The sequence below is a fragment of the Chryseobacterium sp. Leaf201 genome (assembly GCF_001421435.1).
Classification (GTDB): Bacteria; Bacteroidota; Bacteroidia; order Flavobacteriales; family Weeksellaceae; genus Chryseobacterium.
In genome coordinates this window covers 57,672-107,444 of the sequence record NZ_LMKA01000112.1, presented here as the reverse complement: position 1 = coordinate 107,444, position 49,773 = coordinate 57,672, and the positions used below count along the sequence as shown (strand labels likewise).

The window sequence follows — 49,773 nt, the reverse complement described above, 5'->3', positions numbered from 1 at the left end:
TTTGTATTTTCGTATTTTTTTACAAGTAATTATATCTTATGTGATGATTTTCAGTATTTTGTGGTACCATTTTTTACAATGATGGTGTTTCAGAATATTATAAAGACAACGTATTTAAGTATGCTACATTCAGCTTGCCGGTGCGATAATTTGTATTCTGCAAAAACAGATGCAGAAATTCAGATGCTTTATACATTTTAAACTTTCAGGATACTCCAATATTGTCATTCCTGTCTGGATTTTGAAAATCTCATCATATGTCCCGGTTCTGCATTCAGTGCATACGATTTTATGGGTGAAAAACTCATTCAGAAACTTCTTTAAAATTCAAATCCTGAACTTTTCCTGATTATCAAAATGGTAGTTTTAAGATGTTCTTTGATAGGTAAATTCCTGAGGGACTGCATTAATTTTACATAATAAAATAAAATTATGAGCAAAAAAGCATTAATCATTGTTGATATCCAAAATGAATATTTTGAAAACGGAGGCCTGGAATTGGTTAATCCGGTAGAGGCAAGCCTGAATGCCGGTAAAATACTTGAACATTTCAGGACCCGTCACTTACCGGTAATTCACGTTCAGCATCTGGCAGCAGAAAAAGACAGTCCGGTTTTTGCGGAAGGATCGTTCGGTGTTCAGATCCATGAAAATGTACAGCCTCTTGACGGTGAGAAAGTTATTCAGAAATACTATCCCAACAGTTTTCGGGAAACGGATCTTTCAGAGCATCTTAAGACCCATGAAATTACTGAACTGGTGATAGTCGGGATGATGACACATATGTGCATTGACGCTACCACCAGAGCCGCCTTCGATTTCGGATATTCCTGTACTGTGGTATCAGATGCCTGCGCAACCCGCGACCTGGAAATTAACGGCAAAACGGTGGCTGCCGATGATGTCCATCACGCCTTCCTGGCTGCTTTGGCTTTCGCTTACGGAAACATTACAAGCACATAGGAACTGTTAAAAACGGATAACGTGTAAGGACAAATTTTTGATAACTAATTACCCTTAACAGATTGTTGTTAAGGGTGTTTTTTGTTGAGGCTTAAAGTTAATTTGTGGGTTATTCTATTATAGATTCAATTAGGATTCTTTTTCCTGCTGTAGAAAAACTTCTTTCTTATATATGGCTGTTTGCTTTATCCGGAACCTACTGTAATCATTACCTAATTTTCCGAATTTAGTGAATTAAGTAGTTATTTACAGAGAATTAAATAAATTTAAAATATTTACCTGACAGTAGATGATTATAAAAATATAAAACAAAATATATTTAAACACCCCATCATTTATTCCACATTCATTGGCAGTGTAAACACAAATTCAGAACCCTTGCCGATTTCACTGGTTACCGAAATGGTACCCTTATGGTGGCTGATGATTTCCGAACAGAGATACAGGCCTATCCCGAAACCGGAAATCGAATGCATATCGTCGCTTTCCACCCGGTAATAGCGGTCGAAAATATGGGCGGCATCTTCCGGTCTGATTCCGTTGCCCTGGTCTTTAACGCTGACATAGGCAAACTCATGATCGAAAGTGCAGGCTACGTGGATCGTGCTGCCGGCAGGAGAGTATTTAACTGCATTGCTGATCAGATTATGGATGACCTGTCCGATTTTATCCCGGTCTGCACTGATCTTTACGGACTCTACCGAAGCGAAAATGAGCGTGTGGCTGTTGATCGTAGTCGTAGATTCTTCCTCAGCTTCCTTTACTAAAAGGGCCAGGTCAAAAAGCTGCCTGTTGATATGGATCTTCCCGGATTCCAGCCTCGAGATATTAAGGAAGCCGTTGATCATGGAAGTCATCTTATTGATCTGCAGGTCTGCTCTTTCCAATATTTTCGAAAAAGATTCATCCTGGGTTTTTGCAAATTTAAGCTGCATGAGCTGGATATACCCTTTTATTGAGGTGAGCGGGGTCTTCAGTTCATGGCTTACCATCCCGATAAAGTCATTCTTGCGGATCTCGTCCAGCTTTTTCTCGGTAATCTCGTGGATAACGCCGGTAAAATATTTTTTCCCGTTTTTTTGCTGTACTTCACCTATTGCACGTATCCAGCGGAGCTTATCATCATGGTAGCCGATGATCTGGTATTCCATGTCAAAACGCACGCCCTCCGAAAATGCCCGTTCAACATTCGTGATTACTGATTTACGGAAATCCGGATGGATCTGCCTGATACCCGCCTCATAAGACATCACCTCGTCCGGGTAAAAACCGAAGAACTCTTTAAGTTTTGCGGAAGCCGTAAAAATCCGTTCACCCGCACTGATCTGGAAGGTACCTAAACCAGCTGCATCCACTGCCATCCTTAGGTTTTCCTCTGCACGCCTGATCTCTTCGCTGGCCAGATACTGATCGGTAATATCCATTACTACGCCGGTAAAAGCTGAAAAAGTACCTGAAGAATCTGCCTTAAGATTGCCAATCGCACGCAGCCAGCGGAGACGCTTATCATGGAATCCGATAACCGGATACGTTACATCATAATCGCCGTTGTTGTAAATGGCATTTTCAAGTTTTGCTGTAACGGCCGGCCGGTATTCTTCTGTAATCTGTGCCAGTGCCTGTTCAATCGAAAGCGGATCATCTTCATAGAAGCCGAAAAGTTCTTTTGAACGGGCATCAGTAATAAATTCCCGGGTAATGGAATGCATAAACCATGTACCGAAATTCGCTGCGTTAACCGCCAGGCGGAAAGCAATCTGGCCTTCCTCTATTTTCTCATGGGCCCTGATTAATTCATCATTCACTTTAGCCACTTCTTCAAGGGTGGCCGCAAGCTCCCGGTTGGTATTTGCCAGTTCTTCATTCAGGGTCTGAAGGGTTTTAGAGCTGCTTTCCAGGCTTTCTTCCCATTTCTTGCGTTCCGTTACATCACGCGTGGCACCGGCTATGGCCTCAACCTCACCGTGCTCATTGAAAACCGGAGTGAAAATATAATCGTAAACCCGGCTGCCCAGGGTTGCATGGGGAAATGACACTTCTCCGCGTATAGGAAGTTTGGTCTCTATAATCCGGTCGATTTCCCTCTCGTGCATTTCTGCATGCCAGGGTTCGTAGCCTATTTCAAGCAGGCCTTTTCCGATGGAATCTTCCCATGTTCTGCCCCACATGTTCAGGAGTGCCCGGTTAGCGTAGGTAAAGCGGTAGTCGAGGTCAAATACATACAGTAAATCCGGTGTTGATGATGTAATGGTCTCATACAGCCTCCGTTGCTGTTCAGATTGTGCTTCGGCTTTCATTAAAGCTTCTTCGGCTTCCTTACGCTGGGTAATATCCTGTGCACTCCCAAACCATTCAATAATATCGCCCTTTTCATCCAGGATAGGGATGGCTTTGGAAGAGGTCCAGCCCGGTGTACCGTCAGCCTGCAGGACCCGGTGCTCCAGATGGAAGATTTTCTTCTCACGGATGCATTCTTCTATCCGGTCATTTACCAGATCCAGGTCATCGGGATGTATATTATCAGACTTCCAGTTTGTAGTGGGCGCGTCAGCATCTTTCAGAAAACCCCGGCCGTCAAGCTCATGCATCTCCTTCCAGTCAGGACTTAATGAGTATACTACTTCGGACGTAGCTTCAATCAAGGCTTTCAGACGGGCTTCGGTTTCCGCCGTTTTTTGCTTTTCAGACGTATGTTGTTGGGAGAAATCGGTCATATACGGGGCTGCTGGTATTTATAATTAGCAAAAAATAAAGTCTGAGGTTCCTGTAGTTTTACAGATGATTTCCGGAAAGGGCACAGGATTCAATGCCTTAGATTTATGACTGAAAAGTTACGATAAAGTAAATAATCCCAAAAAAAATCCAGCCACTTTTTTAGTTTCAATCCGTTTAAATACACATAAAATCTGCATGGCTGCCATGATCGGAGTGGAAATTCTTTATGGAATAAATCTGAACAGATCTAAAGCAAAAGAATGGTTCCGGCTGAATAACCAATCAGGCTACGATATTTACCATTTTGGATACACCGTCAGGAAAAGAATCAGCGAATTTTGTGTTCAAAATAATACAGTAAATAAATGAATACCATCAAAGGAAAAACAGTAGTTATCACAGGGGCAGGCAGCGGAATTGGGGAAGCTGTAGCCGTAAGGCTCGCGGAGTGCGGAGCAAAGGTTGTATTGGGCGCACGCAGGATTGAGAAACTGAAAGAAGTAGCAGACCGTATAAAAAAGTCGGGTGGGGATGCGGAATATTGTATAACGGATGTCAGGAATAAAAAGGACCTGCATACCTTGGTTCAGAAAGCAGTTGATACGTTCGGCAGGGTAGATGCCATTGTAAACAATGCCGGGGTCAGCCAGCTCAGCCGGATTGATTCACTGGATGTTGAAGGATGGGATGAAATGATCGATGTAAACCTCAAAGGGACACTGTATGGCATGGCCGCTGTACTTCCTTTCTTTAAAGAGCAGAAGTCAGGGCACATCATCAATATTATTTCCACTTCCGGACTGAAAATCGTGCCCATGCAGGGCGTATATGCGGGGACGAAAAATGCTGTACGGACGATCGCAGAAGCATTCCGGCAGGAGTCGGACGGGCAGATCCGCATTACCGGAATCTCACCAGGCGTTGTAAAAACCCAATTGGCCGGCAGCATTAAAAATGAACAGATGAAACAGGCAATAGAAGAAAATATGGAAATGTTCGGGATAAGCCCGGCAGCCGTTGCCAACGCGGTACTGTATGCAATGGAACAGCCTGCCGATGTTGAAATCGGTGATATTGTCATACGCCCTTCCGTACAGAATTAAATGTTGAGCAGGGTTACCGAACCATCTAAACCCGTACCTTTACAACACGAATGAAAAACGATAACTTACCAGTCCGTACTTTTAAAACCATATCACAGTTGATGCACCATCTTCATCAGCCGGCACCGGTGCACCCGCTGATTGCTTTGTTCACTTATGATGACATGGCATTAATTCCGTTTGAAGAAGAGCAGAAAATTGCGGTCGATTTTTATAAGATTTCTTTTAAGACCCGTTTCAACGGACAGGTAAAGTACGGGCAGGGGCATTATGATTTTGAAGAGGGAGGCCTGGCTTTCTTAAGGCCGAAACAGATGGTGACCACTTCCGGGGACGAGCGCAGCTATGAAGGGTTTTCCCTCTTTTTTCATGTTGATTTCATCAGAAATTACCCTTTGCAGCAGACCATCAGCCAATACGGATTTTTTTCATACTCCGTTTCGGAAGCCCTTTTTCTTTCAGCACGGGAAAAACAGATAATCAGTGATTTATTCAGGTCCATTGAAGCGGAACTTAATAATTCTGCGGATCCTTACAGCCAGGATGTTCTGGTCAGCCAGATTGCATTGCTGCTCAGTTACAGCAACCGTTTTTATAACCGGCAGTTTATCACCCGTAAAGTAATCAGTAATGAGATCCTTACCCGTCTGGATGATATTCTGGAAAATTATTTTAATGATGGAACTCCCTTGAAGAAAGGGCTGCCGGGTGTACAGCATATTTCGGCACAGCTGAATGTTTCACAGCGGTATCTGAGTGATATGCTGCAGTCTTTAACCGGCTGTAACACGCAGCAGTATATTCATGAAAAATTAATTGACAAAGCCAAGGAAAAATTATCAGGTACCTTGCTCAGTATAAGCGAGATTGCCTATGAACTGGGTTTTGAACATCCGCAGTCCTTCAACAAGCTGTTTAAATTAAAGGTTAAGCTTTCGCCTTCAGAATACAGGGCGTCATTTATTTATAAGGCACCGTTTCCTGCAAATGGGCACGGAACGTAAAACACGTCTGCTGTTCATTTGATGTCACCGTTAATGTACCGTTGTGGGCCTTGGCTATTTCAGAGGCGATATACAATCCCAGGCCCAATCCGTTCTGGCTTTTCTGTTTGCCTTCCCTGCGGAAAGGATGGAAGAGATGCGGCAATGCTTCCCTCGGAACCGGTTTTCCCTGATTGGTTACAGAAATTTCCCAGGTATCTTCTGTTACAGTGGCCTGAACAAGTATTGAGGTAGTAGGCGACCCATGAATAATGGCATTTGCCAGCAGGTTGGAAACCATTTGAGACAAACGTCCGGGATCACAGGTTACAGGCCCGTTGATATTAAAATGAGATTCGATAATTTTTTCCGGCCATACTACTTTTAATTCATCACTTACCTGGTTAAGCAGCTGCTCAAGATCTGTTTCAACCGGACTTACAGGAAATCCACCGCCCAGGCGGCCGCGTGCCAGATCCATGATGTCGTTAATCATATCATGCATTCTTTTTGATCCTGTCTGGATTAATTTCACGAGTTTTTCTTCACGCGCTCCCAGATTGGATCTCGCCACCAATTGTGCCGCGCTCATAACTCCGCCGAGCGGGTTCCGGAGATCATGCCCCAGAACGGCAATAAACTGTTCACGGATCAGGGCATTCTGCTGTTCCATTTCCAGATTGGCTTCCGCAAGCTGTTTGGCGGTCTGAAGATTTTCTTCATACAGGCGTCGGTCTGATGCACGGAAAACCGTAAACCTTATGAAAAGCGGCTGGTCATTCTCGTCTTTCCGCTCATAGCCATTTATATAAACAGGCATCTTCCCATTTCCGGAATCTGACAGTTCAAGAGCAACCTCATCAAAATATCCCTGCATCCGCAGCAAAGGCCAGAGATGGGTTTCAAAATAAATTTTCCCGCCCACGGCAAGGATATCAGAAAACCGCCGGCCCAATAATTCTTCAGGTACCGTATTGAGCCATCCGGCTGTACGCCTGTTAATCTTCGCAATTCTCCCTTCTCTGTCGGTAATTACAAAGCCACACAGTGAAGATTCAAAAAAATCTTCAAAATCTTCGGCAGAAGGGGGAAGAGGAAGTTTATTGTTCATGTAAATAACTTTTTATTGCTGAAACGGTTTCTTCCGGAGCGCTGAGGTTCGGGCAGTGTCCGGTCGCATCCATGATAACCAGTGTGCTGTCCGGGATATGCTGGTGCATATAACGGCCTACCTCTTCCGGTGCAATCACATCATGGCTGCATTGTAGGATTAAAACAGGAATATCAGTCTGCGACAGGATATCGCGCTTGTCTGTAAGAAAAGTAGTGCGGGCAAACTGCCTGGCAATTTCAGGATCGGTTTTACAGAAGCTGTTGGCGAGTTCTTCCCCGAGTTCTTTCCGGTCCGGGTTTCCCATAACAACCGGTGCCATTGCCATGGACCAGCCCAGGTGGTTATTGTCCATAGATTCCAGCAATTCATTGATTTCTGATCTGCTGAAGCCGCCGGTATAGCCGTCCTGATTGATGTAGGAAGGCGAAGGGCTTACCAGGATCAGTGTTTTAAAAATCCCCGGAGCCATCGCCGCTGCCATAAGGCCCATAACAGCACTTACGGAATGTCCTACGAAAATACCGTTTGTGATGTTCAGTTCCCGGGCAATTTCCACAATATCTTCGGCATAGCCTTCAAGGGAACTGTATTTTTTAAAAGAATAGGCTGAAATATCTGAATTCCCGGCCCCTACATGATCAAAAAGAACAGTTCTGTAATCGTCCTGAAAAGCAGGGTAAACATACCGCCACATATTCTGATCGCAGCCGAAACCATGGGCAAACATCATCACAGTGTCGCCGGTTCCGCTTACAATGACATTGTTTCTCTTAAGTATACTCATAGAAGGCCGCTTTTTACAAATATAGCTTATTATTTCTGATGAACGTACGCTGTCATAATAAATTCATATACAGCACTCAGCCTAAGATATGAGTGTGGATGATCAATAGCCTGGATTTATCCGTACATATTCATCTTTACAGTACAGGAAATACAACTGATATCCTGTATGGGAAGCAGTGTGGAATAAACGGAGAATCAGTTTAAATTATTAAATGAAATTTAATCCTTTGCTTGCTGTCAGAATTAAAATTGTCCGCTGGGCTTTTTACCAAATGGTAAATCATTCCATATCCGTAAGCCCCATCTTTGTTTCAGGAATTTAAAATCAAAAAATGAAATCAGTATTAATTACAGGAGCCAATAAAGGCATCGGTCTGGAAACAGCAAAACAGCTGTCAGACAAAGGATTACTCGTCTACCTGGGAAGCAGGGACATCGATAAAGGAAAAGCTGTGGTGAAGGAATTACAGGAAAAAGGGTTTAAAAACATCAGGGCAGTACAGATTGATGTTACCAAAGAAGAAACGATTGCAGCAGCCCGTGATATCATTGAAAAAGAACAGGGCAAACTGGATATTCTTATAAACAATGCAGGGATCAGCGGTGTGGTTCCGCAAAATGCGGTTGAAACTTCTGTGGCACATTATGATGAAGTGTTTGATGTTAATGTATACGGCGTCATCCGTGTCACACAGGCGTTTATCAATTTACTGAAGCGGTCTGACGAACCGGTAATAGTCAACGTAAGTACCAGTGTAGGTTCACTGTCATTGCAGAGCAGTCCGGAATGGCCGGCGTACGATTATGCCAAATATGCAGTATATGCTTCATCAAAAGCAGCCATGAATATGTATACCGTTCATCTGGCGTATGAATTACGGGATACGGCTTTCAGGATAAATGCAGTCTGTCCGGGATATACGAAAACGGACTTTACCGGCTACAACGGAGGCGAGGTGGAAGAAGCCGGGAAGCGCATCGTTAAATATGCTTTGACCGGACCGGACGGCCCTACAGGAAAATTTTTCAGCGAAGAAAGCAATCCGGGAACAGGGGAGATCCCGTGGTAAAATTATTAAAACAGCAGGTATGTGTCATATCGGAGCCGGAGATTGTATTTCGGCTCTGCTTTTCTGTATTATATAATTAAGTATTATGATTTAATTATTTGATTTAAAAATAGATGTGAGCTTTAAATGTTATTGGGCAAGCATTTTTTTAAACCTGAAAAACTGATAGGCAAGCATGCAGAAGAACGGGATGCAGGTTACCATGCACAAAAATATTTCTTCAGATAAAAGGGGCGTTGTAAATAAGAATAAAGCCGTTAAAACGGGCAGAGCAAAAAATGACAGAAGACAATAAAATAATGAATGCCTGATCTTTGGAATCAGGTTGAGGTATATGCAGAAGGATGCAAGTGAGAACACAAGGATGATCGCTGCATTCACACCATACACCAGTCCCGGCATTTCACTTTTTGTACGGTCCAGCGTGGCTGTATAAAGTGCGGTTCCAGACAACGCAACAACTAAGCTGAACAGCAGGGTAAGAAAAATAATTCGGGTCAGGAAAGATTTCATAATCATTGGTACAGCAAAATACCTGCTAAACATGCAGGATGAATTCATAACAAAGCTAATCATAATATGGTTTTAAAATCATTTAATCAATAAAAATACCCCTTAAATAAGGGGCATTGGTGAGATTGTATAAACACTGATTAGTATTTCTTTTTGATAATTTACTGATTAATGAAGCATATCCAATGTGATGAATTACTTCCAGTAGCTCCAGTTGGCACCGTCATAAACAGCAATCATAGCCGCAGCTGTATCGTACACCAGCGTACCGGCCACCGCTCCTTTTATGGTTAGATGAGGGTTGGCTACCTGAGGCAGCACCATAGCTTTTGTTGTTGATTCCAACACCAGTACACCCGGCTTGGTACTGGAACTGGCACCGATAATCATGCCGTTTCCTATATCTGTACCGGCATTTGTATAAGAATGTGCAATCCCCTGGTTTTCATCCGTAAGACTTGTCCAGCCAGTATCCTGGAAAACCTGTACCGATTTAGCAGCAGTATTAAAGATAAATGTACCTCCTTCTGCGCCCGGAGCAGATGCTACAGAGGGAAGGATAATGCCTTTCGGCTCCGTACCGAATTCCAGCAATACGCTTGCGTTGGTAATATCGGTTTTGCCTATCGCAACCTGGGCGTTCATTTGGCTGATACCCAAAAACGGAAGCAAAGCGGTTAAGATGATTATTTTTCTCATTGTTTTATTTTTGTTAAACCTGCCGGACTTTTATCATCAGGCAGGTTCTGTTTTACATTTATTATTCGTTACAGCCTCTTTTAATACAGTTCCAGCCTGTACGGGCAGCATCAACTCCCGGCGCACTGCCTCTGTAAAGCTGTACACAGTTCAGGTCTGTATTGTAAATAACCATTCCGTCTACTGCAATCATGGCATCTCTCTGGGCTGTGGTCATGTGGTTGATAACCATTCCTTTATTTGCTGCATCCAGTACAATATACCCGTTCGGCACAGACTCCGGCCAGTTCGCTACGGTTGGGGTACCTTTCGTAAGGACTCCCATTTTCGCAAAGCCGTCAGGGGTTCCTGCTGCTCCCGGTTTTACACAGTAGCACGGAACAACTTTAACACCGTTGCCGCGTCCCGTCATATACGTTACGCCTACCACAGACTGAGCTGCGATTACCGTATTCGGGGCAGATGTGTTCCAGGTAATGCTGTTGAATGTATTTCCGTTAAAAAGCTCAAGAGGGAACAATGGTCCGCCTGAAGATTTGCTTCCGTACATGGATACTGTACCTGTAGGGCTGATTACCACCCTGATAATAGGTGCAGAACTGTTTCCGGTCATCTGCCAGATTGACGGTACATTTGCTTCCCAGATAGAACCGTCTGTAAACCTGATATTCTGTCCCGAAGTCCCGGAAGTCTGAAACTGGATTTCCTGGGTGGCCAGCTGAACCCCGTTAATGGTCAGGTTGAAAGAATTGTCAAGCGTATAGATATCGAACTGGAAACCGTAATCCGCAGCAGGCTGGTCGAATGTAACGGTAGTTCCGTCCTGTGTGGAAAAGTCGGCTCCGTTTACTTCTTCTGTGCAGACAGGGCCGTTCAGAAAAGCGATATTGTTGGCCTGGATATTATTACACGTACCTGAAAGTCCGCTGTTGTCACACTCATACTGGGCATCTGTCGGCGGTACATTGGCACTTGTGTTGGTTGCATCAGGATCCGTTACATCATTCGGTCTCAGGATCGTAGCTTTTGCCTGCTGTGAACTTCCTGATGTTGCAGCGGTTACACCTACGGTAAAAGTATAGGTAATCTCGCATCCGTTAGGCAGGTTAAGCAGGGATGAGTACTTTTTGGTCTGCGGATTATACGTTACCGGTGTACTTTCGCTCCCGCATCCGCTGGCCTGGAACTGCATGGCCTGATGGTTGAACCCTGCAGGAATAGTAAAGGTGAATGGCGCACCTTCTGTATCACTCGGTCCGTCATTTTTTACTTTAACCGTATATGTAAGGTTATCCCCGATGATGATACTGCTTTTATCAGCATTCACTGCTGAAATCTTTAAGTCAGCTACCTTTACTGTAATAGCTGTAGTGATGGTTGCCGGAGTTCCCGGAATGAAAGTCCATGTATCAATAGACCTGTTGTCTCCGAAAAGCCCTGACGTACCCGTACCGCCGATTCCCCAGATATGGCCGTTCGCATTACTGCTGATGCCTGCAGCCGTAGCTGTAAACAAGTGGCTGTTGTTTTTAGGGTCTGAATACCGGCCGCGCGGTGCATTGTTTCCGTTCGTCCCGTTGGTAACATCCGTGTCATTCCAGTAAACAATATCTGAAACAACGGAGTTGAGGTTGGTATGATCTAAAAGTTCTATTACAGTACCGTTCTGGTTATATTCCATATCAAAAAACGGGAAATGAACCTCTGCACCCTGAAGCTGTACCGTAACTTTAGAAGGAACTACTCCTGCAGGAAGCGGGTTTCCGGCACCGTCTTTACCGTCCCACGGGATATTGTTAACGCCCGTTGCAGATGCTCCGGCAAGGACTCTGGTCACAAACCCTGCAGGGTTGTCCGTGCTTTCTATGGTAATTTTATATTGGCCCAAAGCGGCTGCATTGTACCGGATATATCCTCCTTTATTGCTCACCTGTCCCGGCGTACCGTCAACACCTACTAATTGGAGTGCTGATACATCCGGCAGAACCACCGTATTCTTCAGCCACGTTGATCCTCCCGGTACCGCACCTGTTGCAGAGGCAGGCAGATCATTCGCAGGAATGCTGTAAAATAATTTGTGGGTGATGTGCTTATCCGTATCTGCATCGTTCGGGTTGTGTACCCTGTTGACAAGAAAAGCGGGAGTGGACTGATCAAGGCTTTTATAAATCGGCGCCTGTGTGGCTTCGTCCACAAAACCGTCGTTATTTACAAAAAAAGTAAAATATAAGCCGTTGTTTCCGTTGTTATTTACCCTGTAGGTATAACCGTCCTTCGTAAGGACATAAACAAGTCCGTAGAAACCGCTGGTGTTCGGGTTGCCGGTTCCGTTGGAAAGGTTCAGAATGTTGGCAAATACACGGCCTTTTACAAAGCCGGTGTTGTCTGTATTGATTACCGATACATCCCACGCGGCTATTCCTGCATTCGTACTGGCCTGAGTCCAGTTACTGTCAGCGGCTACACTCGTAGAAGGGTCGGCCGCGGCTCTTGCTACCAATTCTACACGGTATATTCCATCCTGGCTTACAGGATAATAGATCGGGGTATATCTGTTTCCTCCTGTCTGCGAGACTAACTGCGGGCCTGCCAGTTCCGCAGTACGGTTAAGGATCTGGCCGTCCGTTGTGTTGTCAACAATCAGGGTCCCGGCTGGTGAAAATAACCTGATCCTGCCCGTGCCGCCATTCTGTGCGCTGGATGCCAGGGTAATCCGTTCACCTGCTTTGGCATATACGTAATGGGTACCTTCATTGGCAAAGGGCCAGCTGGAAGTGGTTCCGGTACCGGATCTCAGGAACGCGCGGTCTCCCGTTATTCCGGACGGGTACAGGTCACGAGACCCGTCTGCAAACAGATAATTGCTGTTAAGCATCAAAACAAAGACCACGGCTGCCTGATAGAGCAGCGTGCCCTTTAAGAAATTTGATCTTTTTTTCATTGGTTTTTTTTAATGTTGGTTTGTATAATTGCTGTGAATATTTTTAATTCAATTTATTAATCATAAGATTTTATTCCTTTTTCACGGATCATTATTACAGGCTTAACGGCTGTGTTTTTTTTCACAGATCAGCCCGCCCGGAATCAGGGGTTGTCATAAAAAGATTATTATGTATTGAGCATTAGAACAGTGCAGAAAGAGTATCAATTCCTACTTTTTCATATGTAGGATTTACAGATGCAAAATTAACCCTTATGTTCAGCAGGTTTTAAGAAATGACTTATCATTTTGCTGATAATGGTACACGATATAGTAAAATTGACTATTGTAAGATGCTGTATATCAGTAATTAGTGATTTTTGTATTTGAAGGCGTAAGATTATCATTTTACGGATAATGATACGTTTTTATGATCATGAAATCTTGGAAATGCAGTCTTTGTGGTATCCCTGAGGCGTGAATTTAAGTAGCAGTTCAGATGATGGCCGGTCCAACTTACCATTAATATTAAAAAGATGTCAGATCTGAATTGTCTGATATAATCTGTCTGAAATTCAAATCAACCGTACCTGAGGAAATCCGCTTATATTTTACTGATGATAACCATTGTTTTCAGGATGTCTTCTACTGCTGTTCAATCTGATAATAGATGTAATGAAACAGTGCTTTTTATCTCCGTAAAGATGTTGTTTATTGATTTTTTTTTCTATAAAAAATACCACAAAGTAAGCTATATATCTACTAAGGTATCAGATTTGTATTTATTACAGCACAAACCATTTAAATAAATAATATGAAAAAGACAGACACCCAGGATGGAAGAGCTGCCCGTAAAGTAACTGCAAAATCTTCTGCTGCCGAAGGCCTTAGAGAACTGTTCGTTGATGAACTTAAAGACATTGTGTATGCCGAAAGAGCTTTGCTGAAAGCACTGCCTAAAATGGCTAAAAATGCAAGCGAACCCAAGTTGGCCGCTGCTATTGAAGAGCATGTTGCCGTAACGGAAGGCCAGGTTCAGAGACTGGAACAGATTTTTGAAATACTGGGGGAATCCAACCGCGGCAAAAAATGTGATGCCATGGAAGGGCTGATTAAAGAAGGAGAGAGCATTATGGAAGAAACCGAAGAAGGCCCGGTGCGTGACGCGGGAATTATTTCCGCTTCTCAGAAAATAGAACATTATGAAATAGCATCTTACGGTACGCTGGCTGCATTCGCAAGAACACTGGGTGAAGACGAAATCGCTTCATTGCTGGAGGCTACACTGGCAGAAGAAAAAGAAGCTGACTCGATACTGACTGAATCTGCATACAACTCAATTAACTTTGAAGCGGCTGATGAAGATCAGGACCAGGAATAAATTAACACACATCAGGCTGCATATTGCAGCCTGATTTATTTAAATTATAAATATGAGCAGTAAAACTATTTTCAGAATTATTCCCGTGGTCGCCGCTCTTGTATTTTCAAATGCATCGGCACAGCGCGGTACCCCTCCGGGAGATGTTACTAAAATTACGCATTCCACCAAATATCCGGAACATCTTGACTTTGTCCCCGAAATGGTAAAACTCCTTAAAGTCCCCGAAGGATGGGAGGTTTCTATAGCTGCCTCCGGACTTGGGAAGCCAAGGATGCTGTACCACACACCCAACGGAAATATGTACATTACACGCCGTGATACGGGAGATGTACTCCTTTTGAAAGATACCGACAACGACGGTAAATTCGATGATATCAGAACCGTAGTGGCAGAATTCAAAGGCGTGCACGGCATTACCATGAAAGACGGATGGATGTATCTCTGCAACAATAATGAATTGCGAAGGTATAAAATGAATACAGACGGAACACTGAGCGGTAAAGAAATGCTGTTTAAAGACATGCCAAGCGCCGGCCAGCATCCGAACAGAACCATGGATTTCGGTCCGGACGGCAAGCTGTACATTTCAATTGCAACCCTGTGTAACGACTGTAAAGAGAGTGACCGTGAAGCAGCTTCTATTGTACAGGTCGACCCGGTTACCTGGAAGAGAACCATTTTTGCGTCTGGCCTCCGGAATACCATCGGTTTCGACTGGCATCCGCAGACCAGCGAGTTCTGGGGAATGGACAACGGCGGTGATGCCAAAGGAGATGACTGGCCGCCTGAAGAACTGAACCAGATCAAGGAAAACAAAAATTACGGCTATCCGTTTGTTTACGCAAAAAGAGAGGTAGACCAAACCAGGGAAGACCCTGCGGGAGACAGCAAAGAAAAGCTGGCAGAGAATACCGAGCCTTCCGTAATGGAATTCCAGGCCCATATGGCACCGATCGGCTTCAAGTTTTTTCCTGCCGGTTCACCTTACAGCGGGGATGCGATTGTTAACTGGCACGGTTCCTGGAACCGCAGTAAGCCTGTAGGTTTTAAGGTACAGCGTGTAACGTTTGTCAACGGCAAGCCGGCAGGTGCAGAAGATTTTCTGACAGGTTTCCTTAAAGGTAAAACCAGGTTCGGCCGTCCGGCAGGAGTAGCAATTACTTCATCCGGCACCGTGTTTATTTCTGATGACGCAAACGGCGTTTTGTACAGTATCAAGAAAAAATAAAACTTTATGAAAAAAATAATAGTATGTGCGCTGTTCGTAGGATGTGCGGCAGCCATTCCGGACCAGCCTACAGCGAGAATAGAGTTTAACGCACCCGAAGCCTATCCCGAAGGAATTGAGTATGACAGCAATTCAGATACTTATTTTGTTTCTTCGGCAAGACTCGGAAGTATCGGTAAAGTAACGCCTGCCGGTGCTTACAGTATCCTGAATAACGATCCTACATTCAAGTCGAGTTACGGTGTGAAAGTACATCCGGATGGGAAACGACTGTTTGCGTGCATCGGGGATGCCAATTACAGCAAATTTACTTCACCGGACACGCGTAAAAAAATGGCCCGCCTGGTGGGGATTGACATAGCAACAGGAAAAAAAACAGATGATATTGATCTTGCAGGATTGGTTCAGGGAGAGCATTTTCCCAATGATATTGCTTTTGACAGCCAGCAGAACGCTTATGTTACGGACAGTTTTGCTAATGTGATTTATAAAGTAACGCCCGGTGGCAAGGCATCGGTTTTTGCAGACAGTCCGCTTTTTAAAACAAAAGGCATCGGCCTGAACGGAATCGTATACCATCCGTCCGGCTATCTGCTTACCGTAAGCAGCGGTACGGGAACCCTATATAAAATAGATCTCAATAATTCTAAAAATATAGCGAAAGTATCTACAGAGCAGTTTTTTGTCAATGGTGACGGATTATTGCTCACTGATAATCAAAAGCTTGTGGTGGTACAGAATGGAGGAAGCGATAAAATTTATGAGCTGACTTCAGAAGACAACTGGTCTTCTGCAAAATTATCGGCATCCACTCTGGTGGCCGACCGTTTTACCTATCCGTCTACTGCTACAAAAGCAAAAGATAAAGTTTGGGTAATGAACGCTAAGTTTACTGAATTAACTGACAGTACTTCTGTTCCTTCCAGGAAATTTGCCATCCAGCATGCACGGCTGATGCCATTGCCAAGATAAAAACAGCAGGTTATTTTTATAATAAATCAGGGCAGGGAAGTTTCTCTGCCTTTTTTTATTCTTCATACAAAACAATCCATTATTGTTTAATGAAGATAATCAATCCTGTACAGAGTTAAGGTTGTGCCAGCTGTAAGTACAATATCTGCACTGCTTTGCGTAAGGCGTTCTTGCAAGCCTGTTGCATTGCGGACAATTGTTCAGGAGAACTTTTTCAGGCGTTTCTTTCATGATGCGTTTTGCTGCATTTAATTCAAATTCCTCATACCCGTTTTTAAGAAATTCTTTTATCTCAGGTCTCTCACTGATCCAGCCCCGGTCAGTCATTATTTTTCTTAATTTATCATTGCCGTCACTTTTATACGTATATATATGGTATTTTAATGCCAGATCCTCATCATCTGTTATCAGGTTCCTGAAATACGTTATATATAGCCGGCTGTTTCTTTATCCATAATCAGTTAAAAGTTACTTTAATAAAGTAAAAATAATTTCTCTGCCATAAAGTTAGACAGTATTTTCTAATCTGATAATGTTGATGAATTTTGTTATTGGTTTAATTTTACGAATTTATATCAGAAGGTTTGGTACAGCATTTGAGCTTTATTTTTAAACTTATTTAAAACACTTAAGTTATTTTAAGTTTTTGCTGAATCCGGTTATTTAAGTTCACTTAGACGAAAATCAAAGATTTTCAAAATTTAAGTGCCCTTTCTATAACCCTTAAAATTTACTTTAATGAAACGTAAGTGTATACAATTTTTTGAAGAGGCTGGATTCTCAATGTAAAAATTAAATCAAAAGTTAACAGTTTTTTAAAAATAATCGTCAACAATAAAATGATCATAATCATGAAAAAAATAATTCTTTTGGGAGGTTTGGTATTCGGTGCTTTCAGCATGACAAACTGTACAGCAAATAAAACGGCTCAGGCAAATTCTGCAGATGATAAAATGATAATATCGGCAAGCGGAACCATTACCCATATCGAAAACGGTAAAGACGGTTACATGGCAACCATCAGGGATGCCGGCGGAAAAGAATATACCGCAACCATCAGCATGATTAACCTCCAGAAAAGCGGAAGTATCTACAAACGCTATCAGGTGGGAGATGCAATTACCGTAAAAGGCCCTTCCTGGAATGATGACCAGGGAAGAATATACATTACCGCAGAAAAACTGAATTAATTTTAATAACATATGATAAGTATCCTTCTGTTTTTGGAAGGATATTTTATTATAATACACTGTTACAGCCTGTTATTCAATCAGGTATATTTTGAGGATAAATAGGCAGGTTAATTGAATATGCCAACAATCAGATTTACCTGAAACATGAAATTGATTTGTAAATTTTAAACCTGTGATTTTTCCTCAGACAGTGAAGAATAACAGGAGGCAAAATGCTGTATGATGTTTTTATGGTTATATTTGAATATTCTTAATCCGATATGAACGCTCCAGACCAGATCAAGCCAGACAGACTGCTGTCCGTACTTTTCCATTCCCCCAACGCAACAGCGGTATATACAGGCGATGATATGAGGATCATCAGTGCCAATGATGCTATGCTGAAATTCTGGGGCAAAGACAGGAGTGTAGTGGGAAAAGACCTGTTGAGTGCCATCCCCGAACTTCATGATCAGCCTTTCCATGATATTTTACAGGAAGTATGGCGCTCAGGGGAAACTTTTACCGCCAAAGATTACCCGGCCGTACTGAAGGTAGATGGAGTGCTCCGCAAATTTTATTTTGATTTTGAATACAAGGCGATTACCGATGAAAGCGGAAAAACCGAGTTTATTCTGAATACGGCATCTGAAGTTACAGAAAGGAACCGCGCCCTGAGAATGGTGGAAGAAAAGTCCAGGTCTGAACAGGGCCTGATCAATAATCTTTCGGCCCTGAATGAAGAATACCTGACCACCAATGAAGACCTGATCTCCAAACATGAAGAGCTCTTCGCCACAAACGTTGAACTCCGCCAGGCCAGAATGGAACTCCTGACTGCCAACCATACCCTTACTGAAAATGAAAAACGCTTTAAAACCCTGGTTGAAAAAGCACCTGTAGCCATGGCATCCGTAAGCGGCGGGAATTTTGAAGTGAATATTGCAAACGATATGGTGCTCCAGGTATGGAATAAAGACCGTTCCATCATAGGCATGCCTCTGGAAGAAGCAGTTCCCGAACTGAAAGGACAGCCTTTTATGGAGATGCTTGCCGGCGTGTATGCAACAGGAAAGCCTTATGAAGGAAAAGAGATCAAAGCCATGATAGAGTACAACGGGAAACTCAGTGAGCGGTACCTGAATTTTGCGTATCAGCCGATACAGGATGAACACAGGAAAAGTATTTCTATCCTTATCGTGGCCAGTGATGTGACCGAGCAGGTAAAAGCCCGTGAATCTGTCATTGAAATCAAAAACCGCCTGGAAATTGCACTGGATGCCGGAAGACTTGGTTATACCGAAGTTAATCTTGCCACAGGAGCTATGGAAAGCACCGCTCAGTTTAAATATAATTTCGGATATCTTTCTGATGAAGAGTTTAATTTTTCTAATCTTTTTACAGCGATACTTCCAGAATATAGGGAGCCCGTAATGCATCAGGTAAGAGAAGCGGTAAAAACAAAAGGGATATATAAAGCAGAATATCCCGTACAGTGGAAAAATGATTCTATCCACTGGCTGCAGTCCTATGGCCGTCCGAGATATGATGAAAATGGCATGGCAGACAGGATTGTAGGAATGACGGTTGATATCACGGATAAAAAACTGGCCGAACAGCGTAAAGACGACTTCCTGAGTGTGGCCAGCCATGAACTGAAAACACCGCTTACCGCTGTAAAAGCATCCATACAGCTTCTGAACCGCATCAAGGAACTGCCGTATTCCCAGACCCATGTGAAACTTATTGAACAGTCTGATAAAGGCATCCAGAAAATGGGCATGCTGATTGATGACCTCTTAAATATGAGCAAGCTGGGACAGGACCAACTGATGCTGGAATATAATACCTTTAACCTGCATGCTATGCTGAAAAACTGCAGCCATGTAACGCATGACGGCCATTACCATGTAGTTTTAAAAGGTGATGAATCTCTTGAAATAGATGCGGATGAACACAGGATTGAGCAGGTAGTGATCAACCTCGTCAACAATGCAGTAAAATATGCAAAAGATTCCGGGGAGATCCATATTCTTACGGAGTTATCCGGTGATGATGTGAAAATTTCCGTGCAGGATTTCGGCGATGGCATTGCAGAATCTGTGGTTCCCCACCTGTTTGAACGCTATTTCCGTGCTGACCATTCAGGAAAATCATATTCCGGTTTAGGGCTTGGGTTGTATATCTGTTCGGAAATCATCAGGAAACATTCAGGTAAAATAGGAGTAGACAGCAAAATAGGAGAAGGAAGCACCTTTTGGTTCACCATTCCGAAAACAGGCCGGAAAAAATCTTAATGATTATCATTTAACTGCAGGCATTAAAATAAAAAAACAGCTGTCGGTGAACAGCTGTTTGCATCTGTAAATTCATTATACCTTATTCTTTCAGGATTTTCTGAGTAACCGGTTTGTTGTTAACAGTTCCGGTAACAATATAGCTTCCTTTCTGCAGTTCTGAAATATTTAAAGTTTCATTGGCTTTTACAGAAGAAGCTTTAATCAATTGGCCCGAAGGCGAATAAATCTTAACATCTTTTACCGCTGACCCGAATACAATTTCATTGTTTTTTACCAGAGAATTCATGATAAAGCTGTTTTGAGGAGAATTGTTGTAAAGATCTTCCACGGCCAGTGTTCCTGCCTGAGGAGAAGCAAGGGCAATGGTAAAGTCAACTGCATTATTATTGCTGTCCCCGGAAACCCTTGTGATGGAGTTTAATATCGTTGGGGAAGGTGCTGCCCCGGAACCTTCATACTGATCTGCCAGTCCGTAGCCTACAAAATCAAGGGCGTTGGATGCAAAAGGCCCTGTAACCTGTGTGGTACTGCTTGCGAGCGCCACTTTCCCGGAAGTAAATCCGATGCTCAGTCCTGTTCCCACAGTAGGGTTGGATCCGTTAAAATTAAGTACGACATTCACCACTAGATTGGGATTGACAAGATTAAGGATTCCCCCGCCGTCTGAACCTTCCTGGATCAGATACGTCTGTCCGGGAGCCAGGGTAATGTTCGGCAGGGTGTGGTACTGGGTAAATGCACCGGAAGCAGGCCCGTACTGTATGGTGGCACCGGTGAGTGTAGATGTTAAAGATCCGATGTTCTTCAGTTCTATGAAATCATTGGTCAGTGTGGCCCCTAAAATTCCACCTCCCGTATAAATTTCATTGATGACAATCTGGGCATTGGAAAATGCAGCTATCGAAACAAGTCCGATAAAAGTAAATACTTTTTTCATAATGATAATATTTGGTGATTTGATTAATCGTAATGCAAAATATGTACCTAATTCACAATCATATGATATATTATTTATTAAATGAATTGATCTGATAAAATATGATAGATTAATAGAATAACAACTTACCATTGTCAGGTCATAAGACAAACTTATTTAATACCTTAAATTTGTTAGGTTTCAGTAAAGATCTTCATTTTCAATTTTCATTTCTCTATTCGTCTCAAAAACAGGATGCTTCGGTATGGATTTCGTTGCTTTTTAAAGACCAGATTAAATTATTGATATGAAAATACAAACCTTAGGAGCCCTGTGGTTCTCCATGATGTGTGCAGGCATTCATGCGCAGTCTCTGCAGTCGCCGGACGGAAAATTTGAGATGAATTTCCAGCTGAAGCAGGGCGTTCCGTATTACAGTTTAAAATACAAAAGAACGGTAGTGGTGGAAGATTCAAAACTCGGACTGAGACTTTTTAAAGATGTTTCCGTTCCCTTTGCCGCCGAAATAGCAAGGCCCGGAAACGGTGAAAATGATCTGAACAGCGGATTTACCAAAGCTGATGAAAAGAGGGATGCTAAAAATGAAACCTGGCAGCCGGTGCTGGGAGAGAAGAAAAATTACATCAACCATTATAATGAACTGGCTGTTACGCTCCATCAGGCTTCTACCGACAGAAATATTATTGTTAAATTCAGGCTGTTTAATGACAGGTTAGGTTTCAGGTATGAATTCCCACAGCAGAAAAACCTGAACTATTTCGTGATCCGTGAAGAAGATTCTGAAATTGATTTTCCTACGGACATGAAAGCCTGGTGGATCGTGGCTGATTATGATTCCCAGGAATACCAGCCGCAGACCACAAAAATTTCCGAAATCCCCAGACGCTGGGATCAGGCATTCGATAAACATTCCTCACAGACCCTGATTAAAAATGCCGTACAGTCTCCTCTGCTGCTTAAAAAAGAAGGCAAGGAACCTTTATATATTAATGTAGCGGAAGCTGCAGTCCTTAATTATCCTGCCTCCCATTTAGAAGTTGATGCACAGAATTTCAGGTTCAAGACCCACCTGACGCCTGATAAGCAGGGAGCTAAAGGGTACATCCAGACTTCATCGGTTTCCCCGTGGCGTACCATTATTGTATCGCCGAAAGCAGAAGAAGTGCTGGACTCAAAAATGCTTTTCAACCTGAACGAACCCACAAAATATACCGATACTTCTTACATTCATCCCACCAAATACATGGGCGTCTGGTGGGAAATGATCATCGGAAAATCCAAATGGGCCTACTCTACAGCCAACAATGTCCATATTGGGGAAACCGATTTTACCAAACTTACACCCAACGGAAATCATGCGGCCAACAACACCAAAGTAAAGGAATACATTGATTTCGCTGCTGAAAACGGCTTCGACGGCCTTTTGGTTGAAGGCTGGAATATAGGCTGGGAAGACTGGATCGGGCACCATAAGGAATTTGTATTCGATTTTATCACGCCATACCCGGATTTCGATATCAAAATGCTGAATGAATATGCACATTCAAAAGGGATCAAGCTGATCATGCACCACGAAACTTCTGCTTCCGCCACCAATTATGAAAGATGGGCAGACGAAGCTTTTCAGCTGATGAATAAATACGGATATGATGCTGTAAAAACAGGATATGTAGGTGATATGATCCCGAGAGGGGAACACCATTATTCACAATGGAGCATCAACCACTATTACAGGATTGCAGAAAAAGCCAACAAGTATAAAATCATGGTGAACTCCCATGAATCCGTACGGCCGGGCGGTGAAAGCCGTACCTATCCGAACTGGGTTTCTGCAGAAGCAGCCCGAGGAACGGAACATGAAGTTTTCAAGGGCAATAACCCGGATCATCAGACCATTCTTCCGTTTACAAGGTGGATCGGAGGTTCTATGGATTACACGCCGGGAATTTTTCAGACTAAAATGGATTATTATTTTCCCGGTGATAAACGGTTTGTGCAGACCACGCTGGCTAAGCAGCTGGCGCTGTATGTTGTCATGTATATGCCGCTTCAGATGGCTGCCGATTTACCGGAAAATTATAGGAAACACATGGATGCTTTTCAGTTTATCAAGGATGTAGCGGCAGACTGGGACGATACTAAAATCCTGTCAGCGGAGCCCGGAGATTATATCATAACGGCCAGAAAAGCCAAAGGAACAGAAAACTGGTTCGTGGGCGGAATTACTGATGAAAACAAACGGGACTATACGGTAGATTTTTCATTCCTGGACAAAGGGAAAAAGTATGAAGCCATCATTTATGAAGACGGAAAGGATGCAGATTATATCAGCAATCCTCAAAGTTATCATATATACCATAAAACCGTTACCAGCAAATCCAGGATCAGCTTTAAAATGGAGAGAAGCGGCGGGTTTGCCATCAGTATAAAGCCGAAGAATTAAAATCGTATTTATTCTGAATCAATAACAAAACAATACTCCGGCTGTCCAAGGACAGCCGGAGTATTGTTTATCTGGAATCGTATTGATCATTTATTTTAATGATGCCTTACACCTTTCTGATGATAATTAACGTCTCTGTTTACAGACTGGTAATTTTTAGAAAGGTTTTCTGAAGAATTGTTGTAAGCATTTAAAGAAGAACTGTTCTGCTCCGGTATAGGCTTACTGAAGCGTACTTCTTTACCGTTTTTATACGCTTTGTTATCAGCGGTACGGTACAGCTGGTTTTCTTTATAGGTATTCCCGTCAGGAGCAGTGAATGTTTTCACCTTGTTTTTCTTCCTGTTTCTTAAGCCCCAGATTAATGTTCCCGTGCCTAATAAGGCCAATGCTAATTTTATCTTGCTGTTCATAATATATTATTTTAAATAAGTAATTGTTCTTTTTATTTATATAGTTAAATAATGGGTATTCAAGGATTATGGCTGTCCGCTTCCTCCCGCGGCTCCGTAAATCTGCCCTGAAGAAAAACTGGCATCATTGGCAGCCAGCTGTACAAAAATGGAAGCCAGCTCGGCAGGCTGTCCCGGCCTTCCCAAAGGTGTATCGCCCCCGAATTTCACCAGGTTTTCCTGGGTCTGCCCGCCGCTTACTTCCAGTGCCGTCCATACCGGTCCGGGAGATACGCCGTTTACCCGTATTCCTTTCGGGCCCAGCTGCTTGGCAAGCGATTTTACATAACTGGTGGTCGCTGCTTTGGTCTGTGCGTAATCATACAGGTTTTCAGAAGGGTCATAGGCCTGAACGGATGAAAGCCCGATGATGGATGATCCCGGCTTCAGGTGGGGAAGTGCAGCTTTTGTAATCCAGAACGGTGCATATATGTTGGTTTTCATGGTTCTGTCAAATGCTTCAGTACTGATGTCTAGAATGGATTCATTGGTTTTCTGGTGTCCTGCATTGTTGATCAGGATATCCAGTCCGCCAAGCTGCTGTACAGCCTGTGAAACCAGTTTTTTACAGAATTCCTCATCTCTGATATCACCCGGAATGGCAACTGCCTTACGCCCTGCCTTTCGGATCAGTTCAATTACTTCTGCCGCATCAGATTCTTCTTCAGGAAGGTAGTTGATGGCCACATCGGCACCTTCTCGGGCGTACGCAATGGCTGCTGCACGGCCGATCCCGGAATCTCCGCCGGTAATTAAAGCTTTTCTTCCCATCAGTCTTCCGGATCCGATATAACTTTTTTCGCCATGGTCTGGTACCGGATCCATTTTACTGGCTAATCCGGGGAATGGCTGAAACTGACTTTTAAAAGGAGGCCTCGGATATTTGGTAGTGGGATCGGTAAGATCCGGACCGGTAGTGTTTCGTACTTTTTGATTCTGCGACTGTGCCAGGGTACTCGGAGCAACAGCAGCAACAGCAAGGGTCGCTGCTATTTTTCCAATCGCATTTCTTCTTGTGATTGTTTTTTCCATAATATTAAACTTTGTGGTGTGGTAGGCCGTATGTACAGCCGTTACAGTATCATAGCAATGAACATTCCAAGCTTGGAATATCCTGTATTTTTTTAAAGGAAATATGATTTAATCCCTGGAATTTTATCGCGAAAACTTATCTGTATATAAATAATAATGAAGCTTCGGCGACGGCGGCAAGATAGTTGCTGAATTTAACTACCAAACTACTATAGATATGAGTCTACCGTTAACTGAAGAACCTGAAACAGTGCATGAAAGCGATCAGCTGAATCATTTTCTTGAAGATGTTCTTACAGGCCTCCGCAGCAATCCCAAACATTTATCTTCCAAATATTTTTACGATAAAACCGGAGACGGACTGTTTCAGAAGATCATGGCCATGCCTGAATATTACCTTACCCGATGCGAGTTGGATATTTTCCGGAATAAAACCGAAGATCTTGCCCATCTTATTAATGCATATGGCAGCCCTTTTGACCTTATTGAGCTGGGAGCAGGCGATGCGATGAAATCTACTTTTCTCCTGAGGCATCTCACTGAAAAAGGAGCCGACTTTACCTATATGCCGATTGATATATCCGGCAATATCTTATCAGTACTTGAAGAAAACCTGAACAAAGAACTGCCTGAACTTAATATGATCCCGTTGGAAGGGGAGTATTTTGAAATGCTTAAAAAAGCATCGGCAATGTCATCCAGGCGGAAAGTCATTTTGTTTCTCGGAGGCAATATCGGCAATATGAGCAGTCAGGAAGCAGAAGGTTTCTGCAGGGAATTACATCACCTTTCAGATCCGGAAGATATTCTTTTAGTGGGTTTTGATTTAAAGAAAAATCCTCATACGGTTTTAAACGCCTATAATGACCCGAGCGGCATCACGGCAGCCTTCAACCTGAATCTTCTTTCCAGGATCAACCGCGAGCTGGAAGGTAATTTCAATCCGGATTATTTTCAGCATTACGCAACCTATGATCCCGTAAGCGGATCCTGCCGGAGCTTTCTGGTAAGCCTGGTTAAACAGGAAGTGGTGATTGCCGGTGAAAAAATCATGTTTGAAGAAAATGAAATCATTGATATGGAAGTGTCACAGAAATTTTCAATGGATGAAATCCATCACCTGGCAGAGCATACAGGCTTTAAGGTAGCAGGAGAAATTAAAGATTCCAAAAACTGGTTTGTTGACAGTATCTGGAAAAAGGATCATCTTAAAACTGATGTTTATGGAAACTAATATAATAACGAATGCCCTGGTTAAACGGTTTCAGGATATCCGCCGGCATTCGGCAGCGATCTGTGCGCCGCTGGAAATTGAAGATTATGTGGTGCAGCCTGTAGTGGATGTCAGTCCTCCCAAATGGCATCTCGGACATACGACCTGGTTTTTTGAGACTTTTATCCTTCAGCAGTATGATCCTTCCTATAAGGTATTTGACCCTCAATATAATTTTGTGTTCAACAGTTATTATGAAACCATCGGTGCCCGTGTAATCCGTACGGACCGTGGGAACCTGAGCCGGCCTTCGGTTGCGGATGTTTACCGGTACAGGAAATATGTGGATGAGAAAATGGCTGAGTTCCTGGAAAGCGAGTATATGACCGAAGCTGTTGAGCCCTTGCTTGAACTCGGGCTTAACCATGAGCAGCAGCACCAGGAACTGCTCATGACGGATATCAAATATATTCTGGGGCATAATCCCTTGTTTCCCGTATATAAGCCTGATGAAAAGAGGCGTATGAAAAGCGTGCAGGAAGACCGTGAAATGCTGTCTTTTTCCGCAGGAATCTATGAAATCGGGTTTTCCGGTACAGGATTCTGTTTTGATAATGAGCTCGGTAGGCATAAAGTCTATGTGGATGATTTCAGGATCGCAGAACATCCGGTTACCAATGGTGAATACATGGAGTTTATAGAAGCTGGCGGATACACCGATTTCAGGTTCTGGCATGCTGACGGCTGGAACTGGGTAAACGAAAAGAATATGATCTCTCCATTATACTGGCATTATATTGACGGAACATGGATGATGTACACTTTAAGCGGTTTACAGGAAGTAAACCCAGATGAGGAACTCTGTCACGTAAGTTTTTATGAAGCTTCTGCCTATGCATCCTGGAAAGGCATGCGTCTTCCTACAGAACAGGAATGGGAAATTGCTTCCCCGAATTTTAAATGGGGCAAACGCTGGGAGTGGACCAACAGTGCCTACCTTCCTTATCCGGGATTTAAAAAAGAAGCGGGAGCAGTAGGAGAGTATAACGGGAAATTTATGGTAAATCAGATGGTTTTACGCGGTGCCTCTGAAGCAACCCCCAAAGGACACAGCAGGCACACCTACCGGAACTTTTTTCCGGCAGACCTTCAATGGCAGTTCTCGGGAATCAGGCTCGCGAAATAATTGATGCTTTCTTTACTTCCTGATTCTATTTAAATATGAAAGAAAATAAACCCAGTTACCTGAATTTCAATGTAGAGGATTATCCCTGGAAACCCGATATTGATTACCGTGCTCACCCTGAGCTGTACCGTGTGGGGAAAGGAGAGCAGGGTGTTTTGATCTGTGAACCGTATAAAAGTGAAATAGGGCCGCACTGGCGTTTCAAAAACATAGAGATTGCAGAGGAAAGCTCGGAAAAGATTTTCGGGATGTTCAGGCAGTATGTTAAAGATCATGATTTTGTAGGCGCAGACATGGCCAGGAAATACCTGCAGATGGGTTATACCCGGGCGCGGAGGTACTGCAATTATAAAGGAGGCAAAAAGTATGACAAGGAAAATGAATATAAACCTTTGGAAAGGGGAACCGGCGATCCTGAAAAGGCCGCATCAGCAGCAATTTTTTATGACAAGTGGAAAGAAGCGGAAGCCGACAGCCAATATGCCCGGATGAAAAAGGAATGGAAGAAAAATAAAGGCTGAGAGGCTATGGTCTGCATATTAATATTTTAAAACGATACAGATTAATCTACATAATAAAAATATTCTTTTATGATAATTTTAGGATATTTTATAATCAGAATCATAAAATAATAAGTTTAGCACATGTTTTGATTTAGAGAACATATCTAATATTTTTAAAAAGGAACAAAGATCTGATCCTCGTCATAATCCGAAGATGACAGTCAATCAAATTATATCCGTTTTTAACAATTCATTAGTGCATGGTGAGGAGTGAAAAACAGCAATAATGAATACCGATGACAACAATAACAACCTTATTTTCAGATCCTGAACTTTATTCTTTACTTATTAAGAAAGATAGGGAAGGTTTTGATTATCTGTATGATAAATATTGCGGCCTGCTGTATGGCCTTACCTTACAGTCTTCATGCCTGAAAGAATATTCAGATGAAATTATTGAACTTACCTTTATCAATATTTATAATTCAATACATCTGTTCCAAAATCAGGAAATAAAGCTCAATATTTGGATGATATCTGTTCTGATAAAAACCACCAAAGATTATCTGGATTCAAAAAACATCAGCTATACTTTTATAAACGGGAATTTTCCGCTGTTCAGCTTTAAGCTGCCGGAAGAAAAAACAGTTCCTGTACATCATTATCTGGTACCGGCTTTATAATTTAAGCTTAGAAAAAATTCATCAAAAAAGGCATTCCAGTATCAGTAGCGCACATTCTGCTTATTCATTCATCAATACAAATAAAAATCTAAAGTAAAACAGCACTGACAGAAAGTTTGGCTGAAATTATAAAACACGAATGTACGGAATGAAGCATTCCGTAGCGGTATTATATTTTAAAAGGGTAATCAGTAAATTAACTGTTCAATAAATTATTGATTTTAAGGATGATGTCATCAAGATCAAAAGGTTTGGCAACAAAGTCATTAGCTCCGGCATCAGCGGCAATATCACTGCCGTCTACACTGGCAGATAAAACAATGACAGGCATATCCTTTATTCCTTCAGTATTGCGGATCATTTTGAGCACCTGGTCGCCGGAAAGAAGAGGCATCCAGAGATCCAGCAGGATAAGATCAGGCGTATTGCTTTGAATCTGTTTGATCAGGTTGGTACTGTTGATTTCTGTAAGAACTGTAAATCCTTCTGTTTCAAGGAGCATCTGTAACACATCCAGTATGCCCTGATCGTCATCACAGACGATGATCTTTTTGCTATTCATTTTCAATTTTCATCATTTTTCATTATAGGTAGCGTAAAGCTGAAGGTTGATCCTTCGCCCACTTCGCTTTCTACCCAAAGTGTTCCGTTATGGTTAACAACAATTTCGTGTGAGATGTAGAGGCCGATACCAAGCCCCGGAAATTTTTTCTGGATATCCCTTGCCCGGAAAAACCTTTCGAAAATTTTTGCTTTGTCCTGGGCATTGATGCCCATTCCGTAGTCTTTCACCGAAATCTTCACAAAATTACCTACCCTGTTGATATACACCTCAACTTTATCTGAACCGGGAGAGTATTTAATGGCATTGGAAATCAGATTATTGATTACCTGTGAAATCTGCAGCTCATCCCCTAAAACAGTTGATTCCGTACTTCCGATTAAAGAAATCCTATGGTTGGGAGCGGCCAGTGATAAATTTTCTACCGTATCGGTAATGGTTTTATCAATTTTAAACGGCTCTTTGTGAAGTTCTATGTTGCCCGACTGTATTTTAGAAGTATCCAGAAGATCTGAGATCAGGATATTCAAGCGGTCTACATATACCGACACCTTATCAAGCGTAGTGGTGTATTTTTCAGAAGAACCTTCAGGCGCCATCCTCTGAAGAAGCTGGATCAGCCCTTTAATGGTTGTAAGCGGTGTTTTAAGCTCATGGCTCGCTATGGAAAGGAAATCATCTTTCCGGCGGTCAATTTCTTTTTTCTCCGTGATATCTTCTATGGCAATTAATATCCTGTCCTTATACTGTCCCTCGAATTCAATGCGGTAGGCATTTACCAGCATTACTTTTTTACCGATATACGGGAAATTGTGTTCCACCTCATAATCGATCACCGGATTGTTGGTAGGGAGGATCTTCGTCAGAAGTTCTTTTAAAGGCCCGATGTTCCACTGGTGGTTTCCAAGTTCAAATAAAATTTTTCCTACGGTATCTTCCGAGGTAACTTTAAACGAGTTTAAAAAATGATTATTGGCACTCAGTACTTTATAATCTGAATCCAATACGAGAAGGCTCTCTCTTACGGTCTGGATGATACTTGAAAGGAAAACTTCTTTTTCTACAAGTTCCTTGGTACGTTCCTTGATTTTTCTTTCAACTGAAGATTTTTCTTCACGCAGTTCATGCTCAGATCTCTTGCGCTCGGTGATGTCATTCTGGACACCGATAAAGTGTGTAACTTTACCTTCTTTGTTTTTAACAGGTGAAATAAAAAGTTCATTCCAGAACAGATGCCCGTTCTTTTTATAATTCCTGATCTCCACGCGGCATTCATTCCCTTTGAAGATACATTCTTTAAGAAAATTCCTTTCGGGCTGTGAGCGGTCCTGGGCCTGGAGAAAACGGCAGTTATGTCCTATGATCTCATCATAAGAATAACCCGTCATGGTTTCAAATGCCTTGTTACAGTAAATAATGGGATTGTCAGGCTGGGTGTTATCGGTAATGATAATCCCGCAGTTAGCTGAATTCAGCGCCTGAATATAAATGTCAATATTATTGTCCATCATACTGTAGCTGTGTTGTAATGCTTTCAAATTGTACTGTTATTGTTGACATTGATCTGCAAATATGAGAAAAAGCACAAAATTTTGCAAATCTGTATATCGAATACTTCATACACAAATAGCATGCCTATACTATGATTTATATGCAATAATTAATTAATCTGTTTAATATCATTATGTTAAGGTAATTTTATCAGGTATGAATTTACACCGCCTCTTTTGCCGGCAGGGTAAACCAGAAGCGGCTGCCTTCGCCTAAAGTGCTTTCAACCCCTATGTCCCCTTCATGGCGTTTAATAATTTCAGAAGAAATATACAGCCCCAGCCCGAGGCCTGAATACTTTTTACCCTGATGGTTCGCCCTGTAATAACGGTCAAAGATAAAAGGCTGGATGGCAGGGTCAATACCGTCGCCGTTATCCTTTACGCTGACCTTTACCAGACCGTTGTCAACAGTTTCTATAAACAGGTAGATATCTCTGGAATTCGGTGCATATTTAACGGCATTGTTCACAAAGTTCACCACTACCTGCTCAATCCTGTTCTCATCTGCAAAAACAGAAGCTTCACGGTCCCCGTCTATTACAAGGTTATATTTCCCGATGAACCGGATGTCATTGCAGCAGTTATCCAGCATTTTGGAAACATTGAATATTTCTTTCTTGAGTTCGAGCTGCCCTTCACTGATGCGGTGCATATTCAGGAGGTCGTCTACGAGGGCATTCAGTTTCTTCATACTGCCCGCAGCCTGGTCAATAAGCCGCGGAACCATCTCATGGCCCGGATTTCCTTTCATCCTTGTAAGAAGCTGGATGGTTGCTTTTAAGCTCGTAATAGGTGTTTTAAGTTCATGGCTTGCAATCCCCAGAAAATCATCTTTCTGTACTTCGTAATTTTTTCTTTTGGTAATATCTATGGTAACCCCGTTCATATTTGCGGGGTTTCCTTCGCTGTCATAACCTGGCAGTCCTGATGCACTCATCCAGTGCAGAGAACCATCCGGCCACCTGATCATGTATTCTGCATGATAGGGCAGTGCATTCTTCACAGAACTGTTAACTTCTTTTTTTACATATTCCCTGTATTCCGGCAGGATGCTGTTCATCAGGTCATCAAAATTAAAGGGATCTTCATTGGCAACGCCGTAATTGGCCTTACAGATCTCCGAGCAGCTCATGATACCTGTTTTGAGATCCAGATTATAGGATCCGAGCCTGCCTGCATGCAGGGCAATCTGAAGCTGCTGGTTCAGTTCTTCCAGTCTTTTCTTTTTATTGATACGGTAGGTAACTTCATTGGCAATCACTATAATGGCTACAGTTTCCCCGTGTTCATTTTTAAGCGGCTCATAGATAAAGTCGAAATAGCAGTCATTGATAATTCCTTCGTATTCCAGCTTTACATGGGCAGTGTCACCTGTGTAAGCATTACCTGAGGTAAAAACACCGTCAAGTATACTGAGATAAGGCTGGCCTTCCAGTTCAGGCAGGGCTTTTGCAAGCGGCATGCCGATAACGGAGCCGGTCTTGCCCCATACCTTGAGAATCATATCATTGGCTACCTCTATCATCAGTTCTCTTCCGGCAAGGATACCGAATGCAACAGGCGCTTTGCTGATAAATGATTTCAGGCGCTGTTCGCTGTTTTTAAGGCTGGTATTCAGTAAAACCGTGAGATCATAAGATTTGCTCAGTTCATTGTTTACTTTGTTGAGCTCATCATTGGTGGCTTCCATTTCCATATTGAACTCAGCCAGTTCATGTACCGCCTGTTCCAGATTTTTCCGGGTTTTGTTCAACTGGCTATTAACCTGTTTTACCTCATCTATGGTATCCAAAGAAGATCTCCGGAGTTCTATATGATCCATGGCTGTTCTGGCAAGGCCTTCAAGGATCAACCTTTCCGCATCACTGAATAATCTTGATTTTTGGTCGATGATACACAATGTACCGATAAGAAATCCGTCATGCGTAATCAGCGGTGCTCCTGCGTAAAAACGCAGTCCGAAATCTCCGGTTACATTGGGGTTGGCAATCAGGCAGGGCTCTTTCAGGGCATCTTCAAATACCGTTACCTTTTCGTCCATTACCGCAAGGGCACAAAGGCTTTTCCCTCTGTTGGCGCGGGTCGCTTTACCCATTCCTACGTTTGCTTTAAAAAATACGGATTCGGCATCTACCAGCGAGAGCAATGATACCGGTGTGTTAAAAATCTGTGCAGCAAGCCTGGCAATACCGTCAAAGCTTTCTTCTGAAGGAGTGTCGGTAATCCGGTAGCGTTTCAAAGCATCAAGACGGCCTGCCTCATTTTCAGGCACGATATTTATTCCAAAAGTATTTTCAATCATAGTGTTTTTCTAATAGATAAGGAAAAGGTTGCGCTAATAGATACAGTAAAGGTATTATAAAAAAAATAAAAAAGTGGTACCTCGCAAAATTTATACATTCTTATGTGGTTAAAAAACGCTGTCCCGGAAACATGTTATTAAGGTATTTCCGGGGCTCAGATTACCGGTCATCAGTAAGTTTTTTAATCATTCCGTTAAACAGATACGCATGAAACGGAAGTACGGAATACCAGTAGAGCCTGCCCATCAGACCTACAGGCCTGAAAGTGGCTTCCTGGATCAGCTTTCCGTTTTCGATTTTAAAATCCAGCCATGCTTCACCCGGCATTTTCATTTCAGCAAAAAGCAGCAGCCTTTTGTCTTCCTTGCTGGCATACAGTACCCTCCAGAAGTCTACGCTGTCCCCGGCATTCACCGTAGCCGAATTTTTACGGCCTCTCTTCAGTCCCACACCGCCGAAGAGCTTATCCAGTATTCCCCGTATACTCCAGAGGTGATTGGCATAATACCATCCGTTTTTCCCTCCGATCCCGAAGATTTTGCTTAAGGTCTTTTTTTCATCTTTCACTTCATGCGTCCTTCTGTCTTTAAAAACACCCTTGCTCGGAACCTCTAAAAATTCCCATACATTTTTGGTATAGCGGTAATTCCCGAATGAGTCATACCAGGTAGACAGCACTTCGTTCTGTTCAATTTTATCAAAGCTCAGTTTAAGGCTTTCCTGATAAGTGAGGAGTTTTACATTAAGCTTTTTTGCCAGGTCGTTATCTTCAGCCACTACATTAATGGTCATGCTGTCGACGAGGTTTTTTGCCAAAGCATAAGAGGTTGAAGTAATAAAATACAGCCAGTAGGAAGATAATTTAGGGCTGAGGAAGGGGACGGAAATAATCATTCTTTTCAGCTTGCGCTCACGGGCAAACATGAGCAGCATTTCTTTATAGGAAAGCACATCCGGGCCTGCAATATCAAAGTGTTTGTTATAGGTAAACGGTTTGTGCATAACGCCGGTGAGAAGTTCAATAACATTTCTGATGGCAATGGGCTGGCAGAGTGTCTTCAGCCATTTCGGAGCAACCATCACCGGCAGTTTTTCCACCAGGTCACGGATGATTTCAAAGGATGCCGATCCGGATCCGATGATAATCCCTGCACGGAGCACGGTAAGGCTGTAGCTGGGAGATTTCAGTTCCTCTTCAACATCTTTCCGCGACTGGAGGTGCTTGGAAAGTTTATCTTCATTCACAATTCCCGTAAGGTAAATCACCTGTTGGCAGGAAGTCTTTTCAATGGTCTCGGAGAAATTCCGGGCAGATATTTTTTCCGCTTTGCTGAAGTCTGCATTGGAAGACATGGAGTGGATAAGATAATATGCCGCATCAATATCTTTTTCTATGGGCGTAAGGGTTTTGGAATCATTGTAATCATGTTCAACAATGCTCAGCTTATCCTGGTAATTCTGATACATTGAAGTATCAAACCTTTTTTTATCACGTACCGAACAGATGACTTCATGCCCATCACTTAAAAGCTGGATAAGCAGTCTTTTTCCGATGTATCCCGTTGCTCCTGTAAGAAATATTTTCATCCTGTGTTTTTTATTATGTTTTTGCCGGTATTTTATTTTTTAATTGCTACCCGGATGCATTGAAAGTTTACAAAACTGATACCATACGGGAAACTTTTTTCATTTTACCCCCTGATTTTTTTAAAAATGGTCTGTTTTATGCTAAGAGAATAATAAGCAGGTAAATGAGTACCTGATTTCACTGCCACTAACACCACAAAATTATATAATATGAAAGAATCTACTCAATGGGACAGCCCCTCAACGATGAATAAGGAAATCGAACGTCAGAAAGCGATTAAAGTTCTTGAGAAAGCCAAAATGATCAGCCGGAAAGTTGTGTTCCTGCCTAAAGGAGCCAGCGGAAGCCTTAAGCAGAATAATTTATTTTAGTTTTTGATTCCTTTTATGAATAATAAGCTACTTCGGTAGCTTTTTTTGTAGGCAAAAAGCAGAGGTTATAAACTTTCCCGACAAGTATATTTAACCGCTTCAGCATCAATTTCAGGACAGTTTTATTATCAAATAAAGCATTTCCTTTTAAAACCGATTTTAATTATCATCATCATTAATTCATCAATCTATTATTCCTTTCATGCATAGAAAAAGATTCAGGATCTATGAGTCCTTATTCAGCCGTACAGTATTTACAAACGCCTTGCTGTTTTTTCTGCTTACCGTTTCATTTCTGGTGTTAACCTTTTTTGTACTTTCTAACCGCTCTGCCCACTGGGATTATTATGTAACGGGTGTGCTTCAGCATCAGCAGCATACCGTTCTGGATTATATTATGAAAGGATTCAGCTGGCTGGGAAGGGTGCGGGTTGCTTTTTTTGCCATCTGTCTTGCTTCACTGCTGTTTTTGATTTCCGAAAAAAAAAGGGAAGCCGTCCTGATCGGTTCCACGGTACTCTCCGGTGCCATCAGCTGGACCCTTAAAATGCTGATTGACCGGCCGAGACCCGGTGCTGATATCGTAAGGGTTATTGAAGAAACAAAATACCAGAGTTTTCCCAGCGGCCATGTGCTTTTCTACACGGTTTTTTTCGGAATATTATGTATGATCATTTATTATTCGCAAAAGATAAGCAGAAGGGCCAGAACCGTACTGATTTCTTTATTGGTTTTTATGATTATCTGCGGTGCTGTTTCGAGGATTTATCTCGGAGCACATTGGTTTACCGATATTCTCGGAGGACTCATCATCGGGATCCAATTTCTGCAGATTGCACGGCTGCTGTATCTGAAGAACAGACCGGATCAGTACAAACAGGAGATACTGTAAATCATTTTTTAAATCAAGAGATCAGCTGTTGTTATTAAAAATCAATACCCTCCCATAGATATGAGAGGGTATTGATTTTATCCTGTTTATTATTCGGAAAAGGTCGGAAAATTTGTTCTGTCAGATCAGATGGTCAGACCAGACAGGATAACGGGATTTATCGATACAATATTTGTGTTTTTCTGTTCATTAATTCCGTTATATACAAATCTTCAGGCTCTTTTCTTATATGAAACCGTGCAGGGATTTTAATTACGCAAGCTTAACGTTAACGGCATTCAGGCCTTTTTCGCTTTTCTGTACATCAAAAACCACTTTGTCATTTTCACGGATCGACCTTACCGTCAGTCCTGAAGAATGTACAAATATATCACTGCTTCCGTCTGCCGGAGCAATAAATCCGAAGCCTTTTGCTTCATTAAAAAATTTTACGGTGCCTTCTTGCATGGTAATTATATTAAATTGTTGTTATTCTTACTTGTGTATGATGATCAGGTAAAACAATACCTGTCAGCTTAGTTTTTATACCGGAAATCCGGTGTTGCAACAGGCAGGGTAAACTCCATCTGTACATTAGGCATATTTCTTTTATCAGCATATACAGGCTGCGGAATGCTCTGTGCTTTCGGTGAAACAGGGGAGGTGCTGACCTCTACCGGATTCTGAAGTAGTGTATCGGCTACAGCACGGATTTCTGCGGATAGGGTAGCGGAGAACAATAAAGTCTGCCTCTTTTTTGAAACCTGCTGAAGGATTTTTCTCACATCAGTAATCAGTTCCAGATCAAGCATGGTATCTGCTTCATCCAGGATCAGTATTTCGATTTTTGAAAGATCGATATGCCTTTGGTTTATCAGTTCCAGAAGCCTTCCCGGCGTGGCAATAAGAATATCCACTCTTTTTCTGAGGGCTGCAAGCTGTCCTCCTGCGGAAACACCTTCGAAAATAGAAAGCTGGGATAAAGGCAGGTATTTGCTGTACATCTTAAAGTCATCCTCAATCTGTACCGCCAGTTCGCGTGTCGGGGTCAGGATCAGGGTTCTTATTTCGTTATGGTCAGGCGTGTTTTTTTTCAGCAGCTGCATAACAGGCATGGCAAATGCGGCGGTTTTCCCCATTCCCGTCTGTACACATCCCATAATGTCTTTTCCGGCTAAAATATGGGGGATGGCAGTATATTGAATTTCAGTAGGCTTGGAGTATCCGGCTTCCGTTACGGCGCGGACAATAGGATTAATTAAATTTAAATGTTTAAAACTTATACTGGACATCAGAATTTCTGTTGTTTTTATGGACAGATCTTTATTTATGAGATCTGAATTGATGTATTTTTGTAAACAAGTTAACAAAGAATGATCTTTCCAACCTGTTTATTTGCTTCAGCAGCAGAAATATTCTCAGTGAAAATACAGCTGTAGGGCTTTGCAATGCATATCTCACACAACGGACGGCATAAGAATTTATCCTTTACCTTCACTGTGGCTCATCTACATCTTTAAAGTAAAAAATAAACTTTTATAAAAGGATTGTTCTGTCTGTATGGATATTCCGGAACCAGCCAATCAATCGCCTGTATTATTCTATGGTAATAAAATGAAGTTTAAAGCGGGCAGCTGAAAAGCGAGACTGAAAGAAAAATTGTGATTTTAAACTTATACAGAATGGCGAAGGCAGAAACCTGTTTTGTAAATGCTTTTGCAAACATACGATAAAAAAACGGAATAACTGCAGTTTTAAGGTGTTGATTATCAGAAATTTGTTCTTAGCTTCCCCATGTTAAACAATGGTCTGCAAAAAGCGGATGGTTTTAAGCTCCGTATATGCAGACTTCTTCACCCGTTACCCAGCCCTGCCTCCGTCCTCTGCCCTTACAGGCAGGTACGCGTGTGAAGATTGCCTACTTCATTATGGTTCATCATAAACCTGAAGTATTTAAGGCTATGTTTGCTGAAATTTATTCCCAGGACCAGTTTTATCTGATCCATATTGACCGGAAGGCAGAACCTGAGATCACAGAAGAAATTCAGTTGTTTTTAGTCCGGTTTCCCAACGCATATGTTCTTGAAAGCATGAATATTGTTTCCGGCGGGTTCAGTATGATCCAGGCTGAGCTTGACGCTATGGAATTCCTTCTGAATGCAAGCAGGGAATGGGATTATTTCATCAATCTGAGCGGCGAAGATTATCCCCTGAAATCACAGGACATCATCAGAAAGTTTCTTACCGCCAACAAAGGCAGGAACTACATTTTTTATTATGACCAGAAGTTTCACAGGCCGGATACGCTGCAGCGGATACAGAATCATTTTACCGAACTTACCCACAAGATTTCTTCGCTTATTTACAAAAGGGATTTTATGAAGGAAGTCATTCCTTACATAGGCGGAAAATGGTTTATGCTTACCCGCGAAACCTGTATGTTTATGACCGGCAATAAGAAGGTAATGGATTTTGAAGACTATTATCTTCATACCTTTCTGCCCGCAGAATCTTTTTTCCAGACTGTTTTTATGAATACTTCCTTTAAAGATATCATTGTGAATGATGACAAAAGGGCCGTCATAGAAAAAGCATTTTTTAAGAAACGAAGCCCCGAGGGGTTTATTGAATCGTTAAGATCCGGCAATCATCTTTTTATCAGAAAAATAAATCCTGAAACAGACCCGGATATTCTGGATTATATCAAACAGACCTATGACCTTCCGCTTGGTGAGGTTGATGAAATTGAGCGGGAACTTCGGTCAGATGGTTTCCATAATAATTAATGTCTGAAACATTTGATATTTAAACAACAGAAAAACAAAAATACGCAGCATAAGTTGTTACTTACCTGATTGTTTCCAAACTTCACAGCATTAATGTTTTAAGGAATAATTACCGTAAACAGATACACCAGAAAAATGGCTACCAGTACGAAACCCTGCATAATATTCGTTCTTCCCGTCGCCAGCGAAATGGTGATGATAAACAGGGTCAGGCCCAGCAAAATGGTAGATTTGATATCGATTCCCAGTGTCATCCTGATGCCGGTAATTACCGACGTAATGGCAATAGCCGGAATGCTCAGCCCGATGCTCGCCAGTGCAGAACCGAACGCCAGGTTAAGCGAAGTCTGAATCTGGTTATTCCTTGCTGCACGGAAGGCGGCCATACCTTCAGGAAGAAGAACAATTCCCGCAATAATAATTCCTACCAGAGATTTCGGTGCTCCGGCCCATTTTACTATAGATTCCACATCCCCGGAAAGCAGTTTGGCCAGTAAAACCACAATTCCCAAACACAGGATCAGGAACAGGATACTCATGCTCATCTGCCGGTTGGACGGTTTATCCGGAAAATCATCTTCATCATCATCTCCGTTATCATCAGAAGATGCTGCTGACCTGTTTTCCGGTGAAATAAAATAACTGCGGTGCCTGATGGTCTGCATCATGGTGAATCCCAAATATAATAAAAGGCTGATCAGCGAAACAAACAGCAGCTGAAGGGAAGTATATTCCCCGCCATTGTGGCTTACGGTATAATTCGGTAAAATAAGTACAAAGATACTGATGGACGTCAGCGTAATAAGTGCCGTACTCACGCCCTGAAGCGTAAAGTTCTGTACTTTGAATTTAACAGATCCCACGATAATACAGCCTCCGATAATTCCTGTAAGAATAATCATTACTGCAGCATACACGGTATCCCTGGCCAGCGTTATGGTTTCAAGGCCTTTTGCACCCAGCATAATGGAAATAATCAGTGCCACCTCTATTACAGTGATGGCAAAGGCGAGAAGCAGTGTTCCGAACGGTTCGCCCACGCGGTAGGCAATTATTTCTGAATGGTATACCGCGGCCAGGACACTTCCTATAAGAAATAATGAAAGGACTGCAGAATAAAAGGTGCCTGAAAAAAAATGGCTTCCGAAATACGCCAGCCAGGCGAGAACGGGAATCAGGATAGTCCAGGTTAAAAGATATATTTTTTTCTTCATAAGGTTTTTACGGTCTGTTCAGTAATAAAAGAATAGGGAGTGGAATTGGAAATGTTAACTGATCCTGCCGGAATGCATCTTAATACTATTGAAATGCGACAATGCTGGTATCGGGATGGACAGCCTGCAAAGAGATGATTACTCTGCATGCCTCCGGTTAAAACAGAATTATTCTTATCATGATGTCTGCCGGATAATAAATAAATTATAAAACAGACGGTTTCGGTAAAGATACTGTTAATTTATGAGAATCCGTTACTGGAGCATACGTTCCGGTAACCATCGCGATCAGATAAAAGCCCTGATATGGCAAATAAATGATATCAGGGCCTTAAAGTTTTATTTGGATTTGAATATCTTGTCGGTTTCTTTTTTACAGACGGATTTAGGTTACGGCATAAAATTTCCTGGACAGATCCGTTTACTATCACCACGGCAGCTTTGGAATAAAAGATATATGATATTCTTTATGTTAATTAAATTAATTGGCTGATCATGCGTACATCTGAATTTCTGTGCTCGGAATACAGATGGGAATGGAAATCATTCAGCTTGATTAAAGTTTTTAATAAATCGCTTTTTTCTTCATCACAGAGTTTCCCTGACAGGATAACGGAGGTAAGATTCACTTTCTCAACCGACTGGTGAAAACGTTCTTCCCCTTTTTTGGTCAGGTTCAGCCTTTTGCTCCTGCGGTCTTCCTCATCATTTTTTTCCTCAATCAGCCCCGCTTCCAGAAGTCTTTTGATGATCTGTGTGCCGGTCTGTTTCTCATGGCCGTTTCTTTCAATCAACTGTATTTTGGTAAGATTCGGTTCGTCTTTCAGGCGGTACAGGTAGGTAAATTCTTCATTGGCCAGCTCCGGAAATTCCCCAAGCCCTTTCCTGATCAGCTGTTTAGAATACCTGCTCAGCAAAAGGATCTGCTTACAGATTTCATTTTCTCTGAAGGAAACCTCATGCTGTTCATTCCTAAAAAGTTTGGTAGGGCTTTCTTCCCTGTATTTTTTATCGTTCAGCCACAGGCGGAAGTCTTCTACTTTAGCTTGAGGCGTGTAGGATCCGGAATTTTCAAAATCTTTTACCTGCAGAAGCAGATCGATAAAAAAATCAGTATGCATGATATAATTTTTGGTGTAAAGATATACGTTTGGTTACGGGATTCAAAATTACAGTTTAACACTTCCCATTCCGCCGTCAATCCCGAAAATCTGTCCGGTAATCCATGATGCTTTATCAGAAAGTAAGAAAGCCGTCATCTCTGCCATTTCCGCAGGGCTCCCGATTCTCTGTATCGGATGTCTTTTGCCTGAAGCTTCCCGTTTTTCCGGGGTGGAAAGCAGCTGTGAAGCAAGTGACGTATCCGTTAAAGAAGGCGCAATGGCATTGACCCGGATTTTCTGTGCTGAAAATTCTGCCGCAAGGCTTCTTACCAGTCCTTCAACAGCACTTTTGCTAGTAGCAACCGAAGCATGGAACGGCATTCCGAGCTTTGCCGCCACGGAACTGTACAGTACAATGGAGGAGCTTTCCGGTTTTTTAAGGTTCGGAAGCAGTTTTTGGATACATTTTACAGCTCCCAAAACATTAATTTCAAAATCATTTCTGAAATCACCTTCGGTCAGGCGGTTAAACGGTTTAAGGTTGATGCTTCCGGGTGCATACACAAGGCCGTCAATACTTTCGGGAAAAGCAATATCGTCTAAATTTCCCGTAAGGATATCCATCTCGTGAAATTCGATATTTTCATGCTGAAGTTCCGGGTTAAATGTCCTGGAAATACCGGTAACTTTATGATTTTCGGAAAGAATTTTCGCAGCAGCCAGTCCGATTCCTGATCCGCATCCGATGATGACCATATTTTTCATATTTTATTTTTTAGTTTATTATTGATTAAAAATTTCAGAGCTGCTGCTGCAGATTATTCAGGTTTAAATACACAAAATCCGCGTAATCCCTTCAATCTGCGAGAAACCGTTAAATGGGTTCTTAACTTTATTAAATTATAATCGAAGGTTTAATTCAGTCATGAGATCAAATGGAAGATTACTTAAAATTTATCTTTTTGAGATTTTATTATTGCTGATCACACGCTGCCTGCTGCACCGGAACCGGGTAATTTCCTCTTTTCTTTTCATAAGGTGCTTTTGGCTGACTCCCGAGTTGACCCGTTTTCTCCATAACCTGAAGCTTGATGGTTTAAGCTCCGCGCGCATCAGCTGGATAACTTCCGCCTCACTGATCCCGAACTGAAAGGCAATGGCTTCAAACGGTGTCCGGTCTTCCCAGGCCATTTCAATAATCCGGTCTATCTGCTCAAGAGTGAATGGTTTGTCCATACTATGTTGTTTTATAAGGTTGACGTATTGTAAAATATTGTTTTCTTTTTTCTGTATTTAGGTATTTTGTTGCTTCCAACCTCAAAAGGAATAATTGTTCCGTACGTTTATCTGTTCAGCCACAATTGTATGAATTCCTGTTCAGGGTCATACTGGGCTGCCTGTTTTTCGGGGCTGAATATCCTATTCCGCGGATCATTTCCTACTCCGGCGAGGTACATCCAGTTGCCGTAATTGCTGTGCACATCATAATCGATCAGCATTTCTTCAAAATAAGCAGCCCCGATTCTCCAGTCCTGTTTCAGAATTTTGCTGAAGTAAGAGGCAACATTCTGCCTTCCGCGATTGCTCATCCATCCGGTATGCTTTAATTCCATCATATTCGCATTGATAAAACCGGAAGCTGTTTCTCCTTCGGTCCACTGCCGGATCAGCTCCGGGTCAGGAGTGTAATCATATATCTTCCCGTTAATACCGCGCTGATGGAATATACGGTCTCTATATTCTAATGAAGTATGCCTGAAGAAATCCCGCCAGAGCAGCTCAAAAACCATCCAGTAAGAAGATTCACTGCTTCCTTTCCGTGCTTCATATTTTTTTATTTCGTGGTACACCGTTACGGCAGAAAGACTTCCGTCAGCCAGCCAGGCGGAGAACCGGCTGCTGTAATCAGTACCTTTCATTCCGTTTCTGGTTTCTTTATAGGTGTCCAGCTTTCCGGATCCGGAAAAGTAATAGGATAACCGCTCAGACGCCTGCCGTTCACCTCCCGAAAACGGGAAAGCAGTACGGCGGTCAGGTTCAAATTCATCAAACCCCAATGATTTCAGGCTGACATCATCACTGGTAAAATGAAGTTCAGGGCCGGATTTATTATAGGTCAGATGTTCGGAATCAAATTCTTCACGGACCGTAAAGTTTTTTTCAAGCTTCTGCCTGAAAGCGGTAAACTGTATCGGGACTTTTGCAAAATATTCCCGGGTACAATCAGGACTGATAAGAAACTGGGTGTATGATTTTTCCCATGATGTAAAAGGGAGAACGTTTTTTATCCTGCGTTCCGTTTCGTTTTCATCCCGTGTCCATTCCTGTTGGCAGAAGATTTTTTCCACCGTATATTTTTCAGAAAGCTCTTTGAAAATGGATTCTGTTTTTCCGTATTTTACCAGAAACGGAATATTCTTCTCTTTTAAAGCAGAGCTGAGGCCACGGACCGTTTCCAGCAGGAATTTTGCCCGGTAGCGGCCGCACTTCCTGAATCCCCATTGTTTTTCACGGTAAAAGTCCTCATCAAAAATATACAGGGCAAGAAACGGCGTATCTTCCTGCATAATCCGGTACAGGGATTCCTGGTCTCTCGTTCTCAGGTCTTTGGTGTACCAGAGGATATTGATTTTCTGTTTTTCCGGCATCGTTCGCTGCAGTATTTAATTTCGTCCCAGTTTTTTTTCCACTTTTTTCGCCAGTTGAACGGAAGTCCGCAGACTTCACAGGTCTTTGAAGGCATTCCGGCAGGCATATTTACGGTTTTACAAAATTTTTATAATTGTTGATAACCACACGGTTTGATTTCAGGTCATGCATCATATGGTACAGCCCGAAGAATGTCCTGTTGAGGTAGATAAAATGTCTTGAACCCCTGTTGGCATTCATTCCTTTCATATCGCTGAGCTTTGAATACCGCTGTCCGAGGTCTGCGATTTCATTAAAGAACGAATCATCTGAAAAATCAAAATCTTCCCGGTTGAAAGGCCTGGTAAACAGTTCCAGCAGTTCATAGAAGAGTTTTGAGAAAAAGGCGGTTTCCTCAGGCGTATCGTCATCACGCAGTATTTCCAGCGTGTATAATTTATCCCTGAATATCTCAGGATTCTTCAGGTTTTCTTCTTTCGCCATTTCAAAATAAGGCGTATAAAAATCTTCCGGGATTTCCTTGATGCATCCGAAATCAATAACCAGGAGCTTCTGATCATCAGAAACCAGGAAATTACCCGGATGCGGATCTGCATGTACTTTTTTAAGGATGTGCATCTGGTACATATAAAAGTCCCAGAGAGTCTGCCCTATCAGGTTCAGCTCTTCCTGTGTATTGCTTTTTTTGGTAAACTCTGAAAAATGAAGCCCAGGCATCCAGTCCATCGTAATGATTTTTTCACATGAATATTCCGGATAATAGGCTGGAAAAAGAAGGTTCGGGAGATGCCTGCATTCCGATGCAAAATGCTGGCTCCGCTGAAGTTCGAGATTATAGTCGGTTTCCTCGTAAAGCTTGTCTTCAACTTCCTGAAAATAAGATTCCGAGCCGTCCTTTTTAATGTTGAACATTTTCATGGCAATAGGCTTTACCATTTTAAGGTCGCTGCTGATGCTTTCACGCACGCCGGGATACTGTATTTTCACCGCGAGGGATTTATCATTTTTCCGGGCTTTATGTACCTGGCCGATGCTTGCCGCGTTTACCGATTCCGAAGAAAATTCATCAAATATTTCTTCAGGATTTTTCCCGAAGTATTTCCTGAACGTCTTTCTTACCAGTGCCCCTGAAAGCGGCGGTACTGAGAACTGGGACAGCGAAAACTTTTCCACATATTCCACCGGAAGCATATTTTTCTCCATGCTCAGCATCTGCGCAACTTTCAGAGCAGACCCTTTCAGTTCTTTCAATGAATCATATATGTCCGAAGCATTGTCTTCATTCAGGATTTTTCTTGCTTCGCCTTCATCTTTGGTTATTTTATTGCCGTAATATTTAAGGTAATTGACGCCCACTTTGGCACCTGCTTTCAGGAGGCTTCCGGTTCTTTCAATTTTCCCCGTCGGTATTTTATCTAATGTTTTCATAAATGCTTGTTTACCTGTGTTCTTTCCATAAAAATTTTCCGAGATCGAGAAGCTTCTTCAGCGGTTCGTTATCAATCAGCTCAAATCCGGTATCAATTGTTTTTTCAATAAAGATATCTGTCTTTTCAAAGTCCGGCGATGTGTCTTTTTTCCAGAACTCGATACATGATACGAGGTGCAGCCATAATGCCTGCTGTCTGGATTTTTCGTTGAAATTCCTGATTTTTTCCGCTTTCCTCAGTATTTCCCATTCGTTGAAATCCAGCGTACTGATAAATTGCTGATGGGTCTTTTTCAGGCTTTTCAGAACCTTTGCATTTTCCATTCTGTCTTTTCCCAACAATGAAAGAATGAGTGATCTGTTCATTGTAAGGTTCTCAAAGAAGATAAAATAAACATTCAGCAGCTTTTCCTTAGCCGTTACTTCTTCAGAGATATTGACTTCAGCTGCAAGTTCCAGGGATTTTTTAAAAAGGTGATTGAAAATTTCCCTTTCCATATGCTCAAACCCGGAAAAGAAATGGTAGAATTCTTTTTCTTCAAATCCGTTTTCTTTGGCAAACAGATACACATTTTTCGGTTTTTCGCCATGGTTAAGAATGTAATCGCCGTACAGTTCAAGTATGCTTTCTGAGGTTATATAATTCTGATCTTGATTTTCCATTTGAATTTCTTTCTTACAAATTTAGTAAATAATATTACTTTAAATTAAAATAAAGTATAAATTTGTACTATAAAAATGATTTAAATTTTAGATGATGTTAAGAATACAGGCACAGTCCGATATCCCGACTGATTTTGGGATCTTTACCGTATACGCATTTTCTGAAGACGAGACCGACTGGATGCCTCATCTGGTATGGGTTTCCAAAACAACGGATTTCAGCAGGGCGGTTAATGTACGGTTCCATTCAGAATGTATCACCGGTGAAATCTTCCATTCTAAGAAATGTGAGTGCGGCCAGCAGCTTGATGCCGCCATGAAATTTGTTTCTGAAAACGGAGGGATGATTATTTACCTTCGCCAGGAAGGACGGAATATCGGGATCATCAATAAATTAAAAGCATATGCACTTCAGGAGCAGGGGCTGGATACGGTTGAAGCCAATCTCCGCCTGGGATTACCTGCTGATGGAAGGAATTTTGGAGTAGCCATAGAGATGCTTAAACTTCTGGATGTAAATAGTATTTACCTGCTCACCAACAATCCGGATAAGCTGAAGGCACTGGAGAACAGCGGCATTACTCTGGCGGGAAGGATTCCCTGGAAATAGACTCCAATGCGGTGAATGAAAGCTACCTGATGACTAAGAGAGATTATTTCGGGCACCTGCTGGAAAAGATATAGCTTTATTATAATCAATCAGCATCAATTAATACGGGGTATTACCGGTGTGAAAAAAATATATGGATTGGTGTTGAAATTTATATTCAGATAAGTATAAAATCATAGTTTATTACGACATAGAAAAATGCGGCACAAAAACGTGCGCATTTCTCAGTTATATGTTGAAAATATCATGAGTTTAATTTAGCCTGTAAATTATTCTCAGATACCGTTATTTATTAAAAATGAAAGGACTGGCTGTTAACCGTACTTTCTGTTGGAATTATAATTGCCGGCCGCAGGAATCTGTATTCCATGAAAATTATTGTAAGTATAATACAGGTCTTTAAAATAAATTTCAGTTTCAATTTCATATTTCTCTGCAACCGGAATGCTTTTCTGAAGTTTAGGGCCTGCTGAAAGAATTTTTTCTTCAGTAATTACATTTTTCTTGCAATGACAGTACTGATGGTCGTTCTGGGCATGTTCATGAAGATCAACCACCGCAATTTCCGTATGTTCATAACCTCTGCATCGGTCAAATGTTTCCTGTTCCAGCGTAAACCAGGGCTCACCGTGATAAAAGAAGTGATCGATAATTTCAGGATGTCCGGTATCCTTTTTTTCCAAAGGCGCAGATGAGTAGTAGCCATTGCATTGTGTGCAAATAGCAACCTGTATTTTTATAGACATAATATTGGATTTAAAGTGTTGCGGTTTTCCTACATCAGAAGTTGTGCCATACCTGTAAAATTGGGAAAAAATTAATACAGCATCTGAGAATACGGGCATGAAATGATACTTATTTATTGAAAATAATCCGTTATTGCAACCATCATACGGCTCATGTATATCTGATTATTTTCTCTGGATAATGATCCGGCAGTAAATGACAATCTTTTAATGTTCCGTTCTCAAAAAATTAATTCAGAGAATGATTTGAATTTTTCTTTTTGCTATGATTTTGTAGTCTTGGATATGAAAATGGTAAAAGAAAAATTATTTTTTTTAAGAATATAGGAGCTGGAAAGTGTTTTTTATACACTTTCAGTTAAAAAAAAGTTAAATAGATTTTAATGTTTCTTATCATATCATTTCAGTGAAGAATTTAGCCTGTTATTTTTTATATTTTTTTACGTAATTGATTGCTGATTCATGTAATACGATGTTGATAAGTATAGTTATTATGATAACCTTATCATTTTTTTTATACAATACTTATCATTAAAAATAGATATGTAAATTATTGATATGTAGTTCATAGTAGTAATTTTATTTTTTTTATTCAATTGAATTTTTATATTTGTGATGTTACATAAATGTTAACATTTTAAATGAGCCCTGATTTTATTCATACGTATGTATCTGTCGATTGTGTTGTGTTCGGATTTGATTACGAAAACAGGCTGAACATTTTACTGGTTCAGCGACATGTAGAGGATGTTCCTTTGGAACGTCAGAGAAAACTGCCGGGCAGCCTTATTTTCAGTGATGAGGATGTTGATGATGCCGCACAAAGGGTGCTTCATGAACTTACAGGCATTAAGAAAATGGTTCTTAAACAGTTCAAATGCTTTGCAGATCCGGCACGCGCTACCAGTGAGCATGACATCAAATGGATGGGCGAGGAATATAAGCATGATATTGACAGGATCATTACCGTAGCTTACCTTTCGCTCTGCAAGATTGACCATAAGATCAACAGCACGAAATATGATACGGTAGACTGGTTCCCAATTGATGAGGTTCCTACACTGCCTTTTGACCATAACAAGATCATCAGCGAGTCTCTTGTGGAGATCAGAAAATGGATAGAATCTGATTTTACCATTATTTTCGAGCTGCTGCCGAAAAGATTTACCATCAGGCAGCTGTACCAGCTTTACACGGCATTAAGTGAAAAGCACATTGATATTAAAAACTTTCATAAAAAGATATCCTCATTCAATTACATTGTCCCTTTGGATGAAATAGAAAAAAATGTTTCGCACCGGGCTGCAAGATATTATAAGTTCGACGCCAAAGTCTACAAAAAAAACAACACTAAATTAATAAAATAATACCCCTTTTTTAAATTATGTACTTACTAGGCTATGACATTGGCAGTTCTTCCGTGAAAGTGTGTCTCATTGAGGCATCCAGCGGCAAAGTGGTTGCTTCAGAATTTTCTCCTAAAAAGGAAATGAAAATCACGGCTGTGAACCCGGGATGGGCGGAACAGAATCCGGCAGACTGGTGGACCAATCTAAAACTTGCCCATGAAGCTGTTATGCATGAGTCCGGGGTACATCCTGAAGATATCAAGGGGATCGGCATTACCTGGCAGATGCACGGCCTTATCCTGGTAGATAAAGATCAGAATCTGCTGAGGCCTTCCATTATCTGGTGTGACAGCCGTGCGGTTCCTTACGGTGAGCAGGCCTTCAAAACCATCGGAGAAGAAAAATGCCTGTCCCATCTGCTGAACTCCCCGGGAAACTTTACCGCTTCCAAACTGGCATGGGTAAAAGAAAATGAGCCGGAAATTTTTAATAAGATCGATAAGATCATGCTGCCGGGAGATTATATTGCCATGAGGCTTTCCGGTCACATCGGGATGACAATTGAAGGTTTGTCTGAAGGGATTTTCTGGGATTTTAAAAATAACTGTATCTCAGAAGATGTAATCAGCTATTACGGGATCCCGAAGAGTTTTTTCCCGGAAATTATACCCACCTTCGGAATCCAGTCGACCGTTTCGGCCGCTGCTGCTCATGAATTAGGCTTAAAAGAGGGGACACCGATTTCTTACCGGGCAGGAGACCAGCCGAACAATGCGCTTTCCCTGAATGTATTCAATCCCGGGGAAATTGCTTCTACAGCAGGTACTTCAGGCGTTGTGTACGGCGTACTGGATCAGCTTGAATATGATAAATTATCCAGGGTAAATACGTTTGCCCACGTGAATCACACTCCCGAACAGATCAGGTTAGGCGTTCTGCTCTGCATCAACGGGACAGGGATTTTAAACTCGTGGCTGAAACATAATTTTGCTACGTCACTGTCTTCTTACGGGGATATGAACGAACTGGCTTCATTGTCACCGATCGGTTCCAAAGGGCTGAGCATCGTGCCTTTCGGAAACGGGGCGGAAAGGGTTCTGGAGAATAAAGAAACCAACTGTTCAATCCACGGGATTAATTTTAACATCCATTCAAAAGGGGATATTCTGCGTGCCGCGCAGGAAGGAATTGTTTTTTCCTATGAATACGGAATGAATGTCATGAGGAATATCGGGATGGATATCCAGGTGATCCGGGCCGGGAACGCCAATATGTTTCTGAGCTCCATCTTCCGCCAGTCGCTTTCCAGTGTAAGCAATGCGGTTATCGAACTTTATGATACCGACGGAGCTGTGGGTGCAGCAAGAGCAGCAGGGATGGGAATCGGTTTTTATGCAGATTCTAAAGAAGCCTTCGCTTCCCTTGAAAAAATAGCAGTGATAGAACCTGAACATGAAAAACAGGAACAGTATATAGAAGCCTATTCAAGATGGAAAAACCATCTTAAGGAAATCATCTAAACGAACAACAACGGAATTCTTCCATTGCACTTACCGGCTGTTTTACACCGGTGAGCAGGGGATTTTTACACAAAATTTTAAAAAA

44 protein-coding genes and 1 pseudogene are annotated in these 49,773 nt (G+C 42.0%); 20 read left to right on the top strand and 25 right to left on the bottom strand.

What is annotated here, in order from left to right; translation table 11 throughout:
- Positions 1-432: 432 nt before the first annotated feature.
- Positions 433-963 (top strand): cysteine hydrolase family protein, encoded by a 531-nt coding sequence (locus ASE55_RS17015; protein ID WP_056222452.1) that lies wholly within the window; start codon positions 433-435, stop codon positions 961-963.
- Positions 964-1,298: 335 nt separating this feature from the next.
- Here ASE55_RS17015 and ASE55_RS17010 read toward each other — a convergent pair whose 3' ends face one another.
- Positions 1,299-3,677 carry a PAS domain-containing sensor histidine kinase gene (locus tag ASE55_RS17010; RefSeq protein WP_056222449.1) on the bottom strand — a complete coding sequence of 793 codons (2,379 nt, stop codon included), beginning with the start codon at positions 3,675-3,677 and terminating at the stop codon, positions 1,299-1,301.
- Between the two features lie 366 nt (positions 3,678-4,043).
- Here ASE55_RS17010 and ASE55_RS17005 point away from each other — a divergent pair, with 366 nt between their 5' ends.
- Both ASE55_RS17005 and ASE55_RS17000 read left to right on the top strand, forming a co-directional pair.
- Entirely contained in the window at positions 4,044-4,781 is a 738-nt protein-coding gene (locus ASE55_RS17005; protein ID WP_056222445.1) for an SDR family oxidoreductase, read from the top strand.
- 50 nt (positions 4,782-4,831) lie between these two features.
- On the top strand, positions 4,832-5,785 hold the full coding sequence (locus ASE55_RS17000) for a helix-turn-helix domain-containing protein (RefSeq protein WP_056222442.1): 954 nt from the start codon (positions 4,832-4,834) through the stop codon (positions 5,783-5,785).
- Here the strand turns inward: ASE55_RS17000 and ASE55_RS16995 are convergent.
- Together ASE55_RS16995 and ASE55_RS16990 are read right to left on the bottom strand one after the other, a co-directional pair.
- Positions 5,742-6,875, bottom strand: a complete 1,134-nt coding sequence (locus ASE55_RS16995) for a PAS domain-containing sensor histidine kinase (protein ID WP_056222438.1) — start codon at positions 6,873-6,875, stop codon at positions 5,742-5,744. The two genes, ASE55_RS17000 and ASE55_RS16995, sit on opposite strands and share 44 nt — an antisense overlap.
- Complete coding sequence (locus tag ASE55_RS16990; RefSeq protein WP_056222435.1) at positions 6,865-7,662, bottom strand: alpha/beta fold hydrolase; 798 nt, start codon at positions 7,660-7,662, stop codon at positions 6,865-6,867. Before ASE55_RS16990 ends, ASE55_RS16995 begins: the two co-directional genes overlap by 11 nt.
- A gap of 334 nt (positions 7,663-7,996) precedes the next feature.
- Between ASE55_RS16990 and ASE55_RS16985 the strand changes: the two genes are divergently transcribed.
- Positions 7,997-8,734 (top strand): SDR family oxidoreductase, encoded by a 738-nt coding sequence (locus ASE55_RS16985; RefSeq protein WP_056222432.1) that lies wholly within the window; start codon positions 7,997-7,999, stop codon positions 8,732-8,734.
- Between the two features lie 129 nt (positions 8,735-8,863).
- Here the strand turns inward: ASE55_RS16985 and ASE55_RS16980 are convergent, their stop codons facing one another.
- The 3 genes from ASE55_RS16980 to ASE55_RS16970 form a co-directional block, all read right to left on the bottom strand.
- Positions 8,864-9,310: a hypothetical protein gene (locus ASE55_RS16980; protein ID WP_128414606.1), complete on the bottom strand. Its 447-nt coding sequence runs from the start codon at positions 9,308-9,310 to the stop codon at positions 8,864-8,866.
- A gap of 132 nt (positions 9,311-9,442) precedes the next feature.
- Positions 9,443-9,946, bottom strand: coding sequence for a hypothetical protein (locus tag ASE55_RS16975; protein ID WP_056222427.1), 504 nt, complete (start codon positions 9,944-9,946; stop codon positions 9,443-9,445).
- Positions 9,947-10,007: 61 nt separating this feature from the next.
- Entirely contained in the window at positions 10,008-12,887 is a 2,880-nt protein-coding gene (locus tag ASE55_RS16970; protein WP_056222424.1) for a DUF11 domain-containing protein, read from the bottom strand.
- A gap of 793 nt (positions 12,888-13,680) precedes the next feature.
- On the opposite strand from ASE55_RS16970, the gene ASE55_RS16965 reads away from it, so the two are divergent.
- The 3 genes from ASE55_RS16965 to ASE55_RS16955 are packed head-to-tail and all read left to right on the top strand — an operon-like array spanning position 13,681 to position 16,450.
- On the top strand, positions 13,681-14,247 hold the full coding sequence (locus tag ASE55_RS16965; protein WP_056222420.1) for a ferritin-like domain-containing protein: 567 nt from the start codon (positions 13,681-13,683) through the stop codon (positions 14,245-14,247).
- Positions 14,248-14,299: 52 nt separating this feature from the next.
- Complete coding sequence (locus tag ASE55_RS16960) at positions 14,300-15,478, top strand: PQQ-dependent sugar dehydrogenase (RefSeq protein ID WP_056222417.1); 1,179 nt, start codon at positions 14,300-14,302, stop codon at positions 15,476-15,478.
- A 6-nt stretch (positions 15,479-15,484) separates the two neighbouring features.
- Positions 15,485-16,450, top strand: coding sequence for a hypothetical protein (locus ASE55_RS16955; RefSeq protein ID WP_056222415.1), 966 nt, complete (start codon positions 15,485-15,487; stop codon positions 16,448-16,450).
- A gap of 99 nt (positions 16,451-16,549) precedes the next feature.
- Here the strand turns inward: ASE55_RS16955 and ASE55_RS20695 are convergent, their stop codons facing one another.
- A complete protein-coding gene (locus ASE55_RS20695) occupies positions 16,550-16,777 on the bottom strand; it encodes a hypothetical protein (protein ID WP_238585077.1) in 228 nt (75 codons plus the stop codon).
- 524 nt (positions 16,778-17,301) lie between these two features.
- On the opposite strand from ASE55_RS20695, the gene ASE55_RS16945 reads away from it, so the two are divergent.
- Positions 17,302-17,640 (top strand): hypothetical protein, encoded by a 339-nt coding sequence (locus ASE55_RS16945; RefSeq protein WP_128414605.1) that lies wholly within the window; start codon positions 17,302-17,304, stop codon positions 17,638-17,640.
- 263 nt (positions 17,641-17,903) lie between these two features.
- Positions 17,904-19,919 carry an ATP-binding protein gene (locus tag ASE55_RS16940; RefSeq protein WP_056222410.1) on the top strand — a complete coding sequence of 672 codons (2,016 nt, stop codon included), beginning with the start codon at positions 17,904-17,906 and terminating at the stop codon, positions 19,917-19,919.
- 82 nt (positions 19,920-20,001) lie between these two features.
- On the opposite strand, the gene ASE55_RS16935 is transcribed toward ASE55_RS16940, so the two are convergent.
- Complete coding sequence (locus ASE55_RS16935) at positions 20,002-20,859, bottom strand: lamin tail domain-containing protein (protein WP_056222407.1); 858 nt, start codon at positions 20,857-20,859, stop codon at positions 20,002-20,004.
- Between the two features lie 286 nt (positions 20,860-21,145).
- Here ASE55_RS16935 and ASE55_RS16930 point away from each other — a divergent pair, with 286 nt between their 5' ends.
- Entirely contained in the window at positions 21,146-23,302 is a 2,157-nt protein-coding gene (locus ASE55_RS16930; RefSeq protein WP_056222402.1) for a glycoside hydrolase family 97 protein, read from the top strand.
- 95 nt (positions 23,303-23,397) lie between these two features.
- On the opposite strand, the gene ASE55_RS16925 is transcribed toward ASE55_RS16930, so the two are convergent.
- Both ASE55_RS16925 and ASE55_RS16920 read right to left on the bottom strand, forming a co-directional pair.
- Positions 23,398-23,715 (bottom strand): hypothetical protein, encoded by a 318-nt coding sequence (locus tag ASE55_RS16925; RefSeq protein WP_056222399.1) that lies wholly within the window; start codon positions 23,713-23,715, stop codon positions 23,398-23,400.
- 66 nt (positions 23,716-23,781) lie between these two features.
- Positions 23,782-24,786, bottom strand: a complete 1,005-nt coding sequence (locus ASE55_RS16920) for an SDR family oxidoreductase (RefSeq protein WP_056222396.1) — start codon at positions 24,784-24,786, stop codon at positions 23,782-23,784.
- Between the two features lie 217 nt (positions 24,787-25,003).
- Here ASE55_RS16920 and egtD point away from each other — a divergent pair, with 217 nt between their 5' ends.
- From egtD to ASE55_RS16900, 4 genes are all read left to right on the top strand, one after another.
- A complete protein-coding gene (gene egtD, locus ASE55_RS16915; RefSeq protein ID WP_056222393.1) occupies positions 25,004-26,020 on the top strand; it encodes an L-histidine N(alpha)-methyltransferase in 1,017 nt (338 codons plus the stop codon).
- The gene (gene egtB, locus ASE55_RS16910) at positions 26,010-27,185 is read left to right on the top strand and encodes an ergothioneine biosynthesis protein EgtB (protein ID WP_056222464.1); all 1,176 of its coding nucleotides are present in this window, start codon (positions 26,010-26,012) and stop codon (positions 27,183-27,185) included. The genes egtD and egtB overlap by 11 nt, the downstream gene beginning before the upstream one ends.
- A 35-nt stretch (positions 27,186-27,220) precedes the next feature.
- Positions 27,221-27,706: a DUF4385 domain-containing protein gene (locus tag ASE55_RS16905; RefSeq protein WP_056222391.1), complete on the top strand. Its 486-nt coding sequence runs from the start codon at positions 27,221-27,223 to the stop codon at positions 27,704-27,706.
- 278 nt (positions 27,707-27,984) lie between these two features.
- Positions 27,985-28,371, top strand: a complete 387-nt coding sequence (locus ASE55_RS16900; protein WP_056222388.1) for a hypothetical protein — start codon at positions 27,985-27,987, stop codon at positions 28,369-28,371.
- A 196-nt stretch (positions 28,372-28,567) separates the two neighbouring features.
- On the opposite strand, the gene ASE55_RS16895 is transcribed toward ASE55_RS16900, so the two are convergent.
- The 4 genes from ASE55_RS16895 to ASE55_RS16880 all read right to left on the bottom strand — a co-directional run bounded on the left by ASE55_RS16895 (position 28,568) and on the right by ASE55_RS16880 (position 34,376).
- Positions 28,568-28,933 (bottom strand): response regulator transcription factor, encoded by a 366-nt coding sequence (locus ASE55_RS16895; protein ID WP_056222385.1) that lies wholly within the window; start codon positions 28,931-28,933, stop codon positions 28,568-28,570.
- A 2-nt stretch (positions 28,934-28,935) separates the two neighbouring features.
- Positions 28,936-30,471: a PAS domain-containing sensor histidine kinase gene (locus ASE55_RS16890; protein ID WP_202967116.1), complete on the bottom strand. Its 1,536-nt coding sequence runs from the start codon at positions 30,469-30,471 to the stop codon at positions 28,936-28,938.
- Between the two features lie 175 nt (positions 30,472-30,646).
- Positions 30,647-32,788: an ATP-binding protein gene (locus tag ASE55_RS16885; protein WP_056222381.1), complete on the bottom strand. Its 2,142-nt coding sequence runs from the start codon at positions 32,786-32,788 to the stop codon at positions 30,647-30,649.
- 160 nt (positions 32,789-32,948) lie between these two features.
- Positions 32,949-34,376, bottom strand: coding sequence for an SDR family oxidoreductase (locus ASE55_RS16880; RefSeq protein ID WP_056222377.1), 1,428 nt, complete (start codon positions 34,374-34,376; stop codon positions 32,949-32,951).
- A 210-nt stretch (positions 34,377-34,586) separates the two neighbouring features.
- Here ASE55_RS16880 and ASE55_RS20370 point away from each other — a divergent pair, with 210 nt between their 5' ends.
- Positions 34,587-34,748 (top strand): hypothetical protein, encoded by a 162-nt coding sequence (locus ASE55_RS20370; RefSeq protein WP_157844664.1) that lies wholly within the window; start codon positions 34,587-34,589, stop codon positions 34,746-34,748.
- Between the two features lie 202 nt (positions 34,749-34,950).
- Positions 34,951-35,640, top strand: coding sequence for a phosphatase PAP2 family protein (locus tag ASE55_RS16875; RefSeq protein ID WP_056222374.1), 690 nt, complete (start codon positions 34,951-34,953; stop codon positions 35,638-35,640).
- A 252-nt stretch (positions 35,641-35,892) separates the two neighbouring features.
- Here the strand turns inward: ASE55_RS16875 and ASE55_RS16870 are convergent, their stop codons facing one another.
- Together ASE55_RS16870 and ASE55_RS16865 are read right to left on the bottom strand one after the other, a co-directional pair.
- Complete coding sequence (locus tag ASE55_RS16870; protein WP_056222372.1) at positions 35,893-36,087, bottom strand: cold-shock protein; 195 nt, start codon at positions 36,085-36,087, stop codon at positions 35,893-35,895.
- A 68-nt stretch (positions 36,088-36,155) separates the two neighbouring features.
- The gene (locus ASE55_RS16865; protein ID WP_082474639.1) at positions 36,156-36,911 is read right to left on the bottom strand and encodes a DEAD/DEAH box helicase; all 756 of its coding nucleotides are present in this window, start codon (positions 36,909-36,911) and stop codon (positions 36,156-36,158) included.
- Positions 36,912-37,460: 549 nt separating this feature from the next.
- On the opposite strand from ASE55_RS16865, the gene ASE55_RS16860 reads away from it, so the two are divergent.
- Entirely contained in the window at positions 37,461-38,405 is a 945-nt protein-coding gene (locus tag ASE55_RS16860; RefSeq protein ID WP_056222370.1) for a beta-1,6-N-acetylglucosaminyltransferase, read from the top strand.
- A 98-nt stretch (positions 38,406-38,503) separates the two neighbouring features.
- Here ASE55_RS16860 and ASE55_RS16855 read toward each other — a convergent pair whose 3' ends face one another.
- The 8 genes from ASE55_RS16855 to ASE55_RS16825 form a co-directional block, all read right to left on the bottom strand.
- The gene (locus ASE55_RS16855) at positions 38,504-39,619 is read right to left on the bottom strand and encodes a calcium:proton antiporter (protein ID WP_056222368.1); all 1,116 of its coding nucleotides are present in this window, start codon (positions 39,617-39,619) and stop codon (positions 38,504-38,506) included.
- Between the two features lie 476 nt (positions 39,620-40,095).
- A complete protein-coding gene (locus ASE55_RS16850) occupies positions 40,096-40,740 on the bottom strand; it encodes a MarR family winged helix-turn-helix transcriptional regulator (protein WP_056222365.1) in 645 nt (214 codons plus the stop codon).
- 48 nt (positions 40,741-40,788) lie between these two features.
- Positions 40,789-41,487: an SDR family NAD(P)-dependent oxidoreductase gene (locus tag ASE55_RS16845; RefSeq protein ID WP_056222363.1), complete on the bottom strand. Its 699-nt coding sequence runs from the start codon at positions 41,485-41,487 to the stop codon at positions 40,789-40,791.
- A gap of 189 nt (positions 41,488-41,676) precedes the next feature.
- Positions 41,677-41,958 carry a TIGR03643 family protein gene (locus ASE55_RS16840; RefSeq protein WP_056222361.1) on the bottom strand — a complete coding sequence of 94 codons (282 nt, stop codon included), beginning with the start codon at positions 41,956-41,958 and terminating at the stop codon, positions 41,677-41,679.
- Positions 41,959-42,065: 107 nt separating this feature from the next.
- Positions 42,066-43,370 carry a DASH family cryptochrome gene (locus ASE55_RS16835; RefSeq protein WP_056222358.1) on the bottom strand — a complete coding sequence of 435 codons (1,305 nt, stop codon included), beginning with the start codon at positions 43,368-43,370 and terminating at the stop codon, positions 42,066-42,068.
- The gene (locus ASE55_RS19970; RefSeq protein WP_082474637.1) at positions 43,322-43,477 is read right to left on the bottom strand and encodes a DUF2256 domain-containing protein; all 156 of its coding nucleotides are present in this window, start codon (positions 43,475-43,477) and stop codon (positions 43,322-43,324) included. Before ASE55_RS19970 ends, ASE55_RS16835 begins: the two co-directional genes overlap by 49 nt.
- Before the next feature lie 2 nt (positions 43,478-43,479).
- Positions 43,480-44,799: an ABC1 kinase family protein gene (locus ASE55_RS16830; protein WP_056222355.1), complete on the bottom strand. Its 1,320-nt coding sequence runs from the start codon at positions 44,797-44,799 to the stop codon at positions 43,480-43,482.
- A 10-nt stretch (positions 44,800-44,809) separates the two neighbouring features.
- Positions 44,810-45,463: a TetR family transcriptional regulator C-terminal domain-containing protein gene (locus ASE55_RS16825; RefSeq protein WP_056222352.1), complete on the bottom strand. Its 654-nt coding sequence runs from the start codon at positions 45,461-45,463 to the stop codon at positions 44,810-44,812.
- A 94-nt stretch (positions 45,464-45,557) separates the two neighbouring features.
- Here ASE55_RS16825 and ribA point away from each other — a divergent pair.
- A pseudogene (gene ribA / locus ASE55_RS16820) lies at positions 45,558-46,147 on the top strand (GTP cyclohydrolase II).
- Positions 46,148-46,387: 240 nt separating this feature from the next.
- Here the strand turns inward: ribA and ASE55_RS16815 are convergent.
- Complete coding sequence (locus ASE55_RS16815; protein WP_128414604.1) at positions 46,388-46,819, bottom strand: hypothetical protein; 432 nt, start codon at positions 46,817-46,819, stop codon at positions 46,388-46,390.
- Positions 46,820-47,460: 641 nt separating this feature from the next.
- On the opposite strand from ASE55_RS16815, the gene ASE55_RS16810 reads away from it, so the two are divergent.
- Both ASE55_RS16810 and ASE55_RS16805 read left to right on the top strand, forming a co-directional pair.
- Positions 47,461-48,186, top strand: a complete 726-nt coding sequence (locus ASE55_RS16810; RefSeq protein ID WP_056222343.1) for an NUDIX hydrolase — start codon at positions 47,461-47,463, stop codon at positions 48,184-48,186.
- Positions 48,187-48,203: 17 nt separating this feature from the next.
- Positions 48,204-49,688, top strand: a complete 1,485-nt coding sequence (locus ASE55_RS16805; protein WP_056222340.1) for a xylulokinase — start codon at positions 48,204-48,206, stop codon at positions 49,686-49,688.
- Positions 49,689-49,773: the final 85 nt, after the last annotated feature.

Bases quoted from the DNA above. Each gene is read 5' to 3' on its own strand.
- ASE55_RS16975 (WP_056222427.1), bottom strand. From the start codon at position 9,946: ATGAGAAAAATAATCATCTTAACCGCTTTGCTTCCGTTTTTGGGTATC.
- ASE55_RS16815 (WP_128414604.1), bottom strand. From the start codon at position 46,819: ATGTCTATAAAAATACAGGTTGCTATTTGCACACAATGCAATGGCTAC.
- ASE55_RS16985 (WP_056222432.1), top strand. From the start codon at position 7,997: ATGAAATCAGTATTAATTACAGGAGCCAATAAAGGCATCGGTCTGGAA.
- ASE55_RS17015 (WP_056222452.1), top strand. From the start codon at position 433: ATGAGCAAAAAAGCATTAATCATTGTTGATATCCAAAATGAATATTTT.
- ASE55_RS17010 (WP_056222449.1), bottom strand. From the start codon at position 3,677: ATGACCGATTTCTCCCAACAACATACGTCTGAAAAGCAAAAAACGGCG.
- egtD (WP_056222393.1), top strand. From the start codon at position 25,004: ATGAGTCTACCGTTAACTGAAGAACCTGAAACAGTGCATGAAAGCGAT.
- ASE55_RS16810 (WP_056222343.1), top strand. From the start codon at position 47,461: ATGAGCCCTGATTTTATTCATACGTATGTATCTGTCGATTGTGTTGTG.
- ASE55_RS17000 (WP_056222442.1), top strand. From the start codon at position 4,832: ATGAAAAACGATAACTTACCAGTCCGTACTTTTAAAACCATATCACAG.
- ASE55_RS16990 (WP_056222435.1), bottom strand. From the start codon at position 7,662: ATGAGTATACTTAAGAGAAACAATGTCATTGTAAGCGGAACCGGCGAC.
- ASE55_RS16885 (WP_056222381.1), bottom strand. From the start codon at position 32,788: ATGATTGAAAATACTTTTGGAATAAATATCGTGCCTGAAAATGAGGCA.
- ASE55_RS17005 (WP_056222445.1), top strand. From the start codon at position 4,044: ATGAATACCATCAAAGGAAAAACAGTAGTTATCACAGGGGCAGGCAGC.
- ASE55_RS16940 (WP_056222410.1), top strand. From the start codon at position 17,904: ATGAACGCTCCAGACCAGATCAAGCCAGACAGACTGCTGTCCGTACTT.
- ASE55_RS16830 (WP_056222355.1), bottom strand. From the start codon at position 44,799: ATGAAAACATTAGATAAAATACCGACGGGGAAAATTGAAAGAACCGGA.
- ASE55_RS16980 (WP_128414606.1), bottom strand. From the start codon at position 9,310: ATGATTAGCTTTGTTATGAATTCATCCTGCATGTTTAGCAGGTATTTT.
- ASE55_RS16970 (WP_056222424.1), bottom strand. From the start codon at position 12,887: ATGAAAAAAAGATCAAATTTCTTAAAGGGCACGCTGCTCTATCAGGCA.
- ASE55_RS16855 (WP_056222368.1), bottom strand. From the start codon at position 39,619: ATGAAGAAAAAAATATATCTTTTAACCTGGACTATCCTGATTCCCGTT.
- ASE55_RS20370 (WP_157844664.1), top strand. From the start codon at position 34,587: ATGAAAGAATCTACTCAATGGGACAGCCCCTCAACGATGAATAAGGAA.
- ASE55_RS16875 (WP_056222374.1), top strand. From the start codon at position 34,951: ATGCATAGAAAAAGATTCAGGATCTATGAGTCCTTATTCAGCCGTACA.
- ASE55_RS16860 (WP_056222370.1), top strand. From the start codon at position 37,461: ATGCAGACTTCTTCACCCGTTACCCAGCCCTGCCTCCGTCCTCTGCCC.
- ASE55_RS16925 (WP_056222399.1), bottom strand. From the start codon at position 23,715: ATGAACAGCAAGATAAAATTAGCATTGGCCTTATTAGGCACGGGAACA.
- ASE55_RS16840 (WP_056222361.1), bottom strand. From the start codon at position 41,958: ATGGACAAACCATTCACTCTTGAGCAGATAGACCGGATTATTGAAATG.
- ASE55_RS16835 (WP_056222358.1), bottom strand. From the start codon at position 43,370: ATGCCGGAAAAACAGAAAATCAATATCCTCTGGTACACCAAAGACCTG.
- ASE55_RS16865 (WP_082474639.1), bottom strand. From the start codon at position 36,911: ATGTCCAGTATAAGTTTTAAACATTTAAATTTAATTAATCCTATTGTC.
- ASE55_RS16825 (WP_056222352.1), bottom strand. From the start codon at position 45,463: ATGGAAAATCAAGATCAGAATTATATAACCTCAGAAAGCATACTTGAA.
- ASE55_RS16850 (WP_056222365.1), bottom strand. From the start codon at position 40,740: ATGCATACTGATTTTTTTATCGATCTGCTTCTGCAGGTAAAAGATTTT.
- ASE55_RS16955 (WP_056222415.1), top strand. From the start codon at position 15,485: ATGAAAAAAATAATAGTATGTGCGCTGTTCGTAGGATGTGCGGCAGCC.
- ASE55_RS16905 (WP_056222391.1), top strand. From the start codon at position 27,221: ATGAAAGAAAATAAACCCAGTTACCTGAATTTCAATGTAGAGGATTAT.
- ASE55_RS16930 (WP_056222402.1), top strand. From the start codon at position 21,146: ATGAAAATACAAACCTTAGGAGCCCTGTGGTTCTCCATGATGTGTGCA.
- ASE55_RS16805 (WP_056222340.1), top strand. From the start codon at position 48,204: ATGTACTTACTAGGCTATGACATTGGCAGTTCTTCCGTGAAAGTGTGT.
- ASE55_RS16935 (WP_056222407.1), bottom strand. From the start codon at position 20,859: ATGAAAAAAGTATTTACTTTTATCGGACTTGTTTCGATAGCTGCATTT.
- ASE55_RS16960 (WP_056222417.1), top strand. From the start codon at position 14,300: ATGAGCAGTAAAACTATTTTCAGAATTATTCCCGTGGTCGCCGCTCTT.
- ASE55_RS16870 (WP_056222372.1), bottom strand. From the start codon at position 36,087: ATGCAAGAAGGCACCGTAAAATTTTTTAATGAAGCAAAAGGCTTCGGA.
- ASE55_RS16845 (WP_056222363.1), bottom strand. From the start codon at position 41,487: ATGAAAAATATGGTCATCATCGGATGCGGATCAGGAATCGGACTGGCT.
- ASE55_RS16995 (WP_056222438.1), bottom strand. From the start codon at position 6,875: ATGAACAATAAACTTCCTCTTCCCCCTTCTGCCGAAGATTTTGAAGAT.
- ASE55_RS16895 (WP_056222385.1), bottom strand. From the start codon at position 28,933: ATGAATAGCAAAAAGATCATCGTCTGTGATGACGATCAGGGCATACTG.
- egtB (WP_056222464.1), top strand. From the start codon at position 26,010: ATGGAAACTAATATAATAACGAATGCCCTGGTTAAACGGTTTCAGGAT.
- ASE55_RS16945 (WP_128414605.1), top strand. From the start codon at position 17,302: ATGAAAAAAATAATTCTTTTGGGAGGTTTGGTATTCGGTGCTTTCAGC.
- ASE55_RS16880 (WP_056222377.1), bottom strand. From the start codon at position 34,376: ATGAAAATATTTCTTACAGGAGCAACGGGATACATCGGAAAAAGACTG.
- ASE55_RS19970 (WP_082474637.1), bottom strand. From the start codon at position 43,477: ATGCCTGCCGGAATGCCTTCAAAGACCTGTGAAGTCTGCGGACTTCCG.
- ASE55_RS16920 (WP_056222396.1), bottom strand. From the start codon at position 24,786: ATGGAAAAAACAATCACAAGAAGAAATGCGATTGGAAAAATAGCAGCG.
- ASE55_RS16900 (WP_056222388.1), top strand. From the start codon at position 27,985: ATGACAACAATAACAACCTTATTTTCAGATCCTGAACTTTATTCTTTA.
- ASE55_RS20695 (WP_238585077.1), bottom strand. From the start codon at position 16,777: ATGACTGACCGGGGCTGGATCAGTGAGAGACCTGAGATAAAAGAATTT.
- ASE55_RS16965 (WP_056222420.1), top strand. From the start codon at position 13,681: ATGAAAAAGACAGACACCCAGGATGGAAGAGCTGCCCGTAAAGTAACT.